The organism is Erwinia persicina (assembly GCF_014838825.1).
GTDB classification, from domain to species: Bacteria; Pseudomonadota; Gammaproteobacteria; order Enterobacterales; family Enterobacteriaceae; genus Erwinia; species Erwinia persicina_A.
On record NZ_JACYMO010000011.1, the window covers coordinates 1 to 57,671 of the forward strand.

Annotated in this window: 53 protein-coding genes and 1 riboswitch (1 of these 54 running past the window's edge); of the genes, 28 read left to right on the forward strand and 25 right to left on the reverse strand. The window is 56.0% G+C overall.

Features of this window, described 5'->3' with window-relative positions; genetic code table 11:
• Positions 1-196 precede the first annotated feature (196 nt).
• Both murI and btuB read right to left on the reverse strand, forming a co-directional pair.
• Positions 197-1,048, reverse strand: coding sequence for a glutamate racemase (murI, locus tag IFU29_RS18980; protein WP_191935287.1), 852 nt, complete (start codon positions 1,046-1,048; stop codon positions 197-199).
• The gene (gene btuB, locus IFU29_RS18985; protein WP_191935385.1) at positions 993-2,870 is read right to left on the reverse strand and encodes a TonB-dependent vitamin B12 receptor BtuB; all 1,878 of its coding nucleotides are present in this window, start codon (positions 2,868-2,870) and stop codon (positions 993-995) included. The genes murI and btuB overlap by 56 nt, the downstream gene beginning before the upstream one ends.
• 67 nt (positions 2,871-2,937) lie before the next feature.
• Positions 2,938-3,119: riboswitch (cobalamin riboswitch) on the reverse strand.
• 124 nt (positions 3,120-3,243) lie between these two features.
• On the opposite strand from btuB, the gene trmA reads away from it, so the two are divergent.
• On the forward strand, positions 3,244-4,344 hold the full coding sequence (gene trmA / locus IFU29_RS18990) for a tRNA (uridine(54)-C5)-methyltransferase TrmA (RefSeq protein ID WP_191935288.1): 1,101 nt from the start codon (positions 3,244-3,246) through the stop codon (positions 4,342-4,344).
• Between the two features lie 30 nt (positions 4,345-4,374).
• Here trmA and IFU29_RS18995 read toward each other — a convergent pair whose 3' ends face one another.
• Positions 4,375-4,731: a YijD family membrane protein gene (locus tag IFU29_RS18995; RefSeq protein WP_191935289.1), complete on the reverse strand. Its 357-nt coding sequence runs from the start codon at positions 4,729-4,731 to the stop codon at positions 4,375-4,377.
• Positions 4,732-4,742: 11 nt separating this feature from the next.
• On the reverse strand, positions 4,743-5,384 hold the full coding sequence (gene fabR, locus IFU29_RS19000; protein WP_062746761.1) for an HTH-type transcriptional repressor FabR: 642 nt from the start codon (positions 5,382-5,384) through the stop codon (positions 4,743-4,745).
• Between the two features lie 191 nt (positions 5,385-5,575).
• On the opposite strand from fabR, the gene sthA reads away from it, so the two are divergent.
• On the forward strand, positions 5,576-6,976 hold the full coding sequence (sthA, locus tag IFU29_RS19005) for a Si-specific NAD(P)(+) transhydrogenase (RefSeq protein WP_191935290.1): 1,401 nt from the start codon (positions 5,576-5,578) through the stop codon (positions 6,974-6,976).
• Here sthA and oxyR read toward each other — a convergent pair.
• On the reverse strand, positions 6,950-7,879 hold the full coding sequence (oxyR, locus tag IFU29_RS19010; RefSeq protein WP_062746767.1) for a DNA-binding transcriptional regulator OxyR: 930 nt from the start codon (positions 7,877-7,879) through the stop codon (positions 6,950-6,952). The genes sthA and oxyR overlap by 27 nt on opposite strands.
• A gap of 137 nt (positions 7,880-8,016) precedes the next feature.
• Between oxyR and IFU29_RS19015 the strand changes: the two genes are divergently transcribed.
• On the forward strand, positions 8,017-8,748 hold the full coding sequence (locus IFU29_RS19015; protein WP_062746769.1) for a glutathione peroxidase: 732 nt from the start codon (positions 8,017-8,019) through the stop codon (positions 8,746-8,748).
• Positions 8,749-8,830: 82 nt separating this feature from the next.
• Here the strand turns inward: IFU29_RS19015 and argH are convergent, their stop codons facing one another.
• The 3 genes from argH to argB form a co-directional block, all read right to left on the reverse strand.
• On the reverse strand, positions 8,831-10,204 hold the full coding sequence (argH, locus tag IFU29_RS19020; protein WP_191935291.1) for an argininosuccinate lyase: 1,374 nt from the start codon (positions 10,202-10,204) through the stop codon (positions 8,831-8,833).
• A 92-nt stretch (positions 10,205-10,296) separates the two neighbouring features.
• The gene (locus tag IFU29_RS19025) at positions 10,297-11,511 is read right to left on the reverse strand and encodes an argininosuccinate synthase (RefSeq protein WP_191935292.1); all 1,215 of its coding nucleotides are present in this window, start codon (positions 11,509-11,511) and stop codon (positions 10,297-10,299) included.
• Between the two features lie 30 nt (positions 11,512-11,541).
• The gene (argB, locus tag IFU29_RS19030) at positions 11,542-12,318 is read right to left on the reverse strand and encodes an acetylglutamate kinase (RefSeq protein WP_191935386.1); all 777 of its coding nucleotides are present in this window, start codon (positions 12,316-12,318) and stop codon (positions 11,542-11,544) included.
• A gap of 122 nt (positions 12,319-12,440) precedes the next feature.
• Here argB and argE point away from each other — a divergent pair, with 122 nt between their 5' ends.
• Both argE and ppc read left to right on the forward strand, forming a co-directional pair.
• A complete protein-coding gene (gene argE, locus IFU29_RS19035) occupies positions 12,441-13,592 on the forward strand; it encodes an acetylornithine deacetylase (RefSeq protein WP_191935293.1) in 1,152 nt (383 codons plus the stop codon).
• A gap of 358 nt (positions 13,593-13,950) precedes the next feature.
• Positions 13,951-16,602, forward strand: coding sequence for a phosphoenolpyruvate carboxylase (gene ppc, locus IFU29_RS19040; RefSeq protein ID WP_191935294.1), 2,652 nt, complete (start codon positions 13,951-13,953; stop codon positions 16,600-16,602).
• 123 nt (positions 16,603-16,725) lie between these two features.
• On the opposite strand, the gene metF is transcribed toward ppc, so the two are convergent.
• The 3 genes from metF to metB form a co-directional block, all read right to left on the reverse strand.
• Positions 16,726-17,625 (reverse strand): methylenetetrahydrofolate reductase, encoded by a 900-nt coding sequence (gene metF, locus IFU29_RS19045; RefSeq protein WP_191935295.1) that lies wholly within the window; start codon positions 17,623-17,625, stop codon positions 16,726-16,728.
• A gap of 230 nt (positions 17,626-17,855) precedes the next feature.
• A complete protein-coding gene (locus IFU29_RS19050; RefSeq protein WP_191935296.1) occupies positions 17,856-20,285 on the reverse strand; it encodes a bifunctional aspartate kinase/homoserine dehydrogenase II in 2,430 nt (809 codons plus the stop codon).
• A 2-nt stretch (positions 20,286-20,287) separates the two neighbouring features.
• Entirely contained in the window at positions 20,288-21,448 is a 1,161-nt protein-coding gene (gene metB, locus IFU29_RS19055) for a cystathionine gamma-synthase (protein ID WP_191935297.1), read from the reverse strand.
• Between the two features lie 243 nt (positions 21,449-21,691).
• Here metB and metJ point away from each other — a divergent pair, with 243 nt between their 5' ends.
• Positions 21,692-22,009: a met regulon transcriptional regulator MetJ gene (gene metJ, locus IFU29_RS19060; RefSeq protein ID WP_013200201.1), complete on the forward strand. Its 318-nt coding sequence runs from the start codon at positions 21,692-21,694 to the stop codon at positions 22,007-22,009.
• On the opposite strand, the gene IFU29_RS19065 is transcribed toward metJ, so the two are convergent.
• The gene (locus IFU29_RS19065; protein ID WP_244633750.1) at positions 22,006-22,881 is read right to left on the reverse strand and encodes a LysR family transcriptional regulator; all 876 of its coding nucleotides are present in this window, start codon (positions 22,879-22,881) and stop codon (positions 22,006-22,008) included. The genes metJ and IFU29_RS19065 overlap by 4 nt on opposite strands.
• A 102-nt stretch (positions 22,882-22,983) precedes the next feature.
• Between IFU29_RS19065 and IFU29_RS19070 the strand changes: the two genes are divergently transcribed.
• The gene (locus IFU29_RS19070; protein WP_244633751.1) at positions 22,984-24,075 is read left to right on the forward strand and encodes a linear amide C-N hydrolase; all 1,092 of its coding nucleotides are present in this window, start codon (positions 22,984-22,986) and stop codon (positions 24,073-24,075) included.
• A gap of 59 nt (positions 24,076-24,134) precedes the next feature.
• Here the strand turns inward: IFU29_RS19070 and rpmE are convergent, their stop codons facing one another.
• Entirely contained in the window at positions 24,135-24,347 is a 213-nt protein-coding gene (gene rpmE / locus IFU29_RS19075; RefSeq protein WP_062746795.1) for a 50S ribosomal protein L31, read from the reverse strand.
• A 216-nt stretch (positions 24,348-24,563) separates the two neighbouring features.
• Between rpmE and priA the strand changes: the two genes are divergently transcribed.
• From priA to rraA, 7 genes are all read left to right on the forward strand, one after another.
• Positions 24,564-26,762, forward strand: a complete 2,199-nt coding sequence (gene priA, locus IFU29_RS19080) for a primosomal protein N' (RefSeq protein WP_191935299.1) — start codon at positions 24,564-24,566, stop codon at positions 26,760-26,762.
• 206 nt (positions 26,763-26,968) lie between these two features.
• Entirely contained in the window at positions 26,969-28,006 is a 1,038-nt protein-coding gene (gene cytR / locus IFU29_RS19085; RefSeq protein ID WP_191935300.1) for a DNA-binding transcriptional regulator CytR, read from the forward strand.
• Between the two features lie 171 nt (positions 28,007-28,177).
• Complete coding sequence (gene ftsN, locus IFU29_RS19090) at positions 28,178-29,095, forward strand: cell division protein FtsN (RefSeq protein WP_191935301.1); 918 nt, start codon at positions 28,178-28,180, stop codon at positions 29,093-29,095.
• Positions 29,096-29,185: 90 nt separating this feature from the next.
• Entirely contained in the window at positions 29,186-29,716 is a 531-nt protein-coding gene (hslV, locus tag IFU29_RS19095) for an ATP-dependent protease subunit HslV (protein ID WP_013200194.1), read from the forward strand.
• A 12-nt stretch (positions 29,717-29,728) separates the two neighbouring features.
• Positions 29,729-31,060, forward strand: a complete 1,332-nt coding sequence (gene hslU, locus IFU29_RS19100; RefSeq protein WP_191935302.1) for an HslU--HslV peptidase ATPase subunit — start codon at positions 29,729-29,731, stop codon at positions 31,058-31,060.
• Between the two features lie 166 nt (positions 31,061-31,226).
• Positions 31,227-32,153 carry a 1,4-dihydroxy-2-naphthoate polyprenyltransferase gene (locus IFU29_RS19105; protein ID WP_191935303.1) on the forward strand — a complete coding sequence of 309 codons (927 nt, stop codon included), beginning with the start codon at positions 31,227-31,229 and terminating at the stop codon, positions 32,151-32,153.
• A 107-nt stretch (positions 32,154-32,260) separates the two neighbouring features.
• Positions 32,261-32,746: a ribonuclease E activity regulator RraA gene (gene rraA / locus IFU29_RS19110; RefSeq protein WP_062746810.1), complete on the forward strand. Its 486-nt coding sequence runs from the start codon at positions 32,261-32,263 to the stop codon at positions 32,744-32,746.
• 75 nt (positions 32,747-32,821) lie between these two features.
• Here the strand turns inward: rraA and zapB are convergent, their stop codons facing one another.
• The gene (gene zapB / locus IFU29_RS19115) at positions 32,822-33,061 is read right to left on the reverse strand and encodes a cell division protein ZapB (protein ID WP_062746814.1); all 240 of its coding nucleotides are present in this window, start codon (positions 33,059-33,061) and stop codon (positions 32,822-32,824) included.
• Between the two features lie 446 nt (positions 33,062-33,507).
• Here zapB and IFU29_RS19120 point away from each other — a divergent pair, with 446 nt between their 5' ends.
• The 3 genes from IFU29_RS19120 (at position 33,508) to glpX (ending at position 37,007) form a co-directional block, all read left to right on the forward strand.
• Positions 33,508-34,350 carry an MIP/aquaporin family protein gene (locus IFU29_RS19120; RefSeq protein WP_062746816.1) on the forward strand — a complete coding sequence of 281 codons (843 nt, stop codon included), beginning with the start codon at positions 33,508-33,510 and terminating at the stop codon, positions 34,348-34,350.
• Positions 34,351-34,383: 33 nt separating this feature from the next.
• Positions 34,384-35,898 (forward strand): glycerol kinase GlpK, encoded by a 1,515-nt coding sequence (gene glpK / locus IFU29_RS19125; RefSeq protein WP_062746819.1) that lies wholly within the window; start codon positions 34,384-34,386, stop codon positions 35,896-35,898.
• Positions 35,899-35,996: 98 nt separating this feature from the next.
• Positions 35,997-37,007, forward strand: a complete 1,011-nt coding sequence (glpX, locus tag IFU29_RS19130) for a class II fructose-bisphosphatase (protein ID WP_062746821.1) — start codon at positions 35,997-35,999, stop codon at positions 37,005-37,007.
• 75 nt (positions 37,008-37,082) lie between these two features.
• Here glpX and emrD read toward each other — a convergent pair whose 3' ends face one another.
• The gene (emrD, locus tag IFU29_RS19135; protein WP_191935304.1) at positions 37,083-38,261 is read right to left on the reverse strand and encodes a multidrug efflux MFS transporter EmrD; all 1,179 of its coding nucleotides are present in this window, start codon (positions 38,259-38,261) and stop codon (positions 37,083-37,085) included.
• 309 nt (positions 38,262-38,570) lie between these two features.
• Between emrD and fpr the strand changes: the two genes are divergently transcribed.
• Positions 38,571-39,317: a ferredoxin--NADP(+) reductase gene (gene fpr, locus IFU29_RS19140; protein WP_191935305.1), complete on the forward strand. Its 747-nt coding sequence runs from the start codon at positions 38,571-38,573 to the stop codon at positions 39,315-39,317.
• Here the strand turns inward: fpr and IFU29_RS19145 are convergent.
• Positions 39,308-39,751, reverse strand: a complete 444-nt coding sequence (locus IFU29_RS19145) for a DUF805 domain-containing protein (RefSeq protein ID WP_191935306.1) — start codon at positions 39,749-39,751, stop codon at positions 39,308-39,310. The genes fpr and IFU29_RS19145 overlap by 10 nt on opposite strands.
• A 90-nt stretch (positions 39,752-39,841) precedes the next feature.
• Here IFU29_RS19145 and IFU29_RS19150 point away from each other — a divergent pair, with 90 nt between their 5' ends.
• Both IFU29_RS19150 and tpiA read left to right on the forward strand, forming a co-directional pair.
• Complete coding sequence (locus tag IFU29_RS19150) at positions 39,842-40,435, forward strand: YiiQ family protein (protein ID WP_191935307.1); 594 nt, start codon at positions 39,842-39,844, stop codon at positions 40,433-40,435.
• Between the two features lie 118 nt (positions 40,436-40,553).
• Positions 40,554-41,321 carry a triose-phosphate isomerase gene (gene tpiA / locus IFU29_RS19155; protein WP_062746833.1) on the forward strand — a complete coding sequence of 256 codons (768 nt, stop codon included), beginning with the start codon at positions 40,554-40,556 and terminating at the stop codon, positions 41,319-41,321.
• Between the two features lie 32 nt (positions 41,322-41,353).
• Here the strand turns inward: tpiA and pdxR are convergent, their stop codons facing one another.
• Positions 41,354-42,781 (reverse strand): MocR-like pyridoxine biosynthesis transcription factor PdxR, encoded by a 1,428-nt coding sequence (pdxR, locus tag IFU29_RS19160; RefSeq protein WP_191935308.1) that lies wholly within the window; start codon positions 42,779-42,781, stop codon positions 41,354-41,356.
• 60 nt (positions 42,782-42,841) lie between these two features.
• Here pdxR and IFU29_RS19165 point away from each other — a divergent pair, with 60 nt between their 5' ends.
• Complete coding sequence (locus tag IFU29_RS19165; protein ID WP_191935309.1) at positions 42,842-43,297, forward strand: carboxymuconolactone decarboxylase family protein; 456 nt, start codon at positions 42,842-42,844, stop codon at positions 43,295-43,297.
• A 286-nt stretch (positions 43,298-43,583) separates the two neighbouring features.
• The gene (gene mqo / locus IFU29_RS19170) at positions 43,584-45,182 is read left to right on the forward strand and encodes a malate dehydrogenase (quinone) (RefSeq protein WP_191935310.1); all 1,599 of its coding nucleotides are present in this window, start codon (positions 43,584-43,586) and stop codon (positions 45,180-45,182) included.
• Positions 45,183-45,221: 39 nt separating this feature from the next.
• Here mqo and IFU29_RS19175 read toward each other — a convergent pair whose 3' ends face one another.
• A complete protein-coding gene (locus IFU29_RS19175; RefSeq protein ID WP_062746843.1) occupies positions 45,222-45,809 on the reverse strand; it encodes a LysE family translocator in 588 nt (195 codons plus the stop codon).
• A gap of 137 nt (positions 45,810-45,946) precedes the next feature.
• Here IFU29_RS19175 and IFU29_RS19180 point away from each other — a divergent pair, with 137 nt between their 5' ends.
• Complete coding sequence (locus IFU29_RS19180; protein ID WP_191935311.1) at positions 45,947-47,398, forward strand: aminotransferase class I/II-fold pyridoxal phosphate-dependent enzyme; 1,452 nt, start codon at positions 45,947-45,949, stop codon at positions 47,396-47,398.
• 24 nt (positions 47,399-47,422) lie between these two features.
• On the opposite strand, the gene IFU29_RS19185 is transcribed toward IFU29_RS19180, so the two are convergent.
• Positions 47,423-48,046, reverse strand: a complete 624-nt coding sequence (locus IFU29_RS19185; protein WP_191935312.1) for a glutathione S-transferase family protein — start codon at positions 48,044-48,046, stop codon at positions 47,423-47,425.
• A gap of 113 nt (positions 48,047-48,159) precedes the next feature.
• Between IFU29_RS19185 and IFU29_RS19190 the strand changes: the two genes are divergently transcribed.
• Positions 48,160-49,011, forward strand: a complete 852-nt coding sequence (locus IFU29_RS19190; RefSeq protein ID WP_191935313.1) for a PhzF family phenazine biosynthesis protein — start codon at positions 48,160-48,162, stop codon at positions 49,009-49,011.
• A gap of 40 nt (positions 49,012-49,051) precedes the next feature.
• Here the strand turns inward: IFU29_RS19190 and IFU29_RS19195 are convergent, their stop codons facing one another.
• A complete protein-coding gene (locus IFU29_RS19195) occupies positions 49,052-49,810 on the reverse strand; it encodes an SDR family NAD(P)-dependent oxidoreductase (RefSeq protein WP_191935314.1) in 759 nt (252 codons plus the stop codon).
• Positions 49,811-49,924: 114 nt separating this feature from the next.
• Between IFU29_RS19195 and IFU29_RS19200 the strand changes: the two genes are divergently transcribed.
• Both IFU29_RS19200 and yhjD read left to right on the forward strand, forming a co-directional pair.
• The gene (locus IFU29_RS19200) at positions 49,925-50,824 is read left to right on the forward strand and encodes a LysR family transcriptional regulator (protein ID WP_191935315.1); all 900 of its coding nucleotides are present in this window, start codon (positions 49,925-49,927) and stop codon (positions 50,822-50,824) included.
• Positions 50,825-50,878: 54 nt separating this feature from the next.
• Complete coding sequence (gene yhjD / locus IFU29_RS19205; RefSeq protein WP_191935316.1) at positions 50,879-51,892, forward strand: inner membrane protein YhjD; 1,014 nt, start codon at positions 50,879-50,881, stop codon at positions 51,890-51,892.
• Between the two features lie 56 nt (positions 51,893-51,948).
• Here yhjD and IFU29_RS19210 read toward each other — a convergent pair whose 3' ends face one another.
• The 5 genes from IFU29_RS19210 to cpxP all read right to left on the reverse strand — a co-directional run bounded on the left by IFU29_RS19210 (position 51,949) and on the right by cpxP (position 56,735).
• Positions 51,949-52,704: a CDP-diacylglycerol diphosphatase gene (locus IFU29_RS19210; protein WP_191935317.1), complete on the reverse strand. Its 756-nt coding sequence runs from the start codon at positions 52,702-52,704 to the stop codon at positions 51,949-51,951.
• A 193-nt stretch (positions 52,705-52,897) separates the two neighbouring features.
• On the reverse strand, positions 52,898-53,887 hold the full coding sequence (locus IFU29_RS19215; protein WP_191935318.1) for a sulfate ABC transporter substrate-binding protein: 990 nt from the start codon (positions 53,885-53,887) through the stop codon (positions 52,898-52,900).
• A 144-nt stretch (positions 53,888-54,031) separates the two neighbouring features.
• The gene (gene pfkA / locus IFU29_RS19220; protein ID WP_062746860.1) at positions 54,032-54,994 is read right to left on the reverse strand and encodes a 6-phosphofructokinase; all 963 of its coding nucleotides are present in this window, start codon (positions 54,992-54,994) and stop codon (positions 54,032-54,034) included.
• A 196-nt stretch (positions 54,995-55,190) separates the two neighbouring features.
• A complete protein-coding gene (gene fieF / locus IFU29_RS19225; RefSeq protein WP_191935319.1) occupies positions 55,191-56,108 on the reverse strand; it encodes a CDF family cation-efflux transporter FieF in 918 nt (305 codons plus the stop codon).
• Between the two features lie 117 nt (positions 56,109-56,225).
• Positions 56,226-56,735, reverse strand: coding sequence for a cell-envelope stress modulator CpxP (gene cpxP, locus IFU29_RS19230; RefSeq protein ID WP_191935320.1), 510 nt, complete (start codon positions 56,733-56,735; stop codon positions 56,226-56,228).
• 152 nt (positions 56,736-56,887) lie between these two features.
• Between cpxP and cpxR the strand changes: the two genes are divergently transcribed.
• Positions 56,888-57,589, forward strand: a complete 702-nt coding sequence (cpxR, locus tag IFU29_RS19235; protein WP_191935321.1) for an envelope stress response regulator transcription factor CpxR — start codon at positions 56,888-56,890, stop codon at positions 57,587-57,589.
• On the forward strand, positions 57,586-57,671 hold the beginning of the coding sequence (gene cpxA / locus IFU29_RS19240; RefSeq protein WP_191935322.1) for an envelope stress sensor histidine kinase CpxA. Its footprint extends 1,294 nt past the window's final position; the window shows 86 of its 1,380 coding nt (coding positions 1-86); the start codon lies at positions 57,586-57,588; its stop codon lies beyond the right edge, outside the window. Before cpxR ends, cpxA begins: the two co-directional genes overlap by 4 nt.

The following is a 57,671-nucleotide window of genomic DNA, read 5'->3' on the forward strand; positions in this document are numbered from 1 at the left end:
TTACGCTTTCCTCCTTCGGAGTCAACTTCTTTTTGAGAAGTTTTTCCGGCGCTATCAGTTACCTGATGCTGCTGACCCGGTAGCCTGTAAGCCGTTGTTCCGTGTCAGTGGAGGCGCAGTATAGGGATTTTCTGGCAGCTGACAAGGGTAAATTGCAAAAAACTTGCTGAGTGGTGATTTTTTACCCGAAACGTGGTTAAAGTGGTAATTTTTCGAGCTTACTGAAGCCATATCGTTGTAAAACGGGCATTAATTGTACCGCCTGCTCAGTAATATCCATACAGAACGCCATGTTTTCATCCTGCGAAAAAGCGTCTGGCGACTCATTTTCCAGTAACCACACCGTTCGACGCGCAATTGCCGCACCTGAATCGATTAAACGGGTACCTTCAGGGAGTACCTGCTGTAGCTCTTCACTAATAAGAGGGAAGTGCGTGCAGCCCAGGACGACGGTATCCGGTGGTTCCTGCATACGCAGCCACGGCTGCAATATGCGCTTCACGTCATCGATAGAAACAGGCTGTCCATGCAGTTTGGCCTCCGCCAGCTCTACCAACTCCGCCGATCCCAGCATCTCAGTCTTACATTCACTGCCAAAACGCGCCACCAGCTCATGCGTATAAGGACGCTTCACCGTCCCCCGGGTCGCCAGCAGGCCAACAACACCGTTACGGGTCAGACGCGCTGCCGGTTTTATAGCAGGAACCACACCGACAACAGGAAATGCAAAGCGCTCACGTAAAGCGGGCAGCGTGACGGTACTCGCTGAGTTACAGGCGATCACCACCAGGGCCAGGGGATAACGGCGGGTCACCGCTTCAACGATAGCGACCACACGCTCGACGATAAACGCTTCCGACTTTTCACCATAAGGGAAAGCGACATTATCGAACGCGTAGAGATAATGGAGATCCGGCAGTAATTTGCGGATCTCATCATAGACAGAAAGCCCACCGACACCGGAGTCAAAGACCAGCACGGTGGGGCGCGGTTTAGAAGGTGTAGCTGCCGCTGAGGTAGTATTCCCGTCCAGGGGTTTCATAGCCATACACTGTCTCGTATTCTTTATCGAACAGGTTGGCAATTCTACCACGAACGGTGAGATGGGATGTGACTGGATACGAAACCGCGAGATCCCACAAGCTTACCCCCCCCAATTTGGCCAGATCACCATTTGGATTTGTTGCATATTGACGGTCGTAGCGTTCACCCAGGTATTGATAACTCACTGACCAGTCGAAATTATACACCGTCCAGTCGAGCTGATACTTCACCTGCTGTTTAGCCCGACGCAGCAAAATCTCATTGGTTTCAGCATTACGCGGATCAACGTAATCATAGGAAATCTGATGAGATACCGAACCGATATCAAATGAAGCCGTTGCTTCAACACCTTTGATGGTCGCTTTATTGATATTGTAATAACCGCCGTTGGCACTACTGTAATCAATAAGGCTGTCGATATCGTTGCGATATCCGGAGACATGCCAGGTCACAGGGCCCGTTAAGCCTTCGAAGCCCCCTTCCCACTGCTTGCTCTCTTCAGGATCAAGATTGCTATTGCCGCCAAAAGAACCATAAAGCTGACCGAGATTGGGTGCCTTAAATGCCGTCCCGTAGCTGGCGATGAAACGATAACCCTCAATGAACTCCCAGGCCGCGCTGGACTGCCAGGTGTTATGCCAGCCGTAAACGGAGTGATCATCGCCACGAACGGCACCTTCCAGCGTCACTGGACCAAACATCTGCTGCCCGGTGGCATACAAACCCGTATTGGTCACTTCACGGCGGTCATTTACATAAGCAGTCCCTGGCTCAATGGACTGCTTCTGCCAGTCAACGCCGCCACCCACACTGCCCTGTCCCACGGCCACATTATTGGCCCACTGCAAATTATACTGCTGGGAGTCATCAAGTGTGGCAGAGGACGCATAGCGTCCCATATCAGGACTGTAATTATAATCTTTCGTGTGACTGTAGCTGGCGGTCAGATTGGAAGAATAGAGACCATTGTTGAAGCGGAGTCCACCATCCCAGGTCTGGCTATACAGCTGCCGGGTATCAACATAGGTATCGGGTTGAACATAGGTCGGGCTACCGTCATAGGCAGTACGGTTATCAAAGCCATAACCCCGAACAAAGGCACTAAAATCATCATTGATCTGATGTTCAATCGCGCCATAGATGTTCTTGCTCATAAACCCATCACGATCGGGTTGTGCAGTGTTGCCAAGTGCATCAGGGTAGTTAGCAACGACATCATAGCCTTTGGTGTAGGTATAGTTACCTGCAAGCGTCACCCGAGTATTCTGGCCCAGCATCTGCTGAGTGGAACCGTCGTAAGTCTGATAGCCGTTGGAACCAACCCCTGCCGCAAGCGTCGTACCATCCTTAGTGCGCGTGGTAATGATGTTGAGTACCCCTCCAATGGCATCAGAACCATAGACTGCTGAACGTGCTCCACGTATATATTCAATCCGCTGAACCAGTGAAATTGGGATCTGGCTGAGATCGGAAGCACCGCTGATCCCCGCCTGATTAAGGCGCACACCATCAATTAAGATCAGAACATGGCTGGAGTTAGTGCCACGAATAAACAGTGAGCTTTGCTGGCCCATTCCACCATTTTGAGCAATATCGACACCCGGCAGGCGACGCATCACATCCGTCAGCGTTTTTGACTGCCAGCGGTCGATCTGCTCTTTCGTGACCACCGTGGTAGGGGCCAATACAGAAGAGACTGGCTGTTCAAAACGATTCGCAGTCACAACCTGCGTTTCTTCGTTACGGTCCTGTGCAAAGCCGTTTTGCGCCCAGAGGGAAATTGCCGTAGCGCTAAACGCCAGCAGCGAGTTTTTAGTTGTTATCATCATCAAGCATCCAAAAGATGTGCAGGATGCCGCAGGCATACGATCGATAGCACGCGATGATCGTAAAAAATGCGACGTTCATCCGGCAGGTCTTCGGGCTCAGAATCCTTAAGTGGCAATGACTTCCCGTCATAAGACAGTGTCTGCATTACGCTATTGTCACGACATTCTATACCGCTGCGCGTCAGCTCCAGATTTACACTGGATTCCCTTTTAACTCGTTGGGAGGCCGGAGGCCGCATTTTATGTACAAATATATTAGAAGTCCAGATATCCAGACATCCATAATGAATGAAGAGTGGACAACGCTGGACATGAGATAAAGATTCCCTACAATCGCCCGGCTATATCCGCCAAATACCCAGGAATCACCATGACACCCGAACAACTGCCTGTTGAACAGTATGATGACCAGCTCACTGAGAAAGTGACACGACTGACGTCGATGATGTCCGCATTTAACGCGCCCGAAGTCGAAATCTTCCGTTCTCCGGTCAGCCATTATCGGATGCGTGCCGAATTCCGTATCTGGCATGATGGCGACGACCTGTACCATATTATTTTCGATCAGGAGACGCACAACCGCATCCGGGTCGACAGCTTCCCGGCGGCCAGTGAGCTGATTAACCGCCTGATGCCCCGCATGATCGCGGCCGTGCGCGACCAGCGTGCGCTGCGCTTTAAACTGTTCCAGATAGATTATTTATCGACGGTCAGCGGGCAGGTGGTAGTTTCTCTGCTCTATCACCGTAAGCTGGATGAAGAGTGGCAGCAGGCAGCCACGCTGCTGCGCGACGCGCTGCGTGCGGAAGGTTTCGATCTGCATTTGATCGGCCGCGCCACTAAAACCAAAATCTGTCTGGACCAGGATTTCGTTGATGAGCGTCTGATGGTGGACGGCCGTGAGATGATCTATCGCCAGGTAGAAAACAGCTTTACGCAGCCCAATGCGGCAATGAATGTGAAGATGCTGGAATGGGCGCTGGATGCCACGCGCGATTCTCGCGGCGACCTGCTGGAGTTGTACTGCGGCAACGGCAACTTCTCACTGGCACTGGCGCGTAACTTCCGCCGTGTGCTGGCAACGGAAATCGCCAAACCGTCAGTCGCCTCTGCTCAGTACAATATCGCGGTAAACCAGATTGATAACGTACAGATTATCCGAATGGCGGCAGAAGAGTTTACTCAGGCAATGAACGGAGACAGAAGCTTCAGAAGGCTGGAAGGTATCGATCTGAGCAGCTATGAGTGCGAAACCATTTTCGTCGACCCGCCGCGCAGTGGTCTGGATGAAGAAACGGTGAAGATGGTGCAGGCGTATCCGCGCATTCTGTATATTTCCTGTAATCCGACGACGCTGTGCGAGAACCTGGCAACGCTGTCCGACACCCATGAGATCGCTCGTCTGGCGCTGTTTGACCAGTTCCCCTACACCCATCATATGGAGTGCGGCGTACTACTGACCCGCCGCTAATCTGGCCCGGGCGATGCGGATCGCCCGATGTTACTGGCTATTTTTACGCGCACGCCACTTCGTAGCAATCCAGAACACCACCACCACCATCAGGATGGTCGGCACAAAGTTAGAGCCAATATCCGGGTATTCTGCCCGGACGATGGCGCTGTACACCAGAATCCCCAGCAGGAAAAAGCCGGCAGCCAGCGAAGGCATTCCTTCAGGCATGGCACGATTCAGGTAGCGCTGATGCAGGCACCATGCAGCCAGGCCGAGCGCGATCAACGGGAAAACTGAAAAGGGCACCAGAGAACTGAACAGCGCCGAAAAGGTACCGTTAATGGAAAGTCCGGTAATAAAGGTCAGCAGCAGTGTTCCTTTGTCCCGGCCCGTTGCTAAATTCATGTCACCCCCTGCTAGTCTTTGGATTCCAGCGTAACTGCCAGCTTTTCCTGCTCACGACGGTACCAGTAATAGGCACCCTTCGAGATCATACGCAGCTGCAGCACCAGTCGTTCTTCCAGCTGACGCCGCTGATCGGCATCAATATCCAGCGCTTCCGCACCGGCGTTAAATACGATAATCACCATCGCTTCAGCCTGCGCCTCGGTGAAGCTGCGCGGCATGCGGTTTTCGATTTCCAGATAGTCAGCCAGTTCGGCGATAAAATGCTGAATCTCACGCGCAACGGCAGCACGGAAAGCCGATGACGTTCCGGATCGTTCACGCAGCAACAGGCGAAACGCATTGGGATTGTCGCCAATAAATTCCATAAAGGTAGAAACCGACGTTCGGATAACGCTGCCACCTTTGGCAATACGCTGACGTGCCTGACGCATAAGCTGTCGCAGCATCAGGCCGCTTTCATCCACCATCGTTAGCCCCAATTCATCTACATCACGAAAGTGACGATAGAATGACGTCGGGGCAATACCCGCCTCCCTGGCGACTTCCCGCAGGCTGAGGCTGGCAAAACTACGTTCGGCGCTTAGTTGACTAAATGCCGCTTCGATAAGTGAACGCCGTGTACGTTCTTTTTGCTGCGCTCTGACGCCCATTTTTCTGCCTGTTTAGCCTGCAAGTGGGCACTATAGCAAAAATTTCAGCGTACAGTGGGCCAAACTTTGTGACCGCCTGTTAACTCACTCATTTGGCAAATGATGGCAAAAAGCACGGTTAGAATTGGGAACTGCGGCGCGAGATGTTAGAATCTCGTTGTAAAATTGTATAAAAAATAGGACGTATTGGTATGCAACAGTCTTATGATTACGACGCCATCGTGATTGGTTCCGGCCCTGGCGGTGAAGGTGCTGCGATGGGCCTGGTCAAACAGGGCGCACGTATTGCCGTTATCGAGCGCTATCACAATATCGGTGGCGGATGTACACACTGGGGGACGATCCCTTCTAAAGCGCTGCGCCATGCCGTCAGCCGCATTATCGAATTCAATCAGAATCCCCTGTATAGCGACCACACGCGTCTTCTGCGTTCTTCTTTTGCTGATATTCTGAACCATACTGAAAACGTTATCAGCCAGCAAACCCGCATGCGTCAGGGGTTCTACGAGCGCAACCACTGTGAACTGTTCCAGGGCGATGCCCGTTTTGTTGATGCCAACACCATCGAAATAGAAAGCCATGACGGCACGGTCGAGCGTCTGACCGCCGGAAAGTTTGTGATTGCCTGTGGTTCACGCCCTTACCATCCGCCGGATGTCGATTTTAGCCACCCACGCATCTATGACAGCGACTCCATCCTCAACCTGCACCATGAACCGGACCATGTGATTATCTATGGTGCCGGCGTGATCGGCTGCGAGTATGCGTCGATTTTCCGTGGCCTGTCGGTCAAAGTGGATCTGATTAACACCCGCGACCGTCTGCTGGCCTTCCTCGATCAGGAAATGTCCGACTCGCTCTCTTATCACTTCTGGAATAATGGTGTGGTGATTCGCCATAATGAAGAGTTTGAGAAAATTGAAGGGGTGGCAGATGGCGTGATTATGCATCTGAAATCCGGCAAGAAACTCAAGGCAGACTGCCTGTTGTACGCCAATGGACGCACCGGGAACACCGACTCACTGTCGCTGGACACTGTCGGACTGGAAGCGGATGGTCGTGGCCTGTTGAAAGTGAACAGCATGTACCAGACAGCACAGCCGCATATTTACGCGGTGGGAGATGTGATTGGTTACCCCAGCCTGGCCTCTGCGGCCTACGATCAGGGACGTATCGCCGCCCAGGCGATGATCAAAGGCGAAGCGACCGCGCACCTGATTGAAGACATTCCGACCGGTATCTACACCATCCCGGAAATCAGCTCCGTCGGGAAAACCGAACAGCAGCTGACAGCGATGAAAGTGCCCTACGAAGTGGGTCGTGCACAGTTCAAACACCTGGCGCGTGCGCAGATTGTCGGAATGAACGTCGGGAGTCTGAAGATCCTGTTCCACCGCGAGACCAAAGAGATCCTCGGCATTCACTGCTTTGGTGAGCGTGCTGCGGAGATCATCCACATTGGTCAGGCGATTATGGAACAGAAAAACGGTGGCAACACGATTGAGTACTTCGTCAATACCACCTTTAACTATCCGACGATGGCGGAAGCCTACCGGGTTGCAGCGTTAAACGGCCTGAACCGCCTGTTTTAACGCGCCGCCGTTCATGACCGCCTGCATATGCTCGCGGATCTCCTCTGCCAGTTGCTCATAGCGGCCGCGCAGAGGGGAACCCGGGCGATACACTAACGCGATGGTGCGTTGTGGTACCGGCTTATAGCAGTCCAGGTAACACACCCCGTCGCGCACTCGCTCTTTCGGTACCGCCAGCGAAGGCAACAGCGTAATGCCGCTGCCCGCTGCCACCATATTGCGCAGCGTTTCCAGGCTGGTCGCGCGGAAGTGCGTGTCTTCATCTGCTCCGGCCTGGAAGCAGAAGCCCATCGCCTGGTCGCGCAGACAGTGACCGTCTTCCAGCATTAACAGCTTTTCACCGGAAAGATCCGACATCGGTACGCGATCGCGGTCATGCCACGGGTGATCGGCATAGATCGCCAGTTTCATTGGCTCATCAAACAGGGGCACTTCAATAAAGGCTTCTGACTCTTTCACCAGCGCCAGGATGGCACAGTCCAGCTTGCCGCTGTCGAGCTGCGCCAGCAGCTGCTGGGTCTGCGCTTCGTGCAGATACATCTCCAGCTTCGGAAACGTTTTATGCAGCGTGGGAATAATCTGCGGCAGCAGGTACGGGCCCACGGTCGGGATCAGCCCAATATGCATCGGGCCTGACATCGCCTCACCCTGCTGGCTGGCCATTTCCTTCAGTACTTTCACTTCCCGCAGCACGGTGCGGGCCTGATCCACCAGCAGCAGACCGGCCTGAGTGAACAGTACCTTACGGCTGGTGCGCTCCAGCAGCATCACGCCCAGCTCATCCTCCAGCTTACGAATCTGGCCGCTTAACGTCGGCTGACTCACATGGCAGGCATCGGCTGCACGACGAAAATGGCGATGTTCTGCCAGCGAAACCAGATACTCCAGATCACGTATATTCATCTTATCCTCTCTTTCACGATAGTTCGTGACGATAGATAGCATAGCAACCAACGATTATCCCTATCAAGCATCAATAAAGATAATGTGCCGGTGCAGAAAGGGAGCACACCTAATTTTTATAACGTTGAGGTCTTTTTATGTTTGCTAGTCAGGAAGGTAAGTCTATCCCGCAGGTCACTTTTCACACGCGTCAGGGCGACAGTTGGGTCGATGTCACCACTGATGAGCTGTTTAAAGACAAAACAGTGATCGTTTTTTCTCTGCCGGGTGCTTTTACCCCCACCTGTTCATCCAGCCATCTGCCGCGCTATAACGAACTGGCGGACGTGTTCGGGCAACATGGCGTGGACAGCATCCTGTGCGTGTCAGTCAATGACACCTTTGTAATGAACGCCTGGAAAGCCGATCAGCGCGCCGGCAACATCACCTTCATTCCCGATGGCAACGGTGATTTCACCCGGGGCATGGAGATGCTGGTGGAAAAAGCCGACCTCGGCTTTGGCCCCCGCTCATGGCGTTATTCCATGCTGGTGCGTAACGGCGTGGTTGAGAAGATGTTTGTTGAACCGAATAAGCCGGGCGATCCGTTTGAAGTGTCCGATGCGGATACCATGCTGCGTTATGTAGCACCGGAGTTTAAAGTGCAGGAGTCCGTTTCCCTGTTCAGCAAGCCGGGCTGCCCGTTCTGTGCCAAAGCCAAGCAGATGCTGTTAGATCGCGGGATCGCGTTTGAAGAAATCGTTCTGGGTCAGGATGCCACCACCGTCAGCCTGCGTGCCGTGACGGGACGCGCTACCGTGCCTCAGGTGTTTATTGGCGGTCGCCATATTGGCGGCAGTGATGATTTAGAGCAATTCTTCGCGGCATAATGAAGGGGGACGGCCTGCATTTCGGGTCGTCCCTTTCACGTCAGGCGGGCTGACCCAAAAAAGAAGGTCAGCCCCTCGCACATTATCCGAGGCGCTGCTTCGCTTCAGTGATGGCGGTTGATACCTGATGCGGAGAGACACCGCCTTTAGCGTTACGTTTGTCCAGGCAGGACTGCAGCGACAGGAAGGGATAAACATCTTCTGCAATCACGCTGCTGAACTTCTGCAGGTCAGACAGCGCCAGTGCTTCCAGCGCTACACCCTGCTTAATCGCTTCCACCACGGTTTCACCGACAATATGGTGCGCTTCACGGAACGGTACGCCTTTGGCGACCAGGTAATCCGCCAGTTCGGTCGAGTTTGCATAACCCTGTTCGGCGGCTTCCTGACAACGCGGGCGCTTCACCTGAATACCCTCCAGAACCAGCGCGGCCATATGCAGGCAGTCAGACCAGGTATCGAGTGCATCGAACAGTCCTTCTTTGTCCTCCTGCATATCTTTATTGTATGCCAGCGGCAGACCTTTCAGCGTCATACTCATGGCGGTCAGTGCCCCCTGTACGCGGCCAACCTTGCCACGGATCAGTTCCAGCGCGTCCGGGTTTTTCTTCTGCGGCATCAGCGAGGAGCCCGACGTCACTTTATCAGACAGCTCAACAAAGCCCGCCTCACCCGTATTGAAGAAGATCAGATCCTCGGCAAAACGCGACAGGTGTACCATGCCGATAGAAGCATCTGAGAGCAGTTCCAGCACGTGATCGCGGTCGGATACGGTATCCAGACTGTTACGGGTGGCGGAGGCAAAGCCTAACCATCCAGCCAGCTGTTCGCGGTCGATCTCATACGCGGTTCCGGCCAGGGCACCGCAGCCCAGCGGGCTGACGTCCAGTCGTTTCAGCGTATCCTGCAGACGGCTTTCATCACGCGCCAGCATCTCAACATAGGCCAGACACCAGTGGGCAAACGTCACCGGCTGCGCGCGCTGCAGGTGGGTGTAACCCGGCATAACCGCGTCCTGGTTGGCTTCTGCAGTAGCGATCAGTGCCTGCTGGAACTGACGTGTGGCAGTCAACAGTTCGCTGACCTGCGCTTTACACCACAGTTTCAGGTCGGTCGCGACCTGGTCATTACGGCTACGGCCAGTATGGAGTTTTTTACCCAGCGAACCGACTTTGTCGATCAGCTTCCCTTCCACCCAGCTGTGAATATCTTCGGCGTCGCTTTCCAGAATTTGCTGTGGGTTCGCGCGCACATCTTCCAACAGAGCATTCAGCGCCACTTCCAGCTGCTGCTGCTCGTCTGCGGTTAACACATTGACCGTCACCAGCGCTTTGGACCAGGCAACGGAACCAGTGATGTCCTGCTCTGCCAGACGATAGTCGAAGCGCAGTGAGTCATTGAAAAGCTTGAAACGTTGATCTGCTGCCTGCGTAAACCGTCCACCCCAAAGTGCCATGCTCAGTACTCCATTCAAATAATGTAATAAGGGCGGCACAGGTGCCGCCCCTACGAATGCCTGTAGGGGCGAGTGGCCTCGCCCGGAAAAGATTACTTCTTCTCGTTCAGCGCGCGAATGCGTGAAGACAGAGAGAACAGACGGATAAAGCCGCCTGCGTGACGGTGATCGTACACTTCGTCTTCACCGAAGGTGGCAAACTCTTCAGAGTAGAGGCTGTTAGCCGATTTCTTCTGGATCGCCGTTACCTGACCTTTGTACAGCTGCAGCACCACTTCGCCATTCACTTCTTCTGCCAGTGCCGCCGCGGAAGCCTGAATGGATTTACGCAGCGGTGCGAACCAGCGGCCATCGTAAACCACATAGGACATTTCCAGGCCAAGCTGCTCACGCCATTTGAAGCTGTCGCGATCCAGAACCAGCTGCTCAACCGCACGCAGCGCATTCACCATGATGGTACCGCCAGGGGTTTCGTAGCAGCCGCGGGACTTGATGCCCACCAGACGGTTTTCCACGATATCGATACGACCGACGCCGTGACGGGCACCGATGGCATTCAGTTTGTCCAGGCAGCCAAATGGGCTTAACGCTTCGCCGTTCACCGCGACGACGCGCCCTTTCTCAACGGTAACGGTTACCTGCTCAGGCTGATCCGGGGCTTCCAGTGGATCCACAGTCCATACCCAGCAGTCTTTGTTCGGGGCATTCCACGGGCTTTCCAGCACGCCGCCTTCGGTAGAAATATGCCAGGCGTTTTCATCACGGCTGTAGATTTTTTCCAGCGACGCGGTGGTCGGAATATTACGCTCTTTCAGGTAATCCAGCAGGGCTTCACGGGAACGCAGGTTCCACTCACGCCATGGCGCGACGACTTTCAACTGTGGGGCCAGCGCAGTGTAAGTGGTTTCAAAACGCACCTGGTCATTGCCTTTACCGGTTGCGCCGTGGCACAGGGCATCTGCGCCCACTTTCAGCGCCAGCTCAACCTGCGCTTTAGCAATAATCGGGCGCGCCATTGAGGTGCCCAGCAGGTAAGTCCCTTCGTACAGGGCACCGGTCTGCAGCACAGGATAAACGTACTCGCTGATGAACTCTTCGCGCAGATCCACCACATGGCACTCAGACGCACCGGACTGCAGCGCTTTCTGCTCCACGCCTTCCAGATCGCCGCGCTCCTGGCCGATATCCGCCACGAATGCCACCACTTCACAGCCGCCGTAGTTCTCTTTCAGCCATGGAATGATGGCCGAAGTATCCAGACCGCCAGAGTAAGCCAGTACGATTTTCTTGATGCTTTTGTCTTGCATTGTCTCTTCCTTAAATGAATACGTTACTAATTAAGCGAGGATACGGGTGCCGATGGACACGCCGTTAAATAAGGTTGGCAGCTGTTCGGCATGGCGCCAGCTGGCGATATCCACCGGGCGGCCCAGCGTACGGGCGGCTTCCAGCGCAGCATTAACTTTGACGATCATCCCGTCAGTGATCACGCCATCGGCGATCAGCTGTTCGGCTTTCTCTGCCGTCATCTCTTCAATACGCTGCTTGTCAGCATCCAGAATACCGCTGACATCAGAAAGCAGGATCAGGTCCGCCCCCAGCGTGGCAGCCAGCGCCGTCGCGGCCTGGTCGGCGTTAACGTTCATCAGCAGGCCATCGGCAGTGATGCCAATCGAGCTGACGACCGGCAGATAGCCCGCACCCAGCAGCGTATTTATCAGGTGGGGAGAACCCGGCGTGGCCAGCCCCACATGGCCCAGTTCATCGTCAAACTGCGCCACATCAACGCTGCCGCCGTCACCCAAGCACAGACCAACGGCATCAATGCCATGTTTTTTTGACCAGGCCAGCAGGGTTTTGTTCGCTGTACCCGCCAGGGCCCCGGTGATAATGTCAATCTGGTCGGCGGGTGTGACGCGCAGTCCGTTTTTTTTCTTCACCGGCAGCGACAGCTTGCTCATCAGTTCATCGACCAGGCAGCCGCCACCGTGAACGATCAGCAACGGGCGCTGATGCGTGGTACGGTAGCTGGCCAGAGCAGTAAACAGACGCTCCAGCGCCTCTTCGCTGTCCAGCAGCACACCGCCTAACTTGATAATTAACGGATGGGTCATCAACTCAACTCGCTCTCTGTGATAGATAGAATTTTCGGTTTCCATCTGGCCGCCGATATTGTATTTTTATTCACTATTAGTGCATGAATATTGATACTATCCTAACCCAAGGACTGTCAACAGTGAAGACAAAATTACCCCCTTTTCTTGAGATTTACCGCCAACTGATTGCAACGCCATCAATCAGCGCCACCGACAGTGCGCTCGACCAGAGCAATGAAACTTTAATCAATTTACTGGCAGGCTGGTTCCGCGATATCGGCTTCAGCGTGGAAGTCCAGCCGGTACCCGGCACGCGCAATAAATTCAATATGCTGGCCAGGAGCGGTCAGGGTGCAGGCGGTCTGCTGCTGGCCGGTCATACCGACACCGTGCCATTCGACGATGGCCGCTGGACGCGCGATCCATTCACCCTGAGTGAGCATGACAATAAGCTCTACGGGCTGGGCACGGCCGACATGAAAGGCTTCTTCGCCTTCATCTTAGAGACCCTGCGTGATATTGACGTGTCAGCGCTGAAAAAACCGCTTTATATTCTCGCCACTGCCGATGAAGAAACCACCATGGCGGGCGCGAAGTTCTTCTCTGAAACCACCAGCCTGCGCCCGGACTGTGCGATTATCGGCGAGCCCACCTCCCTGAAACCCGTACGTGCGCACAAAGGCCATATTTCTAATGTGATCCGTATTCAGGGTCAGTCAGGCCACTCCAGCGATCCGGGCCGCGGGGTCAATGCTATTGAACTGATGCATGAGTCGATCACCCAGTTGATGGAACTGCGCAATACGCTGAAAACACGCTATCACCACGATGGCTTTGCCATCCCCTACCCAACGATGAACTTGGGCCATATCAGCGGCGGCGACGCAGCCAACAGGATCTGCGCCTGCTGTGAGCTGCATATGGATATCCGCCCACTGCCGGGCCTGACGTTGAGCGATCTTGACGGTCTGCTGAATGAGGCGCTGGCTCCCGTCAGTGCGCGCTGGCCGGGCCGTCTGACCGTGGGTGAGCTGCACCCGCCGATCCCGGGCTATGAGTGTCCGCGTGAACATCAGCTGGTTCAGGTGGTAGAAAAACTGCTGGGGACAGAAACAGAGGTGGTGAATTACTGCACCGAGGCCCCCTTCATCCAGCAGATCTGCCCGACGCTGGTTTTAGGCCCGGGTTCCATCGATCAGGCGCATCAGCCGGACGAATTTATTGATACCGCGTTCATTAAACCGACCCGCGAACTGATCGCCCAGGTGGTGCATCATTTTTGCCATCATTAGGTCGGTTTAACCAAAATACTTCGGGTTTCAGGGGGACGACAGGCCCGTCAGTCCCCATCACGATGTGACGGGGGTAAAGGTGCCCGGCCCATACCTTTCCAGGGTAAGAATGAGGCACAAAAGGGACAATTGGCTGCAAAAACAGCGGGTTGCCCCTGATTTCAATTATTCCGGATGATAAGAATAACTTATCTCGTTCTGCTGTAATTAAATTTCATAAATTCCGGCTATTTAGCGTCACGATGCGGTGTATTTAAGTCAATTGACGAATGGTTGCGAACGTGGCTAGATAAAAGACAACGTTATGCCCACTGGGGTGAAAGATAGTTACAAATACAAGAAGGGTGTCAGGGATCATATGAACGAACAATATTCCGCAATGCGAAGTAATGTCAGTATGCTCGGCAAACTGCTCGGGGATACTATTAAGGATGCACTGGGAGAGAACATCCTGGACCGGGTAGAAACCATCCGTAAGCTCTCGAAGTCATCACGTGCGGGAAATGATGCCCACCGTCAGGAACTGCTGACCACGCTGCAAAATTTGTCCAATGATGAACTGCTGCCGGTAGCCCGTGCATTCAGTCAGTTCCTCAACCTGACCAACGTAGCCGAGCAGTACCACACCATTTCGCCAAAAGGCGAAGGTGCGAATCACCCTGAACTGCTGGCCGGTACCTTTGAGCGTCTGAAGCAGCAGCCAGACCTGACCGAAGCCGCCGTTCGCGAAGCGATTGAATCCCTGTCGCTGGAACTTGTTCTGACCGCCCACCCGACTGAAATCACCCGCCGTACCCTGATCCATAAACTGGTCGAAGTGAACAGCTGCCTGCAGCAACTGGATCACAATGACCTGTCTGACTATGACCATGGCAAGATCATGCGCCGCCTGCGCCAGCTGGTGGCCCAGGCCTGGCATACCGATGAAATTCGTAAATATCGCCCCACGCCCGTGGATGAAGCCAAGTGGGGCTTTGCGGTGGTGGAAAACAGCCTGTGGGAAGGCGTACCGCAGTTCCTGCGCGAGCTGAATGAGCAGGTCGAAGCCGCCTTTGGCTATACCCTGCCAGTTGATTTTGTGCCGGTGAAGTTTACCTCCTGGATGGGCGGTGACCGCGACGGCAACCCGAATGTGACGGCCGATATCACCCGCCATGTCCTGCAGCTCAGTCGCTGGAAAGCCACCGACCTGTTCCTGCGTGATATCGCCGTACTGGTCTCTGAGCTGTCGATGTCAGAATGTACGCCGGAAGTACGTGAGCTGTGCGGTAACCCGGACGCGCTGGAGCCTTACCGCGAGATCATGAAAAACCTGCGTGGCCAGCTGATGAGCACCCAGGCTTATCTGGAACGCCGCCTGAAGGGCGAGCGCCTGCCGCGCCCGGACAACCTGCTGATCTCCAACGATCAGCTGTGGGAACCGCTGTACACCTGCTACCAGTCACTGCAGGCCTGTGGCATGGGCATTATTGCCAACGGTCAGCTGCTCGACACCCTGCGTCGCGTGAAGTGCTTTGGCGTGCCGCTGGTGCGTATTGACCTCCGCCAGGAAAGTAACCGCCATACTGAAGCCATTGCTGAAATCACCCGCTATCTCGGCCTGGGCGATTACGAGAGTTGGTCAGAAGCTGACAAGCAGGCTTTCCTGATCCGCGAACTGAGCTCCAAACGTCCGCTGATGCCACGCCAGTGGGAGCCGAGTGCCGATACGAAAGAGGTGCTGGATACCTGTCGCGTAGCGGCGGATGCACCGCAGGGCTCGATTGCCGCCTACGTCATCTCCATGGCGAAAACGCCGTCAGACGTGCTGGCCGTTCATCTGCTGCTAAAAGAGGCAGGTATTCCTTATGCGATGCCGGTGGCCCCGCTGTTTGAAACCCTCGAGGATCTGAACAACGCCAACGATGTCATGAGCCAGCTGCTGAATATCGACTGGTATCGCGGCCTGATTCAGGGCAAGCAGATGGTGATGATCGGCTATTCCGACTCGGCGAAGGACGCGGGCGTTATGGCAGCAAGCTGGGCACAGTATCAGGCTCAGGATGCGCTGATCAAAACCTGCGAGAAAGCCGGTATTACCCTGACGCTGTTCCACGGACGCGGCGGCTCCATCGGCCGTGGCGGTGCGCCGGCACATGCGGCGCTTCTGTCGCAGCCCCCGGGCAGCCTGAAAGGCGGCCTGCGCGTGACCGAACAGGGTGAGATGATCCGCTTTAAATACGGTCTGCCGGAAGTCACTATCAGCAGTCTGTCGCTGTATACCGGGGCGATCCTCGAAGCTAACCTGCTGCCACCGCCGGAGCCGAAGCCCGAGTGGAACAGCATCATGGACCAGCTGTCTGATGTGTCCTGCAAAATGTACCGGGGCTACGTGCGTGAACACGAAGACTTCGTGCCTTACTTCCGTTCTGCCACTCCGGAGCTGGAGCTGGCCAAGCTGCCACTGGGCTCACGTCCGGCGAAGCGTCGCCCGACCGGCGGTGTTGAGTCGCTGCGTGCCATTCCGTGGATTTTCGCCTGGACACAGAATCGCCTGATGCTGCCCGCCTGGCTGGGTGCCGGTGCCGCGCTGCAGAAAGCGATGGAAGAGGGTCATCAGGAAACGCTGGAAACCATGTGCCGCGACTGGCCGTTCTTCTCGACCCGCCTGGGAATGCTGGAAATGGTGTTCTCGAAGGCTGACCTGTGGCTGGCTGAATACTACGATCAGCGTCTGGTGGATAAATCCCTGTGGTCGCTGGGCAAACAGCTGCGCGATCAGCTGGACTCCGATATCAAAGCCGTGCTGACCATTGCCAACGATTCGCACCTGATGGCCGACCAGCCGTGGATTGCCGAGTCGATTGCCCTGCGTAACGTCTACACTGACCCGCTGAACGTTCTGCAGGCGGAGCTGTTACACCGTTCGCGTCAGCAGGAAGCGGCGGGCGCAGAGCCGGATGCCCGCGTTGAGCAGGCATTGATGGTGACCATCGCCGGCGTAGCGGCGGGAATGCGTAACACGGGTTAAGCCGACTGCAGAGGGCGATCGGAAAAGGATCGCCCTCACAACCAGCAGGCGTAGACCTTCATTTTCGGTCTGCCCCTGACAATAAAAAAGGACGCTTATGCGTCCTTTTTTTTGTCGCGGTGATCAGGCGACGGCCAGACCCGGGCGGACGCCCAGCGTATGGCAGATGGCATAACTCATCTCCGCACGGTTCAGGGTGTAGAAGTGAAAATCTTTCACCCCTTCGCGGCTGAGAATTTTTACCATATCCATCGCGACGTTAGCACCGACCATTTTGCGGGTTTCCGGGTCGTTATCCAGCCCTTCAAACATACTGGTCATCCAGCCCGGCACGCGGACGTTCGTCATCGTGGCGAAGCGCTGTAGTTGCCTGAAATTCGACACCGGCAGAATGCCCGGAACGATTTCAACATCAATGCCGGTGGATACGCAGCGGTCACGAAAGCGCAAATAGCTCTCCACATCGAAGAAGAACTGGGTGATAGCCCGGTTGGCCCCCGCATCAATTTTACGCTTCAGGTTGATCAGGTCAGCCTGAGCGCTCTTCGCCTCCGGGTGCACTTCCGGATAAGCGGCCACCGAGATATCAAAATCCCCCACGTCCTTGAGCAGCGAGACCAGATCGGCACCGTACATTTCCGGCTTGCCCCCGCCCGGCGGCAGGTCGCCGCGCAGAGCGACGATATGGCGAATGCCGTTATCCCAGTAGTCACGGGCAATATGACGTAACTCATCGCGTGTCGCGTCAATACAGGTCAGGTGAGGGGCCGCTTCCAGACCGGTACGGTCTTTGATCCCTTTGATAATGCTGTGGGTCCTGTCACGTTCACCGGAGTTAGCCCCGTAAGTGACCGAGACAAATTTTGGCTTCAGGCTGCTGAGGCGATCGATAGAGCTCCACAGGGTGTCTTCCATTTCGCTGGTGCGCGGCGGAAAGAACTCAAAGGAGACGTTAATTTGCCCGCTGATTTCGGCAAGACTCTGGTTCAGTGCTTCGCGCTGATTTGCGTGGAAAAAACTCATACCCGTTTACCTCATCGATCGCTGATCATGATAAATCGCTGTCTTAACGTCTATCCGTTTAGACGTCCAGACATTCAAAATGCCGCAAATCGATTAATCAGTCAACAGTTAAATGATGACCTGACGTGACAAATTCTCAACGAAGATGAGGAAACTTCATGCAGGGAAGGAAGAATGAGGAAATGAACCTCTGGGGTCGCCCTTTTATTTCGGTAGACCCCCGAGGAAAACTACAGCAGCTGTGCCAGGCGATTAAGATCGGACTGGATCGCCCCGGCCGTGACGTCGCGGCCGGCTCCCGGCCCACGGATCACCAGCGGATTATCACGATACCAGCGGCTTTCAATGGCAAACACGTTGTCGCACGGCAGCAGGGCAGCCAGCGGGTGATCGTCCCGCACGGCCTCTACACCAACGCGCGCTTTCCCGTTCGCGTCAAAACGCGCCACATAGCGCAGTACCAGGCCCAGCTCCTGAGCAGCTTCAAAACGCTGAACCATCTGATCGTTCAGTTCATCGGCGTTTTCAAAGAAGTCATCAACCGATCCGGACTGATAGCTGGCCGGCACCAGTGATTCCACGCGCACCTGACCGGGTTCAATATCATAGCCCGCCTCGCGGGCGAGGATCACCAGCTTACGCATCACGTCCTGGCCGGAGAGATCGGCACGCGGATCTGGCTCAGTCAGACCCTGCTGCCACGCCTGGTCCACCAGCTCGGTAAACGGAACCGTACCGTCAAACTGCAGGAACAGCCACGACAGCGTACCGGAGAAGATACCGCTGATGGAGAGGATGCTGTCGCCGCTTTCACGCAGATCGCGCACCGTGTGGTTCACCGGCAGCCCGGCTCCGACGGTGGCGTTATAGAGCCAGTGACGCCCGGTTTTAGCGAACGCATCGCGGATCTGACGATAGCTGTCGCTGCTGGCCGCACCCGCGACTTTATTCGCCCCGATCACATGGAAACCGTAGCTGGCAAAATCCAGATACTGCGCGGCCAGCGTTTCACTGGCGGTCACATCCAGCACCACCAGATCGTCAAACGGATGAGCACGCATCCACAGGAACAGCGATTCCTGGTCCTGTTCTACGGCCTCATCCTCAAAGAAGGCCAGCGCATGGCTGGCATCCAGCCCCTCGTAGCTGAGCAGGCTGCGGCGGCTGTCCACCACGCCTGCCAGAACAAATTCAAAACCGGTACGCGCCGACAGGGTTTCCTGCTCGCGGGCAAACAGCTCCAGCCAGCGGGAGCCAATATTACCTTTGCCAAACAGCACCAGACCGATCTGTTTTTCCGCCCGGAACAGCGTCTGATGCAGACCCCGGATCAGATGTTCCGTTGGTCCGACGCGCAGCACCGCCACCAGGCTGATGCCCTCCTGAGACTGGCAGATAAACTCCACCGGCTGGTCTTTCATCTGCTGCCAGAAACGGTGGCTGTGCAGCGGATTACGGCAGACGCCTGCGCCGACCATCGCCACCATTGCCATCCCTTCACGCAGCTGCAGACGGCCGGGTAACGCCGCATCCTGTAGCAGGGTTAAAGCGCTGTTGACCACTTCCGAGGTATAGCAAAGCTGGAGGAGATTACGATCCGGGTGGACGCCGGTCGCGAGTGGGCGCACCTGGGCCCGGGTCAGCAGCTGATCGATCTCTTTCCGCAGCGTGGCGAAGTCGTGCTGTGCGGGCACCTGGAACTCTATCAGGCAGACGTCATCATGGCTGGTCACAATCCGCGCGCCCGTGCCTGAGGCCAGCACGCGTTCGATGCGTGTTGAACCCTGCCCGGGCTGATAACTGCAGCGCAGCTGTAAGTCAATATCGCTGGCCGAAACCGGCTGCAGCGTACGGGAGTGCAGTACCGGCGCCGCCAGACGAGCCAGTTCGCTGGCTTCATCCAGGCGCAGCAGTGGCAGCAGACAGGCATCTTTTACTTTACGCGGATCGGCACTGTATACGCCGGCCACGTCGCTCCAGATGGTGACGCGCGTCACCCCGGCCAGCGCACCAATCTGTGTCGCCGAATAGTCACTGCCATTGCGCCCTAACAGTACGGTTTCACCGGCATCATTGGCGCAGATAAACCCGGTCACCACCAGGCGCTGCCCGGGGCGCTGTGCCATCAGCTGCTGTAACAGCGGCAGCGATTTTGCTTCATCCACCTGCGGCTGTGCGGCACGCTCAGCGCGTAAGAAATCGCGGGCATCAAGAAAACCCGCCTCAATATCCCGCAGATTCAGCACGGCGGACATCAGACGAGCCGACCAGATCTCACCGTGCCCCACCACCTGCGCATACACGGCGTCAGTAATGGCACTATCCAGCAGGGCCGCCAGTTTCTCAAGATCGCGTATAAATTCAGCAATCAGTGGCTCGGCCACGGCAGGCGGTAACAGCGCACCGATCAGCTCACTCTGATAACGGCGCAGCGCCTGCTGCACCTGGTGGGCAGAGAGACGATCGCTCTGGCTCAGTTTGAGCCAGCTGATCAGCTGATTCGTGGTGCTGCCCGCAGCCGAAACCACCATCAGGTCGCCGGGCTGGCTGTATTCAGCCATAATCCCGGCTACGCGCTGGTAGCATTTGGCATCGGCCAGACTGCTGCCACCAAATTTATGTAACTGCCGCGAACTGTCTGCCACTGCTGAATAACTCATGCTTACCTCTTGGCCGCGATCCGGAACGCATTGTCCAGATCGGCGATTAAATCTTCGTGATCTTCAATTCCCACCGAAATACGCAGCAGCGTTTCCGAAATCCCTGCCGCCGCCCGCGCTTCAGCAGACATACCCGCATGTGTCATGGTAGCCGTATGGGAAATCAGGCTTTCAACACCGCCCAGCGACTCCGCCAGGGTAAATAATTCCAGCGCTTTCAGGAAACGGCGCAGCGTTGCTTCGTCACCATCGAGCTCAAAACTTAGCATGGCGCCAAAGCCTTTTTGCTGACGTGCCGCAAACTGATGGCCGGCATTTTCTGGCAACGAAGGATGATACAACTTTTTCACCAGCGGTTGTTGTTTCAGATAATCAACAATCGCCAGCGCATTGCGCTGTGCCGCCGCCATACGCGGAGCCAGGGTGCGCATTCCACGCAGCAGCAGGTAGCTGTCAAACGCGCCGCCGGTGACGCCAATATTGTTCGCCCACCAGGCCAGATCCGTCACGTGCTGCGGATCCTTCGCCACGACCGCTCCGGCCACCACGTCGGAGTGGCCATTAAGATATTTGGTACAGGAATGGATCACCAGATCCGCGCCCAGTGCCAGCGGGTTCTGCAGCGCCGGGCTGAGGAAGGTATTGTCCACGACGCTGACCGCCCCGACTTCCGCGGCGGCCTGACAGATGGTGGCAATATCCACCACGCGCAGCAGCGGGTTACTTGGGCTTTCAATCAGTACCAGCTTCGGTTTTTCAGCCAGTGCGGCCCGCAGTGCCGCCTCATCGCCCTGATCGACGAATTTAACGCGATACGCACCGCGTTTGCTCAAACTGTCGAACAGGCGGTAGCTGCCGCCGTAACAGTCGTGCGGAGCCACCAGCAGGTCACCCGGTTGCAGAAACACGGTACACACCAGATGAATAGCCGACATCCCGGTGCTGGTCATCACCGCACCGGCTCCCCCTTCCAGCTCTGCCAGTGCGCGTTGCACCACGTCACGCGTCGGGTTGCCACGGCGTGAGTAGTCATGAGCACGGGGCTCATTAAAGTCGGTGAAGTTATAGGTACTGGAAAGATGAATGGGGGGGACAACGCAGCCATATTGCTCGTCATCATTCAAACCGCTACGGACTGCGATAGTTGCCTGTTTACGCGTCATGGTGCACAAGTTCCTGCTGGAGTGTAAGAGAAGACGGATAGAGTAAAGCGGGCAGGTATAGACGTCAATACATCTGGACATCTAAATGTCTTTGCGTATAGATTGAGCAATGCGCGAATAACCGTTAGAATTATGTCGATATACCCCAGAGAACGTTGTGCCATCCCGGTGTGATGGACACGAACTTCGGGCATAATTAGCCGGATTTCGGTATTTCTAATTTAAATATAATTAAGGTAGCCCATGGCTGAGTGGAACGGCGAATATATCAGCCCTTACGCTGAACACGGTAAGAAGAGCGAGCAGGTTAAAAAAATCACGGTATCCATTCCGTTGAAAGTACTGAAAATTTTGACCGATGAGCGCACGCGCCGCCAGGTTAATAACTTGCGTCATGCCACCAACAGCGAACTGCTGTGCGAGGCATTTCTGCATGCGTTTACCGGCCAGCCTCTGCCGGATGATGTCGATCTGCGTAAAGAACGCAGTGACGAAATTCCCGAAGAAGCGAAAGCGATCATGCGCGAAATGGGCGTTGATCCTGATACCTGGGAATACTAGGCGCTAAACAGCTCGGTTATCCGGTCGAGCACCTGATTCAGTATCGGGTGCCCGGCCTGACCGGGCTGCCAGATAGCCACGATGGTCTGCACCATCCCCCTCTCTCCCATCTCCGTTACGATGCGTTCTATTGCCCGATCCTCACTGGTAACGGCATGCACCGGCAGCATTGCCCACCCCTGTCCGCTGGCCAGCAACGATCTCAGCACTACCCGGTCATTAATAAACTGCACCCGGTCCGCTATCTGAATGCGGCGTGCCAGAGCAGCATCCAGACTATTGTTGGCGATCAGCTGATTGCAGGAGGCCAGCGTCAGCAGACTGACGGGCCGCAGGCTGAATAAATCCGGGCTGGCATAAACCGCCAGTTCAACACTCCCCATCGCCCGCCATTTGAAACGCTCGCTGACCGATTTGTTCACCGGCTGGTAGAGCCCGATATCGACCTCCCCCTTTTCCAGCGCCTGTTCCGCCTGGTGGCGATCCTGATAACGCAGATTGAGCTGAATGCCCTGCTGATAAAGTTCTCCTGCCAGCCGGGCCAGCAGGTGGCAAGGCGTAAAAATATCGTAACTCAGGGTCAGCGACTGGGGCGATGTCGTTTGCTGCTGCAGCGCAATGTGGTTAAACGCCTGCGCCTCGTGGAGAAACAGACGGGCCTGACGATACAGCAGATTTCCACGCTCCGTCAGTGCGATAGGGCGGCAGTGCCGCTCAAACAGCGCATAGCCCAGATCGAGTTCCAGATATTCCAGCAGCTCACTGACGGTGGTGCGGTCCTTGCCCATTTTCTTTGCCGCACGAGTAATGCTGCCGCATTCGACGATACTGGCAAACGCTTCTATCTGCACCAGTGAAAAAGAAACTGCCATGCACTTCCCTGTCTGCCGTAAGGGGGGATTTCCCCCGGTGAATGACTCTCTCATCCTCGCGCTGCGCGCTACGTTAGCGCTCAGTGAACCCAAAGGAGAAAGATGATGAAAACAACCTTATCTACCGTTACCGCCGTGGTCATCGGTGCTGCACTTGGCATCACCGCGACAGGTAGCGCCAATGCCTGCACCCGCGCCTTTCTGAACACCTATCCCGGCTACCTGGTCAGCGCCCGCAATCTGGACTTCTTCGGCCCGGTTGATCCCTCGCTCATTATCACACCCCAGGGCATCGAACATACCGGCAGTGAGGGCGCTGATGCCCTGCACTGGAAAACGCGCTATGGCAGTGTAGTGATTTATGCCGATGGTGTTTTCCCGATGGATGGCATCAATGAAAAAGGGCTGGCGGGTCATACGCAGTACTACACCCATGGCCGGCAGGTACAACAGGACCATCAGGATAAGCCGGAGCTGGATAGCCGCGCCTGGCTGAGCTATCTGCTGGACAATTATGCCACCGTTGATGAGGCCGTGCAGGGGTTACAAAACGTCAGGCTGGTCGCGAAAAAAATGCCGATCGATTATGCCTCTGACACCAAGCATATCGCCCTGGAGGATCGCACCGGCGATTCCGCTATTGTCGAAATCGATAACGGCAAGGTACATATCTACCATAATCGCCGCTATCAGGTGATGACCAACCCGCCGTCCTACGACCAGCAGTTAAAAAATCTGGCGGCCTTTCAGTCAGTGGACGCCAGCCATATTCCCGGTACCCAGAGCGCGGAGGACCGCTTCGTAAGGGCCAGTATCGGTCTGAAAAACATTCCGCAGCCGGACAGTAAAGCGCAGGCCCAGGGCTTTGTGCTGTCGGTGATCAATAATACCGCCTTCCCGATTAATTACCCGGATGCCAGCGACCCGATGGTCAGAGACATTACCGACGCCTATGCCCGCTACTCAAAATACCCGCAGGAAAATAAAGGGGTGGCGACCTACTGGACCACCCTGGCCGATCTCAGCCATGGGGAGTATCACTTCAAGTCGGTCTTCGCGCCTTCAGACGTCATGGTAAACCTGAAAGCGATTAACTTCTCGGTGGGACAACCGGTGAAGCGCATCGATCATCTGCAAAACTATGCGGAGAAAGGCTGGCAGGGCGATGTCCTCAGATACGCCACCGCATCCTGAATCGCAGGCATAAAAAAACCCAGCCGAAGCTGGGTTTTTTCTGACATCTTACAGGGTGCTTATTTAGCGCCTGGGATGCTGAAACGCTTGTTGAAGCGATCCACACGACCACCGCTTGCAACATCACGCTGCTTACCGGTGTAGAACGGGTGGCAGTTGCCGCACACGTCCAGGTTCAGGTCGCGACCCACGGTAGAGCGGGTTTTGATTTCGTTACCGCAAGAACATTTAGCAGTAACTTCGGTGTAATTAGGGTGAATACCTTTTTTCATGGGAAAACCTCAGTTAAGGCCGTGTCGCTCTCCCGCGCCAGGATAATTCCTGCACCGGCACCACACGAAGATTAATATTAAGTTTATGCTGATATCAAAATGTCATACCAACGGCGGCGAACTATACAGATATTAACCACACACCGCAATCGGATCCGCACATTCAGCACGACTCAGTGTACACTAACTGGCTTAATTTTTCACCCGGATGAATCCATGCCCGTTGTTCAGGTCGCCTTACCCGTTCCGCTTGCCCGCAACTTTGACTACCTGTTGCCTGCCCATCTCAGCCATGCGGTGGTGGGTGGACGCGTCAGCGTGCCTTTTGGCAAGCGTAAAGCCATCGGGGTGGTAGTCGGGATCGTTGAACACAGTGATTTTCCGCTCGATCAGTTAAAAAGTGTCCATGAGGTGCTGGACAGCGAGTCGCTCTACCCTGCCTCCCTGTGGCGTATCCTGCTCTGGGCAGCCGACTACTATCACTATCCGCTGGGAGAAGTGCTGTTCCACGCGATGCCGGTGCTACTGCGTCAGGGTAAAGCGGCGGAAGAGGCCCCCCTCTGGCAGTGGCTGATCACTGACGAGGGTAAAGCGACAGCACCAGAAAGCCTGAAGCGTGCACCGAAACAGCAGCAGGCGCTGGCCGCGCTGCGCAACCGCGGCCTGTACCGTCATGAAGTCAGCCAGCACGACATTACCGAGGCCACCCTTCAGGCATTACAGGCGAAAGGCCTGTGCGTGCTGCGCGCGCAGCCCCGCGCCCGGCAGGACTGGCGCGATAATCTCACCCTGCAGGGTGAACGTCTGCGGCTTAACACCGAGCAGGCCACCGCCGTCGGGGCGATCCGCAGCGCAGACGACCACTTTTCAGCGTGGCTGCTGGCTGGGATCACCGGCTCGGGCAAAACGGAAGTTTACCTCAGTATGCTGGAGAATATTCTGGCTAACGGCCGGCAGGCGCTGGTGCTGGTGCCGGAAATTGGCCTGACGCCCCAGACCATCGCCCGCTTTCGCGAGCGCTTCAGCGCACCGGTTGATGTGCTGCACTCCGGCTTAAACGACAGTGAGCGTCTGGCTGTGTGGCTGCGCGCCCGCAGCGGTGAGACGGCGATTGTTATTGGTACCCGTTCTGCGCTGTTTACTCCCTTTGCCCGACTGGGTGCCATCATCATTGATGAAGAGCACGACAGCTCCTATAAGCAGCAGGAAGGCTGGCGCTATCACGCCCGCGATCTGGCGGTGTTTCGCGCCCGTCAGGAAGATATCCCGATTGTCATGGGGTCAGCGACCCCGGCGCTGGAAACGCTGCACAACGTCCAGTCCGGGAAATATCATCAGCTCAACCTCAGCAAACGCGCCGGAAATGCCACCAAAGCGACCCAGCTGCTGGTCGATCTGAAAGGCGTGAAGCTGCAGGGTGGCCTGTCTCCGATGCTGATCAAGAAAATTGGCCAGCATCTGAAAGCGGATAATCAGGTACTGTTATTCCTTAACCGCCGGGGTTACTCCCCGACGCTGCTGTGCCACGAATGTGGCTGGATTGCCGAATGCCAGCGCTGTGACCGTTACTACACGCTACATCAGAACCAGCGTCAGCTGCGCTGCCACCACTGCGACAGCCAGCGCCCGGTACCCCATCAGTGCCCGCAGTGCGGTTCCACTCACCTGGTACCGGTCGGGCTGGGCACCGAACAGCTGGAGCATAATCTGGGTTCACTGTTCCCCGGTGTCCCCCTGACGCGTATCGATCGGGACACCACCAGCCGAAAAGGGGCTCTGGAACAGCAGCTGGCGGAAGTACATCGCGGCGGAGCGCGTATTCTGGTCGGAACGCAGATGCTGGCAAAAGGGCATCACTTCCCCGACGTGACGCTGGTGTCGCTGCTGGACGTCGACGGCGCGCTGTTTTCTGCCGATTTCCGCTCCGCAGAGCGTTTTGCCCAGCTCTACGTGCAGGTCGCCGGCCGCGCCGGACGTGCCGGTAAACAGGGCGAGGTGCTGTTGCAGACGCACCACCCGGACCATCCGCTGCTGCACACCCTGCTGCATCAGGGGTACGATGCGTTCGCCCACCAGGCACTCAGTGAACGCAACAGCGTCTTCCTGCCGCCGTTCACCAGCCATGCCCTGTTCCGGGCGGAAGATCACGATAACCAGCAGGCCAGCCTGTTCCTGCAGCAGCTGCGTAATCTGCTGGAAGCCAGCCCGTTAAACAGTGAATCCTTCTGGGTGATGGGCCCTGTCCCTGCCCTGCAGGCAAAACGCAGCGGGCGATACCGCTGGCAGCTCCTGCTCCAGCATCCTTCACGCGCCATTCTGCAGCGACTCATCAAGTCCAGCCTTCCGCTGATCACTACCCTGCCCCAGGCACGCAAAGTGAAATGGACGCTGGATATCGACCCGACGGAAAGTTAAGGCGTAATCGTTTGCATGGCAAAGATGCGTATTGGATCGAAAAAAGTCGCACAAGTCACAATTTTTATGCAAATTAAGTAACAGCCCCCCCGCTTATCTGTTAAGAATGCGGGGGTTATCCGCCGTGGACGCGATAACCTCAGGTACCGGATATCACTTGTCATTCGTTGTTCAGGCCAGCGCAGACTGGCGTGAGGAGAAAAGCGTTGGATCACAATCAAGAGTCAACCGTAGCGACCATGAAGGACGTGGCTGAGAAAGCAGGCGTATCAACGGCAACGGTCTCCCGCGCCCTGATGAACCCGGAAAAGGTCTCCGCCGCAACGCGCTATAAGGTTGAACAGGCAGTGATTGCCGTTGGCTACTCCCCGCATTCGATGACCCGCAGCGCACGGCGCAGCGAGTCCCGTACCGTGCTGGTGATTGTGCCGGACATCTGCGATCCGTTTTTCAGTGAGATGATTCGCGGCATTGAAGTAGTGGCCGCCGCTGAGGGTTATCTGGTGCTGATCGGTGACTGCGCGCACCAGAATCAGCAGGAAAAATCGTTCCTCAACCTGATGCTGACCCGTCAGATCGACGGAATGGTGCTGCTGGGATCCAATGTGCCGTTTGAGACCGGTGTCGAAGAACAGCGCAATCTGCCGCCCATGGTGATGGCGAATGAGTTTGCGCCAGAGCTGGAGCTACCTACGGTTCATATCGATAACCTGACAGCCGCCTTTGAAGCCGTTAATCATCTGCAAAAGCTCGGGCATCGCCGCATTGCCTGTATTTCAGGCCCGGAAGAGATGCCGCTGTGCCAGTATCGCCTCCAGGGATACATTCAGGCGCTGCGCCGCCACGGAATGACTGTCGATCCCACCTATATTGTGCGTGGTGACTTCACCTTTGATGCCGGCTCCCAGGCGATGAAGCATCTGATGACGCTCCCCAGGCCACCCGATGCCTTATTCTGCCACAGCGATATCATCGCGCTGGGTGCCATGTCGCAGGCAAAAAATATGGGTCTGCGCGTGCCCAAGGATCTGTCGATTATCGGTTTTGATGATATCGAGCTGTCGCGCTACAGCGATCCCCAGCTCACTACGGTGGCTCAGCCGCGTTTCAACATCGGTCGTGAAGCAATGCTACTCTTGCTGGAGCAGTTACAGGGCAGGATGGTGAGTAATGGTTCACGTCTGCTGGATTTTGAGCTGAAAATTCGTGGCAGCACCGCTCCCTCGCTGCGTGATGAGGACTGACGGGCCCGTCAGCACACCGCGCAAACGCTCATCAGGAAAATCAGTGGATTCTTAGTAAGATCGCCGCTGGTCAAACTTCCGGCCCTTCAGTAACATGGCGGGCACTCATCGGGCACTTATCGTCACGCTTTCAGCCCGATCTTACCTTCATCGATTATTAGCGGAACGATAGTGGCACAAAAAGATTATGTAGGCCGCGGGCGTTCGACAGGGACGCGCAGCAAAAAGACCAACAGTCGCAGCAAGAAGCGCAGCAGTGGATCGGGTGTATCAAAAATCATGATAGTGCTGGCGGTTGCCGTTCTGGTCACCTTTATTGGTGGGCTGTGGTTTATCGCACACCATAAAAAAGAAGAGACCCCGGTCATCCCGGATCACAAAGCCACCGGTAACGGCCTGCCCCCGAAACCTGAAGAGCGCTGGCGTTATATTAAAGAACTGGAAAACCGCCAGCTTGGCGTTCCTTCGCCAACCGAACCCACTTCCGGCGGTGAGGCTCATTCACAGACACAGTTAACCGACGAGCAGCGTCAGCTGCTGGATCAGATGCAGGCAGATATGCGTCAGCAGCCAACGCAGCTTAACGAAGTGCCATGGAACGAACAGACGCCGGCACAACGACAGCAGACCCTTCAGCGTCAGCAACAGCAAAGTCAGCAGCTTCAGCAGCAGTCGCGGATGCCGCAGCAGACTCAGCGCACGCCGCCACCGGTCCAGACACCAACGCAAACGCAGCATACGGCCCCCGTCACATCGGTGACGCGCGAGCCGGTTCGGCCGAAGCAGGAAGTGGCAGTGCAGCCAAAAGTGGAAACCAAACCGAAAGTTGAAACAAAGCCGAAGGAAGTAGAAAAAGAGAGCACACAGCGCTGGATGGTGCAGTGTGGGTCCTTCAAAGGTACCGATCAGGCCGAGTCCATTCGCGCTCAGTTAGCCTTTGAGGGATTTGAAAGTCGCATCACTACCGGCGGCGGCTGGAATCGCGTGGTTATTGGGCCCTATAACAGCCGTAGCGCAGCAGATACGACGCTGAAACGACTGCGTGGTTCCGGCCACTCAAATTGTATTCCTCTTTCCATCGGGGGTTGAAACCCTTCAAACCTGCCCCATATCTGATTGCATCAGTGCCCCGTACAAAACGTGCGGGGTCATCTTCCGACTGCAATAAGGGGTCTGCCCGTGACAACAATAGTAAGTGTACGACGCAACGGCCAGGTAGTGATTGGCGGTGATGGCCAGGCTACCCTCGGCAATACCGTGATGAAGGGCAACGTCAAAAAAGTGCGTCGTCTCTACAATGACAAAGTCATTGCCGGTTTTGCCGGCGGTACCGCAGATGCCTTCACCCTGTTTGAACTTTTTGAACGCAAGCTGGAAATGCATCAGGGCCACCTGGTGAAAGCCGCCGTGGAGCTGGCGAAAGACTGGCGTACTGACCGTATGCTGCGCAAACTGGAAGCCCTGCTGGCCGTGGCGGATGAAAACGCCTCGCTGATCATTACCGGTAATGGTGACGTCATCCAGCCAGAAAACGACTTGATTGCCATCGGCTCAGGCGGCCCTTACGCCCAGGCGGCTGCCCGTGCGCTGCTGGAAAACACCGAGATTGGCGCGCGCGATATTGTGGAAAAAGCATTGGGTATTGCAGGGGATATCTGCATTTATACCAACCACAACCTCACCATTGAAGCATTACCTTCTAAAGCGTAAGGACCCTAATTTATGTCTGCTATGACTCCGCGCGAAATTGTCAGCGAACTGAACAGATTCATTATCGGCCAGGATGGCGCCAAGCGAGCGGTGGCTATTGCCCTGCGTAACCGCTGGCGCCGGATGCAGCTGGACGAAGACCTGCGTCATGAAGTGACGCCAAAGAACATTCTGATGATCGGGCCGACCGGAGTCGGTAAAACCGAGATTGCCCGTCGTCTGGCTAAACTGGCCAACGCGCCGTTCATCAAAGTAGAAGCGACGAAATTCACTGAAGTGGGCTATGTCGGTAAAGAAGTGGATTCGATTATCCGCGATCTGACCGATTCAGCGATTAAAATGGTGCGTTCACAGGCGATTGATAAAAACCGCTATCGCGCCGAAGAGATGGCGGAAGAACGCATTCTTGACGTACTGATCCCCCCGGCAAAAAACAACTGGGGCCAGAATGAAACCGCCGCGGAACCCTCCGCTGCGCGCCAGTCATTCCGCAAAAAGCTGCGTGAAGGCCAGCTGGATGATAAAGAGATCGAAATTGATCTCGCGGCTGTCTCCGGCGGGGTGGAAATCATGTCTCCTCCGGGCATGGAAGAGATGACCAGCCAGCTGCAGTCGATGTTCCAGAACCTCGGCGGTCAGAAACAGAAACCGCGCAAGCTGAAAATCAAAGAAGCGATGAAGCTGCTGGTGGAAGAAGAAGCTGCCAAGCTGGTGAACCCGGAAGAGCTGAAGCAGGAAGCGATTGACGCTGTTGAGCAACACGGCATTGTGTTTATCGATGAGATTGATAAAGTCTGTAAGCGCGGCGAATCCTCCGGCCCGGACGTTTCCCGCGAAGGCGTACAGCGCGATCTGCTGCCGCTGGTTGAAGGTTGTACTGTCTCTACCAAACACGGCATGGTGAAAACAGACCATATTCTGTTTATCGCCTCCGGTGCATTCCAGGTCGCCAGCCCGTCAGATCTGATCCCGGAACTGCAGGGTCGTCTGCCAATCCGCGTTGAGCTGCAGGCGCTGACGACCAACGATTTCGAGCGCATCCTGACGGAGCCAAGTGCGTCCATTACCGTGCAGTATAAAGCGCTAATGAACACCGAAGGCGTTGAGATCAACTTCACCCCGGACGGCATCAGTAAAATCGCCGCCGCTGCCTGGCAGGTCAACGAAACCGCAGAAAATATTGGCGCACGTCGTCTGCACACCGTGCTGGAGCGTCTGATGGAAGAGATCTCCTACGATGCCAGCGACCTGAACGGCCAGTCGATCACCATTGACGCGGAGTATGTGGGCAAACACCTGGATGAACTGGTGGCTGACGAAGATCTTAGCCGCTTTATCCTGTAAATCGCTGTCCATAACGAACAGGAGGCTACGGCCTCCTTTTTTTATGTCCGAACACTATCCTTGACCAGGATTAACACCTGCCACTGAAAAGCGTCCTACCATGGGGCTGATATCGTGCTGGCACCCGCCACACGCGACCTGAAGCGGAACGGAGGCGCCACCTCTTATGGAACATAGCCAACTGGCTTCCCCCCCCTCACTGCCCCGGGCCTGGCTGGACAGTTTGCGCCTTCGCACGCTGCCGCTGGCCTGCGCTTCCGTTATTACTGGCAGCGCGCTGGCGTGGCATCAGGGACATTTTGATCCCGCCATTGCCCTGCTGGCGTTGCTGACCACCATACTGCTGCAGATCCTCTCGAACCTGGCCAATGACTATGGCGATGCGCTAAAAGGCAGCGATACGCCGCAGCGTATTGGCCCGCTGCGTGGCATGCAGAAAGGAGCGATCACGCCGGCACAGATGCGTATTGCCCTGATTCTGACCGTCGGCGTAACGACCGGCTGTGGCCTGTTGCTGATCCTGCGGGCGTGCCAGTCACCCGCCGACATGCTGGGATTCGTGGTAATGGGCGCGCTGGCAATGGTCGCCGCCATCGCCTATACCGTGGGGAAAAAGCCCTACGGCTATCTTGGGTTGGGCGACCTCTCGGTGATGATTTTCTTTGGCTGGCTCGGTGTCATCGGCAGCAGCTACCTGCAGACCCACCAGCTTGATACGTTACTGCTGCTGCCCGCCAGCGGATGCGGCCTGCTGGCCACGGCAGTGCTGAACGTGAATAATTTGCGCGATATTGACAGCGACCGGCAGAACGGTAAGTTCACCCTGGCCGTGCGTCTGGGAGCAACACGAGCGCGGCGTTACCACGCCGGGCTGCTGATGACGGCCCTGGCCTGCTTTGCGCTTTACAGCGGCGTTGCCGGGCTGCGTCTGCCTGGCTGGCTGTTCCTGTTAGCGGCACCTCTTCTCTGGCAGCAGGGGCGTTATATTCTGCGGGAAACCAGCGCACTGGCCATGCGTCCGATGCTGGAAAAAACCGTCAAAACTGCGCTGTTAATCAATGTGCTGTTCGCGGCGGGACTGCTGCTCAGTTAAACGCGATGTGCTTGACCCATCGCAACTTTTAACAATTGATGATTTTGCCAACAGCCCCCTTTAAGCGATATACTTATCTCCCCTGTGGCAAACAGACGAAACCCCCTATGAAATACGATACGTCAGAACTGTGCGACATCTATCATGAAGATGTGAATGTCGTTGAACCGCTTTTCTCAAACTTTGGTGGGCGCACCTCGTTTGGCGGGCAAATCACCACGGTAAAATGTTTCGAGGACAACGGGCTGCTCTATGATTTGCTGGAGGAGAACGGCCGTGGCCGCGTATTACTGGTGGACGGTGGCGGTTCGGTACGCCGTGCGCTGGTCGACGCCGCGCTGGCCAGGATCGCGTTGCAAAACGAGTGGGAAGGCATTGTGGTGTATGGTTCTGTGCGTCAGGTCGACGATCTGGAAGAGCTGGACATCGGTATCCAGGCCATCGCCGCCATTCCTGCGGGTGCCGCGGGTGAAGGCATTGGTGAAAGCGACGTACGGGTGAACTTTGGCGGTGTGACCTTCTTCTCCGGCGACCACCTTTATGCCGATAACACCGGGATGATCCTCTCAGAAGATCCGCTCGACATCGAATAAAAACGAACACCAAAAAAGGGGTGCCTTCGGCACCCGTTTTCTGCTTGCTTCCTGCTTTTTACGCCAGGCGCAGCATTACACCTCTTCCATTTTTCCCAGCAAAGCCCGCAGACGTTCCTGCCAGACGTGCTGTTCTTCCTTCAACTGCTGATTTTCACGTACCAGCGCATCGCTGCTGCCAGCTGCCTGCTGAACCTGCTGGTTCAGATGACCGTTTTGTTCTTTAAGCTCTTCGATTTCCATCTGCAACAGCGTGATGGTATCAATCGCCTGCTGCACTTTTGCTTCCAGTTTCTCGAATACTTCAAATGACATGTCTGTAACCTCTCCTAATCGCAGCGCGTTGATGATGCTAGCCGCAGGGGTGAGGAATGAACCGGCATTCCGCGGATAACAACGATGCTTCGATTGTAAGTAGAGCGACCGCTCAAGTCCAGCAACGAACCTTTACAGGGCGCAGTCTGTAACAATTTTCAGTCTATACCTGGTTTAAGTAACATCTGAAGGGGCAGCTTGTAAGGTGCGGGTTAAAAAATTGCACATTTCACACGCGATTAAACGCGCATCAGGTGATTTTCGGAAAGCAAAAACACGCGAAAACGCTCATTTTTATGACACAGAACACAAATATTGAGTTCGCTATTTCTCGTTTATGCTCGTTAACGATAAATTCACATCAGCCCTACATAAGATTGGGCTGGTTCACGGATGAAACAAAACTAAGACCGTTGACAATTAACCTCGCCTTCAGGAATTTCATCATGAGTCATGCTACAAGCACGCTTAAAGGGCAGTGCATCGCCGAGTTTCTCGGCACTGCCACGATCATCTTTTTTGGTGCTGGCTGTGTCGCCGCCATGAAAGTCGCCGGAGCCAGCTTCGGCCTGTGGGAAATCAGCATCGTCTGGGGCCTTGCCGTGGCGATGGCCGTGTATCTCACCGCCGGTATTTCCGGGGCACACCTTAATCCCGCCGTCAGCGTTGCACTCTGGCTGTTTGCCAACTTCGAAGGCCGTAAGGTACTGCCTTACGCCATCGCCCAGGTTGCTGGCGCATTCTGCTCCGCTGCACTGGTTTATGGCCTGTACCATAACCTTTTCCTCGACTACGAACAGACACATCATATGGTGCGCGGCAGTGTTGAAAGCCTCGACCTTGCAGGTATCTTCTCCACCTACCCTAACCCCCATATCGGCGTAGGCCAGGCCTTCCTTGTCGAAATGGTGATCACCGCGATCATGATGGCGCTGATTATGGCCCTGACCGATGACGGTAACGGCCTGCCGCGTGGCCCGATGGCCCCGCTGCTGATCGGTTTCCTGATCGCAATCATTGGTGCTGCAATGGGCCCGCTGACCGGCTTCGCCCTTAACCCGGCGCGTGATTTCGGACCAAAACTATTCGCCTGGCTGGCTGGCTGGGGTAATGTTGCCTTCACCGGTGCCCGCGATATTCCTTACTTCCTTGTTCCGATTTTTGGCCCGCTGGTCGGTGCAAGCCTCGGCGCCTTTGGCTACCGTGTCCTGATTGCCAACAACCTTCCCGGCAAGGTTGTGGAGAAACAGGAAAAATCAGCACCGCGTGCCGCACAGCGTAAAGCGTAACTCCTGCTCACTGTTTATTATCAGGAATTGATTATGACCGTAGAAAAAAAATATATCGTCGCTCTCGACCAGGGAACCACCAGCTCCCGCGCCGTGATTCTGGATCATGACTCCAACATCGTCGCGGTGTCGCAGCGTGAGTTCCAGCAAATTTATCCGAAAGCTGGCTGGGTTGAGCATGACCCAATGGATATCTGGGCGTCGCAAAGCTCCACCCTGGTCGAAGTGCTGGCCCATGCGGATATCAACTCTGACGAGATTGCCGCCATTGGTATCACTAACCAGCGTGAAACCACCATTGTCTGGGATAAAGAGACCGGTAAGCCGATTTATAACGCCATTGTCTGGCAGGATCCGCGCACCGCTGACTACTGCGCCAAACTGAAAAGAGAAGGCCTGGAAGAGTATATCCGCCACACAACCGGGCTGGTGATTAACCCGTACTTCTCCGGTACCAAAGTGAAATGGATCCTCGACCATGTTGAAGGCTCTCGTGAACGCGCGCGCCGTGGTGAGCTGCTGTTCGGTACCGTCGACTCCTGGCTGGTGTGGAAGATGACGCAGGGACGGGTTCACATTACCGATTACACCAACGCCTCACGCACCATGATGTTTAACATTCATAAACTCGAGTGGGATCAGCGCATGCTGGAGATCCTCGATATCCCGCGTGAAATGTTGCCTGAAGTGAAGTCGTCTTCTGAGGTGTATGGCCAGACCAACATTGGTGGTAAAGGTGGCACACGTATTCCGATCGCCGGTATTGCCGGTGACCAGCAGGCAGCCCTGTATGGTCAGCTCTGCGTCCAGCCGGGAATGGCGAAGAACACCTACGGCACTGGCTGCTTCATGCTGATGAACACCGGTACCGAAGCCGTTACCTCCACGCACGGCCTGCTGACCACCATTGCCTGCGGACCGCGCGGTGAAGTGAACTATGCGCTGGAAGGCGCGGTGTTTATCGGCGGCGCATCGATCCAGTGGCTGCGTGACGAAATGAAGCTGATCAACGACTCTACGGATTCTGAGTACTTCGCGACTAAAGTGAAAGACACCAACGGTGTCTATATGGTACCGGCGTTTACCGGTCTGGGCGCACCATACTGGGATCCGTATGCCCGCGGGGCCATCTTCGGCCTGACCCGTGGTGCCAATGCCAACCACATCATTCGCGCCACCCTGGAGTCCATCGCCTATCAGACGCGTGACGTGCTGGAAGCGATGCAGAACGACGCCAACACCCGCCTGCAGTCGCTGCGCGTTGACGGCGGTGCGGTAGCCAACAACTTCCTGATGCAGTTCCAGTCCGACATTCTGGGCGCACGCGTTGAGCGTCCTGAAGTCCGTGAGGTGACCGCACTGGGTTCCGCTTACCTGGCGGGCCTGGCGGTAGGCTTCTGGAAAGATCTGGATGAAGTCCGTGCCAAGTCGGTGATTGAGCGTGAATTCCGTCCAAGCATCGAAACCACCCAGCGTAATGTGCTGTACGCTGGCTGGAAGAAAGCGGTTGCCCGTGCGCAGGCATGGGAAGAGGCTGACGACAAGTAACAGTCCCCAACCCGTGGTCGCCTGACCACGGGTATCTCCCTTCCCCCCTCCGCTCCCTGTGATAAACTTCCCGCCTCATTACTTTCCCGAGGCATGTCATGAAACGAGAACTGGCGATTGAATTTTCCCGCGTAACCGAAGCGGCGGCACTGGCTGGCTATAAGTGGCTGGGGCGCGGCGATAAGAATGCCGCAGACGGCGCGGCCGTACACGCCATGCGCATTATGCTTAACAAAGTGGATATTGACGGTCAGATCGTGATTGGCGAAGGGGAAATTGATGAAGCGCCGATGCTGTATATCGGTGAGAAAGTCGGCACGGGTAACGGTGATGCCGTAGATATTGCTGTCGATCCCATCGAAGGAACCCGCATGACGGCACTGGGCCAGGCCAATGCGCTGGCGGTGATGGCGGTGGGGGATAAAGGCACCTTCCTCAACGCCCCGGATATGTACATGGAAAAACTGGTGGTGGGGCCGGGTGCCAAAGGCACTATCGACCTCAACCTGCCGCTGGAAGAGAACCTGGTCCGGGTGGCCGCTGCCCTCAACAAGCCCCTGACGGCGCTGACGGTGACGCTGCTGGCGAAGCCGCGCCACGATGCAGTGATTGCCAGCCTGCAACAGCTTGGGGTGCGCGTCTTCACCTTCCCGGACGGCGATGTGGCCGCCTCGATCCTCACCTGCATGCCGGACAGCGAAGTGGACGTAATGTACGGTACCGGCGGAGCACCAGAAGGCGTGGTGTCAGCGGCGGTGATCCGGGCACTGGATGGTGATATGCAGGCCCGCCTGCTGGCACGCCACGAGGTAAAAGGGGATACGCCGGACAATCGTCGTCTGGGTGAAGAGGAGCTGGCGCGCTGCCGGGCAATGGGGATTGAAGCGGGCCAGGTCCTGACGCTGGAGCAGATGGCGCGGAACGACAACGTCGTCTTCTCTGCCACCGGCATCACCAGCGGCGATCTGTTAAAGGGCATCACCCGCCAGGGCAATATGGCCACGACTGAAACTCTGCTGATCCGGGGAAAATCGCGCACTATTCGCCGTATTCAGTCCATTCACTACCTGGACCTGAAAGACCCGAGCCTGCATCAGTATATTTTATAACCGCCCGTGGCAGGGCGGGCAGAAAAAAGGCATCACCTGCCGGACCGAATGGCGACCCTGCAGGCGATGCACGGTTTATACCGCGTGTGCCTGCGGTCGCTTCGAGAGCGGCAGCCAGCACAGCAGGATCAGCAGCGCGGTGGCAAACATCAGCATCCCGAGGCTGAACTGTCCGGTCTGCGGCAGGAGGGCTGACAGCCAGGCAATCAGTCCGGAACCCAGATTCTGTAAGCCCCCCACCAGGGCCCCGGCGGTGCCCGCCATATAGGGCCAGGGCTCCATTGCGCCCGTGGTCGCCAGCGGAAACAGCATGCCAGCCCCAAAGAAAAACAGCGAGGCAGGCGCTATCAGCGTCCACAGGTTCATCACCCCCAGCCAGCCGGGGATCCACATCATGACGCCCGCCAGCAGGCAGCTGTTCACTGCGTACCACATCACGGTGGTAAAAGGTTTCTCACTGCGCCCGGCAAACCAGGCCCCGAAGAAGGCTGCAGGCAGAGGCAGAATGAACAGCACGCTGACCGCCAGGCTGCTGTAGCCGAGCACGCCCCCCATCAGCACGCCGCAGCTGGCCTCAAATACGGCAATGCCAGCCAGTGCCCCTATGAGGATCACCAGATAACGGATAAAACTGCTATCGGCCAGCAGGGGACGATAGCGGGAAAAGAACGGCCGCTTCTGTTGGCCCGCTGGCCGGGTTTCGGGCAGCCAGCGCAGCATCGCTGCCGTAACGGCCAGGCACAGCAGCAGTAAAAAGGCGAAACAGGCCTGCCAGCCAAACAGGTGGGTCAGCCCCGCCCCGATCAGAGGGGCGATCAGCGGGCTGATCAGTATGCCCATATTGAGCAGGCTGTTGGCGTAGCGCAGCGCACTGCCGGCATACAGGTCACGGGGCATGGTTCGGGCCATCACGCCGGCGACGCCGGTTCCCATCCCCTGAATAGCGGCCCCCAGCACCAGGCCGTTCAGGCTGACCGCAAAGAGTGCGGTCAGCGATCCGATGATAAATACCGCCATCCCCATCAGGATCACCGGGCGACGGCCGATGCTGTCCGACAGCGGACCGTAAAACAGCTGCGACGCGCCATAGGTCATCAGATAGGCGGCCATCACCCGCTGCACCGCCCCATCACGGACATGGAAGACCTCCGCGATAGCCGACATCGCCGGAACATAAATAGTCTGGGCCATCTGACCCACCGCCAGCAGGGCAATCAGCATCACCAGCAGGTGGCCGTTCTCAATCTTTTTCATCGATTCACATCAGTATAAAGTGCGAAGAATTTCGCGCAGTTAAGAAGATTTGCCAGCCAGGCCGGCATTATGGCGGTGAAAATATCAGGATTACGTGGCAAAGCGAGAGGCCGCAGTGAAATAACCCGTGCTTCACTGTCAGCAAATACGGGCGATACTGTAAAACATTTTTTACGCTACGTTTAAATAGTGCGCATACTTTGTCGATATGAGCTCTGACCTGCTCCCATGACTGGAAAAAAGTCCATTGGGTAAGGAAGATAGCCACAGAGACGCGAATACTGTTGCAAGTGAAGAAAGGAGAGTTTTATGGCCGTATGGGTCAATGCCCGTGTTAAACAGGTTACCGACTGGACCGACGCCCTGTTCAGTCTGACGGTGACGGCCCCTGTCGATCCCTTCACAGCCGGGCAATATGCCAAACTGGCGCTGGAAATTGACGGCGAACGTGTCGTACGCGCCTATTCCTTTGTAAACGCGCCCAGCAATGAAAATCTGGAGTTCTACCTGGTTACCGTACCGGAGGGGAAACTCAGCCCGAGACTGCACGCGCTGAAACCCGGCGATGAGGTGATGATCACCCAGGATGCCCAGGGTTTCTTTGTCATTGATGAGGTTCCCCAGTGTGAAACCCTGTGGATGCTGGCAACCGGCACCGCCATTGGCCCATATCTGTCCATTCTGCAGGAAGGCAAAGGGCTGGATCGCTTTGATAATATCGTTCTGGTTCATGCCGCGCGTTATGCACAGGACCTGAGCTACCTGCCGCTGATGCAGGCGTTGCAGCAGCGCTACAGCGGGAAATTACAGATCCAGACAGTCGTCAGCCGTGAAGAGAGCCCCGGCTCGCTCACCGGCAGAGTGCCCGCGCTGATTGAGAGCGGTGAACTGGAAGCGGCAACCGGATTAACGATGGATGCGGATAGCAGCCATGTGATGCTGTGCGGCAACCCGCAAATGGTGCGTGATACCCAGCAGGTGCTCAAGGAGAGCCGGGGAATGCGTAAGCATCTGAAACGCAAACCCGGACATATGACCAGTGAACATTACTGGTAGTCAGAGGCACGGCGACGCAGAAAAACAACCGGCTGCGTCGCTTTGCCATAACGGTTATCCCCCGCCGTTCCGGTAAAGCCCCCCAGCTCGACCACCATGCTCACCAGAATCAGCGTAGGAATAAAACGCCCCACGACCCACTGCAGATCCCCGGGCAGCATCGCCCAGTGTCCCGCCATCAGCATCCAGGCCAGAATAAACAGCAGCGCCCACTGGCCGCCTTTGTTGCGGTCATGCAGCCGCTTGACCAGAACCGCACTCGCAGGCCACAGCAGGGCCACGACGCAGAAGGCTGCCGTCTGGGTATCCAGCCAGCCGTTGCCCGCCAGAGTGAACAGCAGGACCAGCATTAAAATCCAGGCGGCCTGCCAGATCCAAAAATCCCGCCGACCCAAACGGCCACGAAAAGAGAAACACCATTGCTGTAACGTCATTATTTTTATCTCAGAGTCCGGGTGCCCTTTGACTTTGCGGGCCATTGTCCGTTTAATCTTGGGCTGAGTTTACAGGTTAGGGCCATTGATATGAAGAACGCGATTTGGGCAGGGATGGCACTGCTATCCGCCATCATTTTCCCTGCGGCACACGCCAGTCCCGATCCACAAAACCGTACAGAGCATCTTCCTGCCGCTCCCTATCTGCAGGCAGGCGCCCCGACCTTTGATATGACTATCGGCCAGTTTCGCGAAAAGTATAATGCTGCCAATACAACGTTACCGTTAAGTGAATATCGCGCCATTGACAGTCGTGATGATAAAAGCAATCTGACGCGTGCCGCCAGCAAGATCAACGAAAATCTTTATTCGTCGACCGCACTGGAACAGGGAACAGGAAAAATCAAAACCTTGCAGATTACCTGGCTTCCTATCCCCGGCCCTGAACAGAAACCGTCACGCGACAAAGCGGTGGCGTATATTGCCGCACTCATCCGCTTCTTTGAACCGATGCTCAGTGACGAACAGAGTACGAAACGTGCAGAAGAACTGCTGGAAAAAGGTAAGGGGTCGCGCTTTTATCAGCAGACCGAAGGAGCATTGCGCTACATCGTGGCCGATAACGGCGATAAAGGATTAACATTTGCTGTGGAACCGCTGAAACTGGCGTTAAGCAATCCCTGAGAAGACAGACCCAAAGGATGACGAAAAGCAAAGCCTTTCCGGTGTTTGATCTCTATACTGTCTGGCAGACAATGCTGCCTGCTGGCAGCTTTAATACTCTCTAAGCGTGGAGGATACAATGCGACATCCATTAGTTATGGGTAACTGGAAACTGAACGGCAACAAGCACATGGTCAACGAACTGATCGCCGGTCTGCGTACCGAGTTGAGCGGTGTTGATGGGTGTGGTGTGGCGATTGCGCCGCCTGTGATGTATCTGGATCAGGCTAAACATGCCATTTCCGGTAGCCATATCGCACTGGGTGCGCAGAATGTCGACGTGAACCTGTCTGGTGCCTTCACCGGTGAAGTGTCTGCTGACATGCTGAAAGATCTGGGCGCACAGTACATCATCATTGGTCACTCTGAGCGCCGTACTTACCACGCTGAAAGCGATGAGCTGATCGCGAAGAAATTTGCCGTGCTGAAAGCAGCGGGTCTGATCCCTGTGCTGTGCATCGGTGAAACCGAAGCGGAAAACGAAGCAGGTAAAACGGAAGAAGTGTGCGCTCGCCAGATCGACGCCGTGCTGAATACCCAGGGCGCTGATGCCTTCAACGGTGTTGTCGTGGCGTACGAACCGGTATGGGCCATCGGTACCGGCAAATCTGCCACTCCGGCTCAGGCTCAGGCCGTTCACAAATTCATTCGTGACCACATTGCCAGGAAAGATGCGACGGTAGCCGCTCAGGTTATCATCCAGTACGGCGGTTCGGTGAACGACAAGAATGCTGCAGAGCTGTTTGCCCAGCCGGATATCGACGGTGCCCTGGTGGGCGGCGCATCACTGAAAGCGGATGCTTTCGCCGTGATCGTTAAAGCTGCTGCCGCAGCGAAAAAAGCCTGATGATCGCCTCCTGCCCCTCCCCGGGGCAGGATTTAACCGAACGCATCCACTAAGGCTTTTAGCCGCTGCGCACTTCCGTTAAACCCCTCCCGTGGCAACGTCGTCACACTCAGTACCAGCCCCCGACGTCCGTTATCCTGATACCACACTGAAAGCGGTGTCGGTGCCATACCATACGCCAGCGCTTCATGGGCGATACGCGTATCCTGGCTGCCTGCCGGAAGCTCGATGATCACAGCCAGTGCAGCACGGGATGCCTGCGGGAAATAGGGTGTGAGGGCTTCTAAAAGCGCCAGCAGCCGCTCGTTGTAAAGCCGTTTCATACGGCGGAGATGACGCATAAAATGGCCTTCATGGAGAAATTCCGCCACCGCATTATGCAGCACGAAGGACGAGGCTGGGGCAAGCAGCGCGGCCGCCTCACCAAAATGTGCCGCCCGATCCGCCGGTACCACCAGATACCCCAGACGCAGGGAGGGTGTCAGGGTTTTACTGAAAGTGCCGATGTGCAGCACGCGACCGCTATCCAGCGCGGCCAGCGCGGGTGCCGCCCGCCCTTCAAGCTGCAGTTCGCCCAGGTAATCATCCTCAATGATCCAGCTGCCCTGTCGCTTCGCCCACGCCAGCAGGGCTGCACGCCGCGCCAGCGACAGCGTCATGCCCAGCGGAGCCTGCTGACCGGGCGTCACAAGCACGGCCGCGGCCTCTGCTGCAAGGCGTATCCCCTGCTCCACACACAGCCCCTGCTCATCGACCGGGACGGGGATCGGTTCCACGCCAGCCAGCGTCAGGGCCTTACGTGCCAGCAGATACCCCGGATCTTCCATCCATACTCGCTGGCCGTGTAAACCGAGCGCCAGGCAGATCAGCCCCAGCGCTCCGGCATAACCGTTAGTGAGGATCACCTGTGAGGCCTGGCAACGGAGACCGCGCGCCATCGACAGATAGCTGACCAACTGCTGGCGCAGCGCCAGGCTGCCGCGTGGATCGGCATAGCCCACGGGGTTACTGACCATCTCCCGGGCGTGGCGCGTCAGAATGCGCGACCAGACTTTTGCCGGAAAAGCATCGCTGGCAGGCACCCCCATCTGGAAGGTCAGCGGTGGACGATCGAAGGCGTGAATAATGGCCGCCAGCGGGGCTACAACGGCCGTCTCCGACAGCTGGCGATCGTCCTGTGGCCGCGCCACCTCACTGACCCAGGTCCCCGCAGCGCCTCTGGCCACCAACCGCTGGCTGTCCACCAACATGTCGTAGGCCACCCTTACCGTGCCGCGCGCCACGCCGAGCTGGGCGGCCAGGTCACGGCAGGAAGGCACCCGTGCACCAGGTTGCAGGCGACCTTCGTCAATCGCCTGGGATATCCCCTCGCGTATCTGTTCACTCAGCGAGCGGCCGGTATCACGCCGCAACAGAATCCCGGGAACCGATGGACCAATGTTTTTGTGAATTCCTGGCACTTTCTGCAGCCCATAAAACGAAGGAAAATAACGTCCAACCCCCGATAAAAGGATAAGACAATGAGCGAACGTATCGACTTTTACTCTGCTTCACCGGCAGGTATGAAAGCGCTGGCAGGCGTTGGGAGCTTTGTAGCCAAAAGCGGTCTGCCGCATGATGTCGTCGAGTTAGCCTTTCTGCGCGTCTCACAGATTAACGGCTGTGCCTACTGTATCGATATGCATACGAAAGCGTTACACAAAGCTGGCCTGCCGTGGGACAAAATTGTGCTCACTCAGGTCTGGCGTGAAGCCGGTCAGTGGTTCAGCCCCCGGGAACGGGCCGCGCTTGCCTGGGCCGAATCGCTAACGCTGATCGCCCAGACCAATGCCCCCGATGAGGTTTTCGCACAGGTGCAAGCAGAATTTAACGACGCCGCGGTAACGGACCTGACCATTGCCATCGGATTGATGAATGCTTACAACCGACTGGCCATCGGCCTGCGCAAGTTACCTGACAGCGCCCCACGAGATTAATTCTTACTGTTCAGAGAGTTACCCCTCTTCCTCCGCTGTCATCTTCCCTGCCCTCACGGGCCGTTCAACGGCCCGTATAAATGTTACTTATTTTATAAGACCTATCATTCTTATTTTTAATCTTTAAACACTTTTTTAATTACCCCGTAACAATGCTATATTTTCCAACGCTTTTGAACAGCAATTAAACACATTCTGTTGGTGTGGTTTTTTACTGTCAGCAATCCTTATCAGGGCAAAGCAGTCAGACGGGGAACAGAAATTCTGCCCTGCCTCTCTACTTAACATGTTGATTTCCTTTATCACACGGAGATGTTGTCTCATGCGTAAAATGGCAGTAGAGAAGCACGTCGATGTCTTACTGATCGGGGGGGGTGTGATGAGTGCCACGCTCGGCACCTACCTGCAGGAGCTGGAGCCAGACTGGCGTATCGGCATGGTAGAACGTCTGGATGGTGTGGCAGAAGAGAGTTCCAACGGCTGGAATAACGCCGGTACGGGTCACTCAGCGCTGATGGAGCTGAACTATACGCCGGAGAACGCCGACGGTTCTGTCGATATTAAGAAAGCAGTGGAAATCAACGAAGCGTTTCAGATCTCCCGTCGTTTCTGGGCCCACCAGGTACAGCGTAACGTCCTGCGCAATCCGCGCAGTTTTGTCACCAGCGTATCGCATATGAGTTTCGTCTGGGGTGAGGACAACGTTAATTTCCTGAAGAAACGGTTTACCGCCCTGCAGCAAAGCACCCTGTTCCGCGGCATGGAGTTTTCAGAAGACCCGGCGCAGGTCAGAGAATGGGTGCCACTGGTGATGGAAGGGCGTGACAACACGCAGAAAGTGGCGGCCACCCGCATTCCTACCGGTACCGATGTCAATTTTGGTGAGATCACCCGCCAGCTGGTCGCCTCCCTCGAAAAAAGCCCCAATTTTGAGCGCCAGAGCCGACACGAAGTACGGACCATCAGGCGCAACGACGACGGCACCTGGAGCATTACCGTCACCGACCTGAAAAATAACGATGAAAAAACCATCATCAGGGCGAAATACGTGTTTATCGGTGCCGGTGGGGCGGCGCTGACGCTGTTGCAGGCGTCCGGCATCCCGGAAGCAAAAAATTATGCCGGCTTCCCGGTCGGGGGCGAATTCCTGGTTACCGATAACCCGGAGGTCGTACAGCGCCATCACGCGAAGGTGTACGGCAAAGCGTCCGTGGGCGCACCGCCGATGTCGGTGCCGCACCTGGATTCCCGCACGCTGGACGGCAAACAGGTGCTGCTGTTCGGGCCGTTTGCCACCTTCTCGACCAAGTTCCTCAAGCAGGGCTCGCTGTGGGATATGTTCGGCTCCATCACGCCGTCGAATTTGATGCCGATGGTCCGTGTAGGCCTCGACAACTTCGACCTGGTGAAGTATCTGGTGGGCCAGGTAATGCTGAATGAAGATGACCGCATGAATGCTGTACGTGAATACTTCCCGGAAGCCAAAAAAGGCGACTGGCGGCGGGTGAAAGCCGGACAGCGGGTGCAGATTATTCAGAAGGATGCCGATAAAGGCGGCGTACTGAAGCTGGGTACCGAAGTGGTCACCTCGCAGGACGGCACCATCTCTGCCCTGCTGGGTGCCTCACCCGGCGCCTCTACCGCCGCGCCGATTATGCTCGATCTGATGAGCAAAGTGTTCAGGCAGCAGATGCAGTCCCCTGAATGGCAGAGCAAGCTGAAGGCGATCATACCGTTCTATGGCCAGCGGCTAAACGGCAACGTTGCAGCGACCGAGCGTGAGCTGGCTGAAACCAGCCGGATACTGCAGCTGGATTATGCCCCCATGAACCCGGCTGCCAATGACGAACCCGTCGCTGTGGTGGATTCCGTGGTCGGGAAATAAGTCCCCGGGCCGATTGCACGTTGCGATCGGCCCTGCGTTTTATGCCACCTGAAACGCTTCCACCAGCATCCACAGCGTCGTAGCCAGCAGTGATAACGCCATCAGGGTGTTGAATAGCTGGAGTTTCCACGCCACCTGTAAATGTTTCCCCAGCCGATCGCCCATCATTGCCCAGATCAGGATGCAGGGCAGATTCAGCACCATAAAACTCAGCATCACCGTGAGGATTGTGCTGTTCACCGTGTACATCAGCGCGACGTTGATCGCCATCAGCCACGCTTTCGGATTCACCGCCTGGAAGAGTGCGCCGCCGATCATCGTCATCGGCCGCGCTTTCTCACGCAGCTCCGGCGCACCGGAGCGGAAGATTTTCCACGACAGCCACAGCAGATAGGTACAGCCCAGCAGAGTCAGCGGAAGACGCATCGCCCCCATCCACTGCAGCAGCAGTTCAAGCATGACCCCCGCCAGCACCGTCTGTAAGCCACACCCGATCAGGATGCCGCTGACCATCGGCAGCGTGCGGCGGATGCCAAAATTAACCCCGGAGGTCGCCAGCATGAGATTGTTCGGGCCAGGGGTAATCGACATCACGGTCACATAGCTGATAAAAGAGGGATCAAGCATGATTTTTGTCCTGCATTTCAAGTGAGGCCCTCAGTGTAATCAGACCTCCCCAATGGTAACAGATGCAGAAACGAGTTATTGTAATGAGTACAATAATGAATAATCGATAACTGTACCCATGAGTTAAGGAGGATATTGTGTCCACCATCGAACCGCAGGCTACGCTCTATCATCAGCTGGCAGAAACGCTGGCAGAGGCCATACATCAGGGGACCTTTATGCCCGGCACTCGTCTTCCGGCGATCCGCCGCTGTGCCAGCAGCCATCAGGTCAGCGTGAATACGGTCCTCACCGCCTACGGTATTCTGGAAGATCGCGGCCTGATCGAGGCCCGCCCTCAGTCAGGTTATTACGTGCGTGATACGCTGCCCTCGCTGACCCGGCAGGCATTTCAGCCCACCGGCGTCCGCTCCCCCAGTAGCGAAAAGCTCGATCTGATTGATACGGTGTTTGCCGCCCAGAACCACAGTGAGTACACCAATATCTCCCTGGCCTGCCCACAGAGCGGGGACTTCTTTCCAACGGCAAAAATCAGCCGGATTATCGCCTCGCTGATGCGACGTGAGCCCGATCTGATTGGCCGCTACGCTCTGCCACCGGGCAGCCTGCGCCTGCGGCGTGAAATTGCCCGCCGATCGATGGCCCTGGGCATCAGCCTCAGCGCCGATGACGTCACCCTCACACACGGCTGCATGGAAGCACTACAGCTGGGCCTGCGCGCCGTCACCCGGCCCGGCGACTGCGTCGGCGTGGAGACACCCACTTATTTTTACCTGTTCCCCCTGCTGGCCAGCCTGGGCCTGAAAGTGGTGGAGATCCCGACCGATCCGCAGTTCGGGCTGTCGCTGGATGCGCTTGAGCTGCTGCTACAGGAGAAGCGCATCCAGGCGCTGATTGCCATGCCGAATGCACAGAACCCCCTGGGCAGCAGCATGACACTGGAAGGGAAAAAGCGGCTGGCGCGCCTGGTGAACCACTATCAGGTACCGCTGCTGGAGGATGGGCTCTACAGCGAGCTGCAGTTCTGCTGGCCGCTGACCCCGGCAGTGAAAGCCTTTGATGAAGATGGCTGGGTGATGTACTGCACCAGCTTTACCAAAACCGTCGCCCCAGACTTCCATCTCGGCTGGATTGCCGCCGGACGCTTCAGCCAGCAGCTGGCACGACTAAAGGCCGTCTCTTCTCTGGCGGAGTCGCGACTGCTGTCGGAGGCGCTGGGGCATTTTCTCGAATCGGGCGGCTATGACCATCATCTGCGCTCGCTGCGTCGTCGTTACGCCGCGCAGCTGGAGGAGGCGCGCGGTATTATTGCCCGCCATTTCCCACAGGGGACACGCGCCACCCGGCCCAGCGGCGGCTTTGTGTTCTGGGTGGAACTGCCGGGCAATATTGACACTCTGGAACTGTTCCATCGCCTGCTGCAGGAGAAAATTTGCCTGACGCCCGGCGCACTCTATACGCTGTCCGAACGCTGCAACCACGCGCTGCGGCTCTCCTGCTGTTACCCCTTTGACGAGCGTTATACCTGGGCGCTGAAGCGCACCGGGGCGGTGGCCTGTGAAATGAGTGGGATTGCCGCCGGGATGTAACCGCGGCCCGGTATCCCTGAGGGGTTAAGGTGTGCCGTTGCGCCCCCAGGTGGCATAGCCTTTGCGTCCGGTCAGACGTTCGTAGTAGGCGCGGACGGCGGGAAGGTTCGCGTGGTCAAGCGGCGTCTCAAACCAGCGGTTCACCGACAGGCCAATGGGAATATCCGCCAGAGAGAAGGCATCCCCGGCCACGTAAGCGCCGGTTCGCTCAAGCTGCTGATTAAGGATGCCCATAGTGTACGCCCAGCCTTTACTGGCGGCAGCCAGCAGGCGCGGGTCCTGATGAGCCGGAGAGTGGCGAACCAGTGACATAAACGCGTAACGCCAGGCGGTGTTCAGCTCCGTGGCCTGCCAGTCAATCCACTGATCGACGCGCGCACGCTGCTGAGGTGCTGTGGGGTACAGCGCTTCCCCACCGTACGCATTGGCCAGGTAGCGAATAATGGTGTTCGATTCCCACAGGATAAAGTCGCCGTCCTGGATAACCGGGATCAGCGCATTCGGATTCATTGCCTTAAATTCAGCGTCCTGCGGCGACTTAAAACCGTCGCCCCACTCCTCACGCCGGAAGGGGATCGCCAGCTCATCACACAACCACAGCACTTTTCTGACATTAATAGATGACGCACGACCCAATATTTTCAGCATAAAAACATCACTTTTTTAAACCACTGTGGTTTATTAATACCGATAATAGTCGGGGCTGACAACCTTCATCCGGAGACCCGGCCGGCAGAACCTTCACACTGACAGGAAGCGCTATGACGCCATTACGTCCTTTTAAACAGGTTGATGTATTTACCTCCACCCCCTACAACGGCAATCCGCTGGCGGTGATCATGGATGCCAGCGGCCTGAGCGACGACCAGATGCAGTCCATTGCCCGCTGGACCCATCTGTCTGAGACAACGTTTGTACTGCCGCCGACCGACCCTGCTGCCGATTATCGTGTGCGTATTTTCACGCCGGATACTGAATTCCCTTTTGCCGGCCACCCGACGCTGGGCACCGCCCATGCGCTGCTCGAAGCCGGGATCGCGCTGAAAACGCCCGGCCAGATTGTGCAGGAGTGTGGCCTGGGGCTGGTGCGTGTCAACATCAGTGACGACGGCATACTGGCTTTCGCCGCCCCGGAAGCCATCCTCACCCCGTTCAGCGACGCGTCCATCACTCATGCTCTCAACAGCAGCGATCTGGAAGCACAGCTTCCGGTGATGATTGCCGATATGGGGATTCGCTGGCTGCTGGTGCCGATGACGTCTGCTGATGCCGTGCTGGCGATTAAGCCAGACGTGGTGGCGTTTACCCGGCTGGTGCAACAAGCCGGTGTCGACGGGGTGATGCCCTTTGGTCCGTTAGCTGGCGGGAGTGAACAATATGAAGTGCGTGGCCTGCTGATTGAGCAGGGCAGCCTGGTTGAAGACCCGGTGACCGGCAGTGCCAATGCCTGCCTGGCCCGCTACCTGCAGGCGCGCGGCGTCGAGCTGGATTACCGCGTGCGTCAGGGAACGGCCATGCAGCGGGCCGGTCGCCTGAGCGTCACCTGGACCGGAGATGGCGTGTGGATTGGCGGCCAGACCGTCACAGTGATCGACGGCACAATCCGGGTATAGCCCGGCATCCACAGGGCGGACCTTTTCAGTCCGCCCACCTTTACAGAAACATCCCTCCCGATGCCTCGATGCGTTGCCCGTTCACCCAGCGGCACCCCTCGCTGAACAACGCAGCAACCGCATCACCAATATCATCAGGTAACCCGACCCGACCCAGTGCCGTCTGTGATGCCACAAAGGCATTCATCGCCGCATCATCCCGTACACGCCCGTCGCCAAAATCCGTCTCGATCGCCCCCGGAGCCAGGATGTTGACGGTGATACCGCGCGCGCCCAGCTCTTTCGCCTGATAGCGTGTCAGTACCTCCATCGCCCCTTTTACGGCGGCATAAGCGCTGGAACCCGGCAGGCTGAAACGCGCCAGGCCGCTGGACACATTGAGTATGCGTCCGCCATCCGCCATCAGCGGCAGAAGGGCCTGCGTCAGGAAAAACGGACCTTTAAAATGGATGTTCACCAGCTGGTCAAACTGCGCCTCGGTGGTATCGGTAAAGGGCGCATACAGTGCCGTACCGGCGTTGTTGAATAAATAATCAAATGTTTCACGCTGCCAGATTTTTTTCAGCTGGTGCGTGACTTCGCTGACAAAGGCGCTGAAACCCTGACTGTCGCCTGCGTCCAGCGGCAGCGCCACGGCACGGGCCCCCAGCGCCTGAATCCGGGCGACAACGGACTCTGCCTCCCGCTTCTGACTACGATAGGTCAAAATCACGTCGATGCCCTTTTCTGCGAGTTTTAAGGCCGCATTCCGGCCTAAACCCCGGCTTCCGCCGGTAATCAGTGCTATTTTCTGGCTCATTTTATACTCCCGTTGTGTGCTGTGGACAAAAAGGAGGATATTACCTCTCATATGTTCTATAAATGTCTTCATCTACGCTTCACTGTTCCATTTATCACAACAATGAGCACAGCAATGGATAAAATTCACGCAATGCAGGTGTTTGTCCGGGTGGCAGAAATGCAGAGTTTTACCAAAGCAGCGGAAAGTCTCGGCCTGCCTAAAGGCAGCCTGTCGCGACAGATCCAGGCACTGGAAAACAGTCTGGGCTCACGTTTACTGCACCGGACTACGCGTCGCGTGCAGCTTACTCAGGACGGGCAGGTTTACGTCGAACGCTGCCGTGACGTGCTGGCCACCCTGGATGAGATGGACGCCCTGTTTCAACACGATCCCGCCACCCTCAGCGGACGGCTGCGGGTGGATATGCCGGTCAGTCTGGCCAGTAATTACCTGATCCCGCTGCTGCCGGACTTTCTGCAACAGTATCCGGGCATTGAGCTGGAACTCAGCAGCAGCGACCGTCGTGTGGACGTGATCCGCGAAGGCTTTGACTGTGTGGTACGCGTTGGCGTACTGGAGGATTCCGGTTTGATCGCCCGTCAGATTGGCCATCTGCCGCTGATTAACTGCGCCAGTCCGGACTATCTGGCGCGTTTTGGCACACCTGACACCCTGGAAGCACTTTCTCAGCATGCGATGGTTCATTACAGCCAGCACCTCGGCGGGCTGCCGGACGGATTCGAATATGACGACGGAAAAACCACCCGGCTGATTAAGACCGGCGGGGCAGTGACCGTTAACAGCACAGAAACGTACCGGGCTGCCTGCATCGCCGGGTTGGGTATTATTCAGGTGCCACGGGCGGGGGTATTACAGGCCCTGAAAGAAAAAAAACTGGTCGAAATACTGCCCCAGTTTACCGCGCGCCCGATGCCCGTCGCCCTGCTGTACCCGCATCGCCGGAACCTGGCGCGTCGGGTGCGGGTATTTATTGAATGGCTGAGTCAGACGCTTACGCATTACGTCACCTGACCAGCAGACTATAATGAGCGGCAGTCAGTTTTTTATAAGGATAACGAAAGATTCATGGCAGACAATCAACAGCGCCCAATCAGGCCCACAGAGAAGCCGGCAGAAAAACCGCTTATCTCGCTAAAAACCGGTAATCATACGGTGGATAAATCCCTGTCGCGCGTCTCGAAATGGGTCGAGTGGTTCCGGGCCATCCCTGCGGTGGCACACTTTATACGCGCCGGGGAGCGCTTTAACGATCGTCTCGGCAGTCAGTTCGGAGCCGCCATTACCTACTTCTCCTTTCTCTCCCTGATCCCCATCCTGATGGTGTCCTTTGCCGGTGTTGGTTTTGTGCTGGCCTCGAACCCCGACCTGCTGGCAAAACTGATCAACACGATCGTCAGTAATATCAGCGATCCCTCGCTGGCAGCCACGCTGAAAAGCACCGTAAATACCGCGATTCAGCAGCGTACCACCGTCGGTCTGACCGGGCTGCTGGTGGCGCTCTATTCCGGGATTAGCTGGATGGGGAATCTGCGCGAAGCAATACGCGCTCAGTCGCGGGATGTGTGGGAGCGAGCCCCCCAGGACGAGGAAAAAATCTGGTTCAAATACTCGCGGGACTTTATCTCTCTGACCGGACTGGTGCTGGCGCTGATTATCACGCTGTCGCTGACATCGATTGCCGGGGCGGCGCAGGCAGCTATCGTGCGTGCGCTGGGGCTGGAAGGCATTGAGTGGCTGCGTCCGGCCATGACGCTGATTGCGTTATCGATCTCGATCTTCGCCAACTACCTGCTGTTTTTGTGGATTTTCTGGATACTGCCGCGCCATAAGCCACGCAAAAAAGCCCTGTTTCGCGGCACGCTGCTGGCGGCGATTGGATTTGAGATAATTAAATTTATTATGACCCTGACACTGCCAAAGCTGGCATCTTCGCCATCCGGCGCTGCGTTCGGATCGGTACTGGGTCTGATGGCCTTTTTCTATTTCTTTGCGCGCCTGACGCTGTTCTGCGCGGCCTGGATTGCCACCGCCCAGTACAAAAATGACCCGGAACCAGAACAAAATCAACGTGTGAAGTAGCTTATAAAGGGGGGTCGACCGGACAGAAGGTCGACCCGATACAACGACGGGCGAAATTATTTTACTAACGCACAGCTGTGATCCTGCAACTCCTCGGCAGAGGCCCGGTTGAGCAGCAGCAAATTACGTTTTACGACCATCAACACGCGTCTGCCGTCCGCTAATACGGCAATGGCGATGCCGTAACTCCCCATATCCTCGCGCGCACCAGGCAACTCATTAGCAATACGGATAAACGGGCTGGTCCGTTTGAACTCATCGCGCGTCATCGTTCGGACTTCATATTCATGGCTGCCCAACTGCAGGCTTTGCCATTTTGCGGTCAGACGGTGATCCAGCTTGTCCAGCTGCTGACGGATATCTGGCCGCAGACAGGAGATGTGAATGTGCAACTGATTCTGAGAACGGCCCCAGCGCGAATTAACCGCCAGAGAAAATACCCGATCGTCCATAATGGCGCCGTGCTTCTCTTCCATAAAATGACGCGCCCGCCAGGCTTCTGACAGGTAATTAGGCGTGGCGGGGTTGAGCAATTTCTCACTCTCCACGCCGGTAATTTTCGCCACCGGCATCAGCAAAAATTGCAAAGGACCATTCCTGTCTTTAAGCACCACGTATCCATCCGGAATATTGACCAGGCGACAGGGAGAAGGATTGTTTTTATTTTCCTGACCGGGCACACATTGCTGGCTAACAATGTTCCACAGCTGGTCTGCATTACTGTTAAATTTCAGTGTGATACAAGCAAAACCGACGGTTACTACTACCACTATAGCGACCAGCGTGATAACAACCCGCCTTCGTCCCAGCATTTTTTCTGAACCTCTGTACCTTGGTTGCTCACAATGTAGTCTAAGACGTGAAAAATATCATGCGAAATTATCCCGGGGTGTAACATTTATTTAAAGCAAAGAAAATCAGCAAGCTCTTAATTCTATTAACACTGAGACAAATAAAAAGGGCCGACAATAGTCGGCCCTTGTAAAATATCGCACATAAAGCAAATTAGCGCTTCATTACCTGATCATAAGTTCCGCCTTCGGCGAAGTGAGTTTTCTGTGCCTGAGCCCAGCCTCCAAACTTATTATCGATAGTAAACAGTTTCACCGGCTGGAACGCGCTGGCATATTTCTTCGCTACCGCGGTATCGCGGGGACGATAGTAATTCTGTGCGGCGATGTCCTGACCTTCCGGAGAATAAAGATACTTCAGGTATTCATCTGCCACTTTACGGGTATCGCGGTCATCCACGACTTTATCGACCACAGAGACCGTCGGTTCCGCCAGGATGGATTCACTTGGGGTAATGATATCGAACTTATCTTTACCTAGTTTGTTCACCGCCAGATACGCTTCGTTTTCCCACGCAATCAGTACGTCACCGATGCCGCGCTCGACGAAGGTGTTCGTCGCACCGCGTGCGCCAGAATCCTGTACTTCGACGTTTTTAAACAGCGCTTTCACATATTCCTGTGCTTTAGCCTGATCGCCATGATTTTGATCCAGCGCCCAGCCCCAGGCAGCCAGATAGTTCCAGCGGGCACCGCCAGAGGTTTTCGGGTTTGGCGTAATAACCGACACGCCAGGTTTGATCAGATCCTGCCAGTCGTGGATTTGTTTCGGGTTGCCTTTTCGTACAAGGAAAACAATGGTAGAGGTATAAGGCGCAGAATTGTCCGGCAGACGTTTGATCCAGTTTTTATCGATACGGCCACGTTCAGCAATCGCATCAACGTCAGAAGCCAGCGCCAGCGTCACCACATCGGCTTTGATGCCGTTGATAACGGAGGTGGCCTGCTTGCCCGAACCACCGTGTGACTGGCGGATCACCACGTTGTCACCCGTTTCCTGCTTGTAATGTGCGCTGAAGGCTTTGTTGTACTGCTCGTAGAGCTCACGGGTTGGATCGTAAGAGACATTCAGTAGCTGGATATCCTTCGCCAGCACGCTGGTTGAGGCCAGTAACAGGGTAATTCCCACACTCCACTTCTTCATTGCACGCACTCCCAAAGATTTTCTCTGTCAGGGAGCGTGACACAAAGTAATCTGCGGATTAAAGAATTAAAAATTAGCTGTAATAACTATATGGAATAAAGCACTGCATAAGCAGGGCGCTGACCGACAGCGCCCTGTTGTTAATCAGTACAGTTTCTTCGCGGTATCCAGCCAGTCACCTTTAAACGGACGCTTCATATTTTCAATCGCGTCAATGATGTCGTGGTGTACCATCTTCTCGTTCTGAATCCCCACGCAGCGGCCGCCGTAGCCCTGTAACAACAGCTCAATGGAATAGGCACCCATGCGGGAGGCCAGGATACGATCGTAAGCGACAGGCGCACCACCGCGCTGGATATGGCCCAACACCGTGGCTCGGGTTTCGCGTTTGGTTTCTTCTTCGATGTATTTCGCCAGATCGTCGATATCACAGATGTGTTCGGTGATCGCCACGATAGCGTGCTTTTTACCTTTGGCAATGCCCGCTTTGATCTCACTCACCAGCTCTTCACGCGTGTAAGGGATTTCTGGCAGAACAATAAATTCGCAACCGCCCGCTATCGCCGCCGCCAGCGTCAGGTCGCCACAGTAACGTCCCATTACTTCGACAATAGAAATACGCTGATGTGAAGAGGAGGTGTCACGCAGGCGGTCAATCGCTTCTACGACGGTTTCCAGCGCGGTGAAGTAGCCGATCGTGTAGTCAGTGCCCGCGACGTCGTTATCAATGGTGCCCGGCAGGCCAATGCACGGGAAGCCCATCTCGGTCAGACGCTTGGCTCCCATATAAGAACCGTCACCGCCAATCACCACCAGCGCATCAATACCGCGCTTTTTCATATTCTCAATGGCAACGGTGCGCACATCGTCATTACGGAATTCAGGGAAACGCGCTGAGCCCAGGAAGGTGCCCCCGCGATTAATCATATCCGACACGCTGTAGCGGTCGAGGTTAACCATGCGATCTTCATACAGGCCCAGATAGCCGTCATAAATGCCACACACTTCCAGTCCTTCACTGAGCGCGGCGCGAACAACACCCCGGATCGCAGCATTCATACCTGGGGCGTCGCCGCCGCTTGTCAGTACACCGATTTTTTTGATCATGACAACCTCTGAACTTGATGATGCAAATGATGAATTCTGGACGCCGGAGCGGGTCGACGTAGGCGAACGAGATAACCGACTCAATTATTGGCAATAGTATATCAAACCCTGAAAGCTGAATTGATTCAGGTCAGGCAACTTTCGGCTATTTTTTTTGCGTTACGTCACATTATAGCCAGTGTAATCGCTAACCATTTCATTTAGAAACGCTTTCCTGATCAAAATTGCCTTTACGCCCCTCCGGCACCACCGAACAGGGATCCTGATGGATAATGACATCAGAACCCGGAAAACGATGCAGTAAAGCCTGTTCAACCTGTTCCGCTAACTGGTGAGCCTGGTGCAAAGGAAGATCATCGTTCATTTCCAGATGCAGTTGGATAAAGCGTGTGGGGCCTGACTGCCGGGTGCGGATATCATGTGCGCCCTGCACACCGGGCCAGCCGGCTACGATCGCCACAATGGCCTGATGTTCTTCGGCAGGCAGAGCACGGTCAAGCAGGGCCTGCACCGCGTCATATCCCATGCGCAAAGCACTATACAAAATCCACACACCAATCCCTAACGCAAACAGCGCATCGGCACGATGATAGCCGTACCAGCTTAAGGCCAGCGCCAGCAGAATAGCGCCGTTCATCACGACATCAGACTGGTAGTGCAGCATATCCGCGCGGATCGCCTGGCTACGTGTATGCCGAACGACCCAGCGCTGGAACGTCACCAGTACCATCGTCGATAGCAGCGCAATCAGAGTAACCACCATACCAACCAACGGAGCTTTCATTGGTTCGGGAGAGGCCAGGTGCTGCAATCCTGTAAGGAAGAGAAACAGTGCTGAGCCAGAGATAAACATACTCTGCGCCAGCGCCGCAAGAGATTCGGCTTTACCATGGCCAAAGGTATGTTCCGCATCGGCAGGCTGTAATGCATAGCGCACCACCAGCAGGTTGGTCAGCGATGCAGCGATATCCACCAGAGAATCCACCAGCGCAGCCAGTACGCTGACCGACCCCGTGTACCACCAGGCAAATATTTTGATTATCAGCAGGAGTGAAGCCAGCGTCGTGGCCGCCAGTGCCGCCGAATTAACCAGACGGGCATAGTTTGCATTCATGGAAAACTCCATAATAACGAATGCTCAGTATACTGGGTTTCAGGCAAAAAAAACCCCGCCATCATGGCGGGGGAAGACAGGGATGTGTCTATGGCAAGGAAAAACAGGGATACTATGTTACTGGGTACTGCCGGTACTACTTGCTGCCTGCAGCGGTGAAAACTGCTGCATATTCGTCAGCCTGCGCATTTCGTTAAAGCGCTGCTGGTGTTTCTGTTCCAAAACGTCCTGCTGCTGAGGCGTTAACAGGTGGTACATCTGGTTGCGAACCCGGGCCATTTCGACCTGGCGCGCCACTTCCGCCTGTGCAATTTTCTCTGCCTGAGCCTGATAGGCCGTCTGGTCAAATTTATCTGCAATAATCAGTTCGTGCAGTCGCTCTAAATCGTTAATACTTATAGGAGAACGATCGTGCCGTGCCTGCTGCATCAGATCGCGTAGCTGCTGTCGCTGCTGTTCCGTCAGGTTGATGCCATCAAACATATGGCTTTGCGGAACCTGTCTTAGCGTATGGTTTGCTGCGTCATCCTGATGCATCTCATCAGTCGTCGCGACGTTATCTGCCCATGCGGCGGAGAGAGTGAACATCAGCGCCGGAACGACAACGACGGCGGTAACTTTACGCATCGTCTACTCCCAGGTTTGTTTCCGTATTTCGATTCAACGAGAATGAGTCTACGGTGCCTGCTGCAAACATGCGTCAGGGGGTGTAAAACTACGTAAAGTCATGGATTGAGCGCATTCGTTCACGGTATTTTGCCTGCGGAGGGCAATAAAAAATGAATAAAATCCTGTTGGTTGACGATGACCGCGAATTGACTTCGCTGCTTAAAGAATTGCTTGAAATGGAAGGATTCAACGTGCTGGTTGCCGGTGACGGCGAGCAGGCACTGGCGCTACTGGACAGCTCTGTCGATCTGTTATTACTGGATGTGATGATGCCGAAGAAAAACGGCATCGATACCCTTAAGGAACTGCGTCAACAACACCAAACGCCGGTCATTATGCTAACCGCGCGTGGCAGTGAACTGGACCGTGTGCTGGGTCTGGAACTGGGGGCAGATGATTACCTGCCGAAGCCCTTTAACGACCGTGAACTGGTTGCACGTATTCGTGCCATTTTGCGCCGTTCTAACTGGAGCGAACAGCAGCAGCAACAGCATGACAACAGCTCACCTACGCTGGAAGTGGACTTACTGCGCCTGAACCCGGGACGTCAGGAAGCCAGTTTCGACGGTGTGACGCTGGATTTAACTGGCACCGAATTTACGCTGCTCTATCTGCTGGCACAGCATCTGGGGCAGGTGGTGTCACGTGAACATCTCAGCCAGGAAGTGCTGGGCAAACGTCTAACGCCGTTTGACCGCGCCATTGATATGCATATCTCCAACCTGCGGCGTAAGCTGCCGGAGCGCAGGGATGGCCATCCGTGGTTTAAAACACTGCGCGGCCGGGGATACCTGATGGTGTCGGCAACATGATATCCAGCCTGACCACCCGCATCTTTGCCATTTTCTGGCTGACTCTGGCGCTGGTACTGATGCTGGTGTTAATGCTGCCTAA

Coding starts and splice junctions, on each gene's coding strand:
- murI (WP_191935287.1), bottom strand. CDS start 1,048: ATGGCTATGAAACCCCTGGACGGGAATACTACCTCAGCGGCAGCTACA.
- btuB (WP_191935385.1), bottom strand. CDS start 2,870: ATGATAACAACTAAAAACTCGCTGCTGGCGTTTAGCGCTACGGCAATT.
- trmA (WP_191935288.1), top strand. CDS start 3,244: ATGACACCCGAACAACTGCCTGTTGAACAGTATGATGACCAGCTCACT.
- IFU29_RS18995 (WP_191935289.1), bottom strand. CDS start 4,731: ATGAATTTAGCAACGGGCCGGGACAAAGGAACACTGCTGCTGACCTTT.
- fabR (WP_062746761.1), bottom strand. CDS start 5,384: ATGGGCGTCAGAGCGCAGCAAAAAGAACGTACACGGCGTTCACTTATC.
- sthA (WP_191935290.1), top strand. CDS start 5,576: ATGCAACAGTCTTATGATTACGACGCCATCGTGATTGGTTCCGGCCCT.
- oxyR (WP_062746767.1), bottom strand. CDS start 7,879: ATGAATATACGTGATCTGGAGTATCTGGTTTCGCTGGCAGAACATCGC.
- IFU29_RS19015 (WP_062746769.1), top strand. CDS start 8,017: ATGTTTGCTAGTCAGGAAGGTAAGTCTATCCCGCAGGTCACTTTTCAC.
- argH (WP_191935291.1), bottom strand. CDS start 10,204: ATGGCACTTTGGGGTGGACGGTTTACGCAGGCAGCAGATCAACGTTTC.
- IFU29_RS19025 (WP_191935292.1), bottom strand. CDS start 11,511: ATGCAAGACAAAAGCATCAAGAAAATCGTACTGGCTTACTCTGGCGGT.
- argB (WP_191935386.1), bottom strand. CDS start 12,318: ATGACCCATCCGTTAATTATCAAGTTAGGCGGTGTGCTGCTGGACAGC.
- ppc (WP_191935294.1), top strand. CDS start 13,951: ATGAACGAACAATATTCCGCAATGCGAAGTAATGTCAGTATGCTCGGC.
- metF (WP_191935295.1), bottom strand. CDS start 17,625: ATGAGTTTTTTCCACGCAAATCAGCGCGAAGCACTGAACCAGAGTCTT.
- IFU29_RS19050 (WP_191935296.1), bottom strand. CDS start 20,285: ATGAGTTATTCAGCAGTGGCAGACAGTTCGCGGCAGTTACATAAATTT.
- metB (WP_191935297.1), bottom strand. CDS start 21,448: ATGACGCGTAAACAGGCAACTATCGCAGTCCGTAGCGGTTTGAATGAT.
- metJ (WP_013200201.1), top strand. CDS start 21,692: ATGGCTGAGTGGAACGGCGAATATATCAGCCCTTACGCTGAACACGGT.
- IFU29_RS19065 (WP_244633750.1), bottom strand. CDS start 22,881: ATGGCAGTTTCTTTTTCACTGGTGCAGATAGAAGCGTTTGCCAGTATC.
- IFU29_RS19070 (WP_244633751.1), top strand. CDS start 22,984: ATGATGAAAACAACCTTATCTACCGTTACCGCCGTGGTCATCGGTGCT.
- rpmE (WP_062746795.1), bottom strand. CDS start 24,347: ATGAAAAAAGGTATTCACCCTAATTACACCGAAGTTACTGCTAAATGT.
- priA (WP_191935299.1), top strand. CDS start 24,564: ATGCCCGTTGTTCAGGTCGCCTTACCCGTTCCGCTTGCCCGCAACTTT.
- hslU (WP_191935302.1), top strand. CDS start 29,729: ATGTCTGCTATGACTCCGCGCGAAATTGTCAGCGAACTGAACAGATTC.
- IFU29_RS19105 (WP_191935303.1), top strand. CDS start 31,227: ATGGAACATAGCCAACTGGCTTCCCCCCCCTCACTGCCCCGGGCCTGG.
- rraA (WP_062746810.1), top strand. CDS start 32,261: ATGAAATACGATACGTCAGAACTGTGCGACATCTATCATGAAGATGTG.
- zapB (WP_062746814.1), bottom strand. CDS start 33,061: ATGTCATTTGAAGTATTCGAGAAACTGGAAGCAAAAGTGCAGCAGGCG.
- IFU29_RS19120 (WP_062746816.1), top strand. CDS start 33,508: ATGAGTCATGCTACAAGCACGCTTAAAGGGCAGTGCATCGCCGAGTTT.
- glpK (WP_062746819.1), top strand. CDS start 34,384: ATGACCGTAGAAAAAAAATATATCGTCGCTCTCGACCAGGGAACCACC.
- glpX (WP_062746821.1), top strand. CDS start 35,997: ATGAAACGAGAACTGGCGATTGAATTTTCCCGCGTAACCGAAGCGGCG.
- emrD (WP_191935304.1), bottom strand. CDS start 38,261: ATGAAAAAGATTGAGAACGGCCACCTGCTGGTGATGCTGATTGCCCTG.
- fpr (WP_191935305.1), top strand. CDS start 38,571: ATGGCCGTATGGGTCAATGCCCGTGTTAAACAGGTTACCGACTGGACC.
- IFU29_RS19145 (WP_191935306.1), bottom strand. CDS start 39,751: ATGACGTTACAGCAATGGTGTTTCTCTTTTCGTGGCCGTTTGGGTCGG.
- IFU29_RS19150 (WP_191935307.1), top strand. CDS start 39,842: ATGAAGAACGCGATTTGGGCAGGGATGGCACTGCTATCCGCCATCATT.
- tpiA (WP_062746833.1), top strand. CDS start 40,554: ATGCGACATCCATTAGTTATGGGTAACTGGAAACTGAACGGCAACAAG.
- IFU29_RS19165 (WP_191935309.1), top strand. CDS start 42,842: ATGAGCGAACGTATCGACTTTTACTCTGCTTCACCGGCAGGTATGAAA.
- mqo (WP_191935310.1), top strand. CDS start 43,584: ATGTTGATTTCCTTTATCACACGGAGATGTTGTCTCATGCGTAAAATG.
- IFU29_RS19175 (WP_062746843.1), bottom strand. CDS start 45,809: ATGCTTGATCCCTCTTTTATCAGCTATGTGACCGTGATGTCGATTACC.
- IFU29_RS19185 (WP_191935312.1), bottom strand. CDS start 48,046: ATGCTGAAAATATTGGGTCGTGCGTCATCTATTAATGTCAGAAAAGTG.
- IFU29_RS19190 (WP_191935313.1), top strand. CDS start 48,160: ATGACGCCATTACGTCCTTTTAAACAGGTTGATGTATTTACCTCCACC.
- IFU29_RS19195 (WP_191935314.1), bottom strand. CDS start 49,810: ATGAGCCAGAAAATAGCACTGATTACCGGCGGAAGCCGGGGTTTAGGC.
- IFU29_RS19200 (WP_191935315.1), top strand. CDS start 49,925: ATGGATAAAATTCACGCAATGCAGGTGTTTGTCCGGGTGGCAGAAATG.
- yhjD (WP_191935316.1), top strand. CDS start 50,879: ATGGCAGACAATCAACAGCGCCCAATCAGGCCCACAGAGAAGCCGGCA.
- IFU29_RS19210 (WP_191935317.1), bottom strand. CDS start 52,704: ATGCTGGGACGAAGGCGGGTTGTTATCACGCTGGTCGCTATAGTGGTA.
- IFU29_RS19215 (WP_191935318.1), bottom strand. CDS start 53,887: ATGAAGAAGTGGAGTGTGGGAATTACCCTGTTACTGGCCTCAACCAGC.
- pfkA (WP_062746860.1), bottom strand. CDS start 54,994: ATGATCAAAAAAATCGGTGTACTGACAAGCGGCGGCGACGCCCCAGGT.
- fieF (WP_191935319.1), bottom strand. CDS start 56,108: ATGAATGCAAACTATGCCCGTCTGGTTAATTCGGCGGCACTGGCGGCC.
- cpxP (WP_191935320.1), bottom strand. CDS start 56,735: ATGCGTAAAGTTACCGCCGTCGTTGTCGTTCCGGCGCTGATGTTCACT.
- cpxR (WP_191935321.1), top strand. CDS start 56,888: ATGAATAAAATCCTGTTGGTTGACGATGACCGCGAATTGACTTCGCTG.